Origin of the sequence: Alteromonas salexigens, assembly GCF_025628895.1 — a bacterium.
In the GTDB taxonomy this organism is placed as follows: Bacteria; Pseudomonadota; Gammaproteobacteria; order Enterobacterales; family Alteromonadaceae; genus Alteromonas; species Alteromonas salexigens.
In genome coordinates this window covers 395,838-452,592 of the sequence record NZ_JAOTJC010000004.1, presented here as the reverse complement: position 1 = coordinate 452,592, position 56,755 = coordinate 395,838, and the positions used below count along the sequence as shown (strand labels likewise).

55 protein-coding genes (2 of these 55 only partly in view) are annotated in these 56,755 nt (G+C 54.1%); 33 read left to right on the top strand and 22 right to left on the bottom strand.

Annotation, left to right across the window (positions count from 1 at the left end; translation table 11 throughout):
* The 5 genes from atpD to OCL06_RS03145 form a co-directional block, all read left to right on the top strand.
* Window positions 1-358, top strand: the 3' portion of a protein-coding gene (gene atpD, locus OCL06_RS03165; protein ID WP_262992283.1) for a F0F1 ATP synthase subunit beta. It extends 1,031 nt beyond the left edge of the window; only the last 358 of its 1,389 coding nucleotides appear in the window; its start codon lies off the left edge, out of view; it ends in the stop codon at window positions 356-358.
* A gap of 64 nt (window positions 359-422) precedes the next feature.
* Window positions 423-839, top strand: a complete 417-nt coding sequence (locus OCL06_RS03160) for a F0F1 ATP synthase subunit epsilon (RefSeq protein WP_262992282.1) — start codon at window positions 423-425, stop codon at window positions 837-839.
* 300 nt (window positions 840-1,139) lie between these two features.
* Window positions 1,140-1,487 (top strand): VOC family protein, encoded by a 348-nt coding sequence (locus tag OCL06_RS03155; RefSeq protein WP_262992281.1) that lies wholly within the window; start codon window positions 1,140-1,142, stop codon window positions 1,485-1,487.
* Between the two features lie 159 nt (window positions 1,488-1,646).
* Complete coding sequence (locus OCL06_RS03150) at window positions 1,647-2,657, top strand: hypothetical protein (RefSeq protein WP_262992280.1); 1,011 nt, start codon at window positions 1,647-1,649, stop codon at window positions 2,655-2,657.
* A 31-nt stretch (window positions 2,658-2,688) separates the two neighbouring features.
* The gene (locus OCL06_RS03145) at window positions 2,689-3,285 is read left to right on the top strand and encodes a glutathione S-transferase family protein (RefSeq protein WP_262992279.1); all 597 of its coding nucleotides are present in this window, start codon (window positions 2,689-2,691) and stop codon (window positions 3,283-3,285) included.
* On the opposite strand, the gene OCL06_RS03140 is transcribed toward OCL06_RS03145, so the two are convergent.
* Window positions 3,282-3,869: a tRNA-uridine aminocarboxypropyltransferase gene (locus OCL06_RS03140; protein ID WP_262992278.1), complete on the bottom strand. Its 588-nt coding sequence runs from the start codon at window positions 3,867-3,869 to the stop codon at window positions 3,282-3,284. The genes OCL06_RS03145 and OCL06_RS03140 overlap by 4 nt on opposite strands.
* Before the next feature lie 31 nt (window positions 3,870-3,900).
* Here OCL06_RS03140 and OCL06_RS03135 point away from each other — a divergent pair, with 31 nt between their 5' ends.
* The 3 genes from OCL06_RS03135 (at window position 3,901) to OCL06_RS03125 (ending at window position 6,398) form a co-directional block, all read left to right on the top strand.
* A complete protein-coding gene (locus OCL06_RS03135) occupies window positions 3,901-4,239 on the top strand; it encodes an MGMT family protein (RefSeq protein WP_262992277.1) in 339 nt (112 codons plus the stop codon).
* A 66-nt stretch (window positions 4,240-4,305) separates the two neighbouring features.
* Entirely contained in the window at window positions 4,306-5,520 is a 1,215-nt protein-coding gene (locus OCL06_RS03130; RefSeq protein ID WP_262992276.1) for a cyclic di-GMP phosphodiesterase, read from the top strand.
* Window positions 5,521-5,756: 236 nt separating this feature from the next.
* Window positions 5,757-6,398, top strand: a complete 642-nt coding sequence (locus OCL06_RS03125; protein ID WP_262992275.1) for a YiaD family glycine zipper/OmpA-like lipoprotein — start codon at window positions 5,757-5,759, stop codon at window positions 6,396-6,398.
* Between the two features lie 51 nt (window positions 6,399-6,449).
* Here the strand turns inward: OCL06_RS03125 and OCL06_RS03120 are convergent, their stop codons facing one another.
* Together OCL06_RS03120 and OCL06_RS03115 are read right to left on the bottom strand one after the other, a co-directional pair.
* Entirely contained in the window at window positions 6,450-6,917 is a 468-nt protein-coding gene (locus OCL06_RS03120) for a nuclear transport factor 2 family protein (RefSeq protein ID WP_262992274.1), read from the bottom strand.
* 89 nt (window positions 6,918-7,006) lie between these two features.
* Window positions 7,007-7,870 (bottom strand): YicC/YloC family endoribonuclease, encoded by an 864-nt coding sequence (locus tag OCL06_RS03115; protein ID WP_262992273.1) that lies wholly within the window; start codon window positions 7,868-7,870, stop codon window positions 7,007-7,009.
* A 314-nt stretch (window positions 7,871-8,184) separates the two neighbouring features.
* Between OCL06_RS03115 and rph the strand changes: the two genes are divergently transcribed.
* The 3 genes from rph to tusA are packed head-to-tail and all read left to right on the top strand — an operon-like array spanning window position 8,185 to window position 9,815.
* Entirely contained in the window at window positions 8,185-8,898 is a 714-nt protein-coding gene (rph, locus tag OCL06_RS03110) for a ribonuclease PH (protein WP_262992272.1), read from the top strand.
* 8 nt (window positions 8,899-8,906) lie between these two features.
* Complete coding sequence (gene pyrE / locus OCL06_RS03105) at window positions 8,907-9,548, top strand: orotate phosphoribosyltransferase (protein WP_262992271.1); 642 nt, start codon at window positions 8,907-8,909, stop codon at window positions 9,546-9,548.
* Between the two features lie 9 nt (window positions 9,549-9,557).
* Window positions 9,558-9,815, top strand: a complete 258-nt coding sequence (gene tusA, locus OCL06_RS03100; RefSeq protein WP_262992270.1) for a sulfurtransferase TusA — start codon at window positions 9,558-9,560, stop codon at window positions 9,813-9,815.
* On the opposite strand, the gene OCL06_RS03095 is transcribed toward tusA, so the two are convergent.
* The 5 genes from OCL06_RS03095 to OCL06_RS03075 form a co-directional block, all read right to left on the bottom strand.
* A complete protein-coding gene (locus tag OCL06_RS03095) occupies window positions 9,812-10,609 on the bottom strand; it encodes a DUF1206 domain-containing protein (RefSeq protein WP_262992269.1) in 798 nt (265 codons plus the stop codon). The genes tusA and OCL06_RS03095 overlap by 4 nt on opposite strands.
* 287 nt (window positions 10,610-10,896) lie before the next feature.
* Window positions 10,897-11,487 (bottom strand): YqaA family protein, encoded by a 591-nt coding sequence (locus OCL06_RS03090; protein ID WP_262992268.1) that lies wholly within the window; start codon window positions 11,485-11,487, stop codon window positions 10,897-10,899.
* Between the two features lie 6 nt (window positions 11,488-11,493).
* The gene (locus OCL06_RS03085; protein WP_262992267.1) at window positions 11,494-12,777 is read right to left on the bottom strand and encodes a metal-dependent hydrolase family protein; all 1,284 of its coding nucleotides are present in this window, start codon (window positions 12,775-12,777) and stop codon (window positions 11,494-11,496) included.
* A 113-nt stretch (window positions 12,778-12,890) separates the two neighbouring features.
* A complete protein-coding gene (locus OCL06_RS03080) occupies window positions 12,891-13,469 on the bottom strand; it encodes a DUF1285 domain-containing protein (RefSeq protein WP_262992266.1) in 579 nt (192 codons plus the stop codon).
* A complete protein-coding gene (locus tag OCL06_RS03075; protein WP_262992265.1) occupies window positions 13,456-14,313 on the bottom strand; it encodes a DUF3014 domain-containing protein in 858 nt (285 codons plus the stop codon). Before OCL06_RS03075 ends, OCL06_RS03080 begins: the two co-directional genes overlap by 14 nt.
* 260 nt (window positions 14,314-14,573) lie before the next feature.
* Here OCL06_RS03075 and OCL06_RS03070 point away from each other — a divergent pair, with 260 nt between their 5' ends.
* Both OCL06_RS03070 and OCL06_RS03065 read left to right on the top strand, forming a co-directional pair.
* Complete coding sequence (locus OCL06_RS03070) at window positions 14,574-15,821, top strand: sterol desaturase family protein (protein ID WP_262992264.1); 1,248 nt, start codon at window positions 14,574-14,576, stop codon at window positions 15,819-15,821.
* Between the two features lie 26 nt (window positions 15,822-15,847).
* Window positions 15,848-16,156, top strand: coding sequence for a DUF6482 family protein (locus OCL06_RS03065; protein WP_262992263.1), 309 nt, complete (start codon window positions 15,848-15,850; stop codon window positions 16,154-16,156).
* Between the two features lie 30 nt (window positions 16,157-16,186).
* Here OCL06_RS03065 and OCL06_RS03060 read toward each other — a convergent pair whose 3' ends face one another.
* The 3 genes from OCL06_RS03060 to OCL06_RS03050 form a co-directional block, all read right to left on the bottom strand.
* Window positions 16,187-17,503 (bottom strand): ABC1 kinase family protein, encoded by a 1,317-nt coding sequence (locus tag OCL06_RS03060; protein ID WP_262992262.1) that lies wholly within the window; start codon window positions 17,501-17,503, stop codon window positions 16,187-16,189.
* A 224-nt stretch (window positions 17,504-17,727) separates the two neighbouring features.
* Window positions 17,728-18,261: a DUF6702 family protein gene (locus OCL06_RS03055; protein ID WP_262992261.1), complete on the bottom strand. Its 534-nt coding sequence runs from the start codon at window positions 18,259-18,261 to the stop codon at window positions 17,728-17,730.
* Window positions 18,245-20,710, bottom strand: a complete 2,466-nt coding sequence (locus OCL06_RS03050) for a M1 family metallopeptidase (RefSeq protein WP_262992260.1) — start codon at window positions 20,708-20,710, stop codon at window positions 18,245-18,247. The genes OCL06_RS03055 and OCL06_RS03050 overlap by 17 nt, the downstream gene beginning before the upstream one ends.
* Before the next feature lie 191 nt (window positions 20,711-20,901).
* Between OCL06_RS03050 and proB the strand changes: the two genes are divergently transcribed.
* The 4 genes from proB (at window position 20,902) to OCL06_RS03030 (ending at window position 24,757) form a co-directional block, all read left to right on the top strand.
* Window positions 20,902-22,017 carry a glutamate 5-kinase gene (gene proB, locus OCL06_RS03045; RefSeq protein ID WP_262992259.1) on the top strand — a complete coding sequence of 372 codons (1,116 nt, stop codon included), beginning with the start codon at window positions 20,902-20,904 and terminating at the stop codon, window positions 22,015-22,017.
* Window positions 22,018-22,065: 48 nt separating this feature from the next.
* Window positions 22,066-23,319 (top strand): glutamate-5-semialdehyde dehydrogenase, encoded by a 1,254-nt coding sequence (locus tag OCL06_RS03040; RefSeq protein WP_262992258.1) that lies wholly within the window; start codon window positions 22,066-22,068, stop codon window positions 23,317-23,319.
* Window positions 23,320-23,393: 74 nt separating this feature from the next.
* Complete coding sequence (locus OCL06_RS03035) at window positions 23,394-23,831, top strand: acyl-CoA thioesterase (RefSeq protein WP_262992257.1); 438 nt, start codon at window positions 23,394-23,396, stop codon at window positions 23,829-23,831.
* Window positions 23,828-24,757 carry an NAD(P)-dependent oxidoreductase gene (locus OCL06_RS03030; RefSeq protein ID WP_262992256.1) on the top strand — a complete coding sequence of 310 codons (930 nt, stop codon included), beginning with the start codon at window positions 23,828-23,830 and terminating at the stop codon, window positions 24,755-24,757. The genes OCL06_RS03035 and OCL06_RS03030 overlap by 4 nt, the downstream gene beginning before the upstream one ends.
* A gap of 128 nt (window positions 24,758-24,885) precedes the next feature.
* Here the strand turns inward: OCL06_RS03030 and OCL06_RS03025 are convergent, their stop codons facing one another.
* Window positions 24,886-25,140 (bottom strand): hypothetical protein, encoded by a 255-nt coding sequence (locus OCL06_RS03025; RefSeq protein WP_262992255.1) that lies wholly within the window; start codon window positions 25,138-25,140, stop codon window positions 24,886-24,888.
* 168 nt (window positions 25,141-25,308) lie between these two features.
* Between OCL06_RS03025 and OCL06_RS03020 the strand changes: the two genes are divergently transcribed.
* Both OCL06_RS03020 and OCL06_RS03015 read left to right on the top strand, forming a co-directional pair.
* The gene (locus OCL06_RS03020; RefSeq protein ID WP_262992254.1) at window positions 25,309-25,815 is read left to right on the top strand and encodes an RNA polymerase sigma factor; all 507 of its coding nucleotides are present in this window, start codon (window positions 25,309-25,311) and stop codon (window positions 25,813-25,815) included.
* Window positions 25,805-26,404, top strand: coding sequence for a hypothetical protein (locus tag OCL06_RS03015; RefSeq protein WP_262992253.1), 600 nt, complete (start codon window positions 25,805-25,807; stop codon window positions 26,402-26,404). Before OCL06_RS03020 ends, OCL06_RS03015 begins: the two co-directional genes overlap by 11 nt.
* Here the strand turns inward: OCL06_RS03015 and OCL06_RS03010 are convergent.
* Window positions 26,401-30,090: a translocation/assembly module TamB domain-containing protein gene (locus OCL06_RS03010; protein ID WP_262992252.1), complete on the bottom strand. Its 3,690-nt coding sequence runs from the start codon at window positions 30,088-30,090 to the stop codon at window positions 26,401-26,403. The two genes, OCL06_RS03015 and OCL06_RS03010, sit on opposite strands and share 4 nt — an antisense overlap.
* Window positions 30,087-31,880 carry an autotransporter assembly complex protein TamA gene (locus OCL06_RS03005; protein WP_262992251.1) on the bottom strand — a complete coding sequence of 598 codons (1,794 nt, stop codon included), beginning with the start codon at window positions 31,878-31,880 and terminating at the stop codon, window positions 30,087-30,089. Before OCL06_RS03005 ends, OCL06_RS03010 begins: the two co-directional genes overlap by 4 nt.
* Window positions 31,881-32,097: 217 nt before the next feature.
* Between OCL06_RS03005 and OCL06_RS03000 the strand changes: the two genes are divergently transcribed.
* Together OCL06_RS03000 and OCL06_RS02995 are read left to right on the top strand one after the other, a co-directional pair.
* Window positions 32,098-34,059 (top strand): alpha/beta hydrolase family protein, encoded by a 1,962-nt coding sequence (locus tag OCL06_RS03000; protein WP_262992250.1) that lies wholly within the window; start codon window positions 32,098-32,100, stop codon window positions 34,057-34,059.
* A gap of 167 nt (window positions 34,060-34,226) precedes the next feature.
* Window positions 34,227-35,471, top strand: a complete 1,245-nt coding sequence (locus OCL06_RS02995; protein ID WP_262992249.1) for a multidrug effflux MFS transporter — start codon at window positions 34,227-34,229, stop codon at window positions 35,469-35,471.
* A 5-nt stretch (window positions 35,472-35,476) separates the two neighbouring features.
* Here the strand turns inward: OCL06_RS02995 and OCL06_RS02990 are convergent, their stop codons facing one another.
* Together OCL06_RS02990 and ilvC are read right to left on the bottom strand one after the other, a co-directional pair.
* Window positions 35,477-35,809, bottom strand: coding sequence for a hypothetical protein (locus tag OCL06_RS02990; protein ID WP_262992248.1), 333 nt, complete (start codon window positions 35,807-35,809; stop codon window positions 35,477-35,479).
* Between the two features lie 585 nt (window positions 35,810-36,394).
* Window positions 36,395-37,873: a ketol-acid reductoisomerase gene (gene ilvC, locus OCL06_RS02985; protein WP_262992247.1), complete on the bottom strand. Its 1,479-nt coding sequence runs from the start codon at window positions 37,871-37,873 to the stop codon at window positions 36,395-36,397.
* Between the two features lie 149 nt (window positions 37,874-38,022).
* On the opposite strand from ilvC, the gene ilvY reads away from it, so the two are divergent.
* Complete coding sequence (gene ilvY / locus OCL06_RS02980; RefSeq protein ID WP_262992246.1) at window positions 38,023-38,886, top strand: HTH-type transcriptional activator IlvY; 864 nt, start codon at window positions 38,023-38,025, stop codon at window positions 38,884-38,886.
* Here ilvY and OCL06_RS02975 read toward each other — a convergent pair.
* Entirely contained in the window at window positions 38,868-40,388 is a 1,521-nt protein-coding gene (locus OCL06_RS02975) for a YifB family Mg chelatase-like AAA ATPase (RefSeq protein WP_262992245.1), read from the bottom strand. The two genes, ilvY and OCL06_RS02975, sit on opposite strands and share 19 nt — an antisense overlap.
* A gap of 75 nt (window positions 40,389-40,463) precedes the next feature.
* Window positions 40,464-41,081 carry a trimeric intracellular cation channel family protein gene (locus tag OCL06_RS02970; protein ID WP_262992244.1) on the bottom strand — a complete coding sequence of 206 codons (618 nt, stop codon included), beginning with the start codon at window positions 41,079-41,081 and terminating at the stop codon, window positions 40,464-40,466.
* Between the two features lie 406 nt (window positions 41,082-41,487).
* Between OCL06_RS02970 and OCL06_RS02965 the strand changes: the two genes are divergently transcribed.
* From OCL06_RS02965 to ilvA, 3 genes are read left to right on the top strand one after another with little or no spacing between them, the layout of a single operon-like run.
* Window positions 41,488-42,420: a branched-chain amino acid transaminase gene (locus OCL06_RS02965; RefSeq protein WP_262992243.1), complete on the top strand. Its 933-nt coding sequence runs from the start codon at window positions 41,488-41,490 to the stop codon at window positions 42,418-42,420.
* 21 nt (window positions 42,421-42,441) lie between these two features.
* Window positions 42,442-44,292 (top strand): dihydroxy-acid dehydratase, encoded by a 1,851-nt coding sequence (ilvD, locus tag OCL06_RS02960; RefSeq protein WP_262992242.1) that lies wholly within the window; start codon window positions 42,442-42,444, stop codon window positions 44,290-44,292.
* On the top strand, window positions 44,289-45,827 hold the full coding sequence (gene ilvA / locus OCL06_RS02955; RefSeq protein ID WP_262992241.1) for a threonine ammonia-lyase, biosynthetic: 1,539 nt from the start codon (window positions 44,289-44,291) through the stop codon (window positions 45,825-45,827). The genes ilvD and ilvA overlap by 4 nt, the downstream gene beginning before the upstream one ends.
* Window positions 45,828-45,866: 39 nt before the next feature.
* Here the strand turns inward: ilvA and plsB are convergent, their stop codons facing one another.
* The 3 genes from plsB to OCL06_RS02940 form a co-directional block, all read right to left on the bottom strand.
* A complete protein-coding gene (gene plsB / locus OCL06_RS02950; RefSeq protein WP_262992240.1) occupies window positions 45,867-48,314 on the bottom strand; it encodes a glycerol-3-phosphate 1-O-acyltransferase PlsB in 2,448 nt (815 codons plus the stop codon).
* Between the two features lie 94 nt (window positions 48,315-48,408).
* Entirely contained in the window at window positions 48,409-48,894 is a 486-nt protein-coding gene (locus tag OCL06_RS02945; protein WP_262992239.1) for a GNAT family N-acetyltransferase, read from the bottom strand.
* A gap of 91 nt (window positions 48,895-48,985) precedes the next feature.
* Window positions 48,986-49,444, bottom strand: coding sequence for a GNAT family N-acetyltransferase (locus tag OCL06_RS02940; protein WP_262992238.1), 459 nt, complete (start codon window positions 49,442-49,444; stop codon window positions 48,986-48,988).
* Window positions 49,445-49,662: 218 nt separating this feature from the next.
* Between OCL06_RS02940 and lexA the strand changes: the two genes are divergently transcribed.
* From lexA to OCL06_RS02915, 5 genes are all read left to right on the top strand, one after another.
* Window positions 49,663-50,286, top strand: coding sequence for a transcriptional repressor LexA (gene lexA, locus OCL06_RS02935; RefSeq protein ID WP_262992237.1), 624 nt, complete (start codon window positions 49,663-49,665; stop codon window positions 50,284-50,286).
* A gap of 645 nt (window positions 50,287-50,931) precedes the next feature.
* Complete coding sequence (gene coxB, locus OCL06_RS02930; protein WP_262992347.1) at window positions 50,932-52,026, top strand: cytochrome c oxidase subunit II; 1,095 nt, start codon at window positions 50,932-50,934, stop codon at window positions 52,024-52,026.
* A gap of 9 nt (window positions 52,027-52,035) precedes the next feature.
* Window positions 52,036-53,649, top strand: coding sequence for a cytochrome c oxidase subunit I (ctaD, locus tag OCL06_RS02925; protein WP_262992236.1), 1,614 nt, complete (start codon window positions 52,036-52,038; stop codon window positions 53,647-53,649).
* Between the two features lie 15 nt (window positions 53,650-53,664).
* Window positions 53,665-54,255, top strand: a complete 591-nt coding sequence (locus OCL06_RS02920) for a cytochrome c oxidase assembly protein (protein ID WP_262992235.1) — start codon at window positions 53,665-53,667, stop codon at window positions 54,253-54,255.
* A gap of 24 nt (window positions 54,256-54,279) precedes the next feature.
* Window positions 54,280-55,158: a cytochrome c oxidase subunit 3 gene (locus OCL06_RS02915; protein ID WP_262992234.1), complete on the top strand. Its 879-nt coding sequence runs from the start codon at window positions 54,280-54,282 to the stop codon at window positions 55,156-55,158.
* A gap of 22 nt (window positions 55,159-55,180) precedes the next feature.
* Here the strand turns inward: OCL06_RS02915 and OCL06_RS02910 are convergent, their stop codons facing one another.
* On the bottom strand, window positions 55,181-55,390 hold the full coding sequence (locus tag OCL06_RS02910) for a DUF2909 domain-containing protein (RefSeq protein ID WP_262992233.1): 210 nt from the start codon (window positions 55,388-55,390) through the stop codon (window positions 55,181-55,183).
* A 12-nt stretch (window positions 55,391-55,402) separates the two neighbouring features.
* On the opposite strand from OCL06_RS02910, the gene OCL06_RS02905 reads away from it, so the two are divergent.
* The 3 genes in view from OCL06_RS02905 to OCL06_RS02895 are tightly spaced (at most 9 nt apart) and all read left to right on the top strand, a layout consistent with a single transcriptional unit that may run on beyond the window.
* A complete protein-coding gene (locus tag OCL06_RS02905) occupies window positions 55,403-56,140 on the top strand; it encodes an SURF1 family protein (protein WP_308445989.1) in 738 nt (245 codons plus the stop codon).
* Window positions 56,124-56,690: a redox-active disulfide-containing membrane protein gene (locus tag OCL06_RS02900; RefSeq protein WP_262992231.1), complete on the top strand. Its 567-nt coding sequence runs from the start codon at window positions 56,124-56,126 to the stop codon at window positions 56,688-56,690. Before OCL06_RS02905 ends, OCL06_RS02900 begins: the two co-directional genes overlap by 17 nt.
* Before the next feature lie 9 nt (window positions 56,691-56,699).
* Window positions 56,700-56,755, top strand: the 5' end (the start) of a protein-coding gene (locus tag OCL06_RS02895; protein ID WP_262992230.1) for a COX15/CtaA family protein. It continues 937 nt past the right edge of the window; the window shows 56 of its 993 coding nt (coding positions 1-56); the start codon lies at window positions 56,700-56,702; the stop codon falls past the right edge of the window.

Below are 56,755 nucleotides of genomic sequence, written 5' to 3'. Positions count from 1 at the left end.
TCAGCTGGACCCACTGGTAATCGGTCAGGAGCACTACGACGTAGCGCGTGGCGTACAAACAGTACTGCAGCGTTATAAAGAGCTGAAAGATATCATTGCGATCCTGGGTATGGACGAGCTGTCTGAAGAAGACAAGCTGGTTGTATCCCGTGCACGTAAAATTCAGCGCTTCCTGTCACAGCCGTTCTTCGTAGCGGAAGTGTTCACTGGTGCGCCTGGTAAATATGTTTCTCTGAAAGATACCATCAGCGGCTTTAAAGCAATCCTCGACGGCGAGTACGACGATTTGCCTGAGCAAGCCTTCTACATGGTGGGATCGATCGAAGAAGCTGCAGAGAAAGCCAAGAAAGCAAAATAAGCATGACTGGTGCTTAGCACCAGCTCTGTGACATTAAGCTTACGTACCTAATCAGGAGGTTCACATGGCAGCAATGACAACGCATCTGGACGTAGTCAGCGCAGAACAGCAAATTTTTTCTGGTCGCGTTGAAAACATTCAGGTGACAGGTAGCGAAGGTGAGCTGGGTATCCATCCCGGACACGCGCCACTGATCACTGCTATTAAACCTGGTATGGTGCGTTTGGTGAAACAGCACGGTGAAGAAGAAGTTATCTACGTAGCGGGTGGTGTACTGGAAGTACAACCTGGTACCGTCACTGTACTGGCTGATACTGCGGTTCGCGCGGAAGACCTCGACGAACAGGCAGCAGAAGACGCCAAACGACGTGCAGAAGAGCACATCGCCAACCCAGGCGCTGACTTTAACTACGCCGAAGCCGCTCAAGAGCTGGCCGAAGCTATTGCTCAGCTGAGACTTATTCAGAAGCTGCGCAAGTAATAAATTCAGTAGTTATAAGCAAACCCGGCTCCGGCCGGGTTTTTTATTGCCTGTAAAAGTATGGCGTATACACGCGCTATGACTATACTGATCCCGCGACTGACAGCAGTTCGTTTTTCGCCGTGAGCATACAGGGAGCCTCCCGGCTCCTTCGTTTACGTTTAAGAGAACGGCTGCGGGGGGGGGAAGGGAACCACGGGCAGCAATAGGGTGCACTCAACTCACCTACAGCAGGGGGATCATGCAGATTCTGCGTCACCCTGACCGACACAAAAACACTACACGGCGGAGAGCAACGGAATGAGAAACAAGGCCATTAATTATCTGGAAGTACCCTCTTCAGACTTGCCGGCCACCAAGGCGTTCTTTACAGAGGTTTTTGACTGGCAATTCACCGATTACGGTGGAGAGTACAGTGCGTTTGATACGCCGGAGATGCAGGGCGGCTTTTATCACGCCGATACACCGTCACTTACACGCACCGGCGGTGTGCTGGTAGTGTTTTACTGTGAGGACCTGGCGTCGTGCCGGCAACAGATAGAAAAGGCCGGTGGGCGTATTGTGAAGCCCATTTTCGCGTTTCCCGGCGGCCAGCGGTTTCATTTCAGTGAACCCGGTGGCAGTGAATTCGCAGTGTGGTCAGAATAGCCCTCATACTTGATAATTGTATAAAGGGGGTTACGCTTAAATCCTGAACAGGGAAGTACCGGGCTCCGGATGCACGAGGCATCTGGTTGATTAACTTGGCCTACCCCCATGATGGGAGTAAACTAGCCAAAAATAGAAATTTCTAAGTAGAAGTCTTTCGTGCACAGTCCCTTTTCAGGTAACCCTACAGCCATGCCGCTGAGTAGCCGCTATATGTCGCCGGCCGCCATGGCTTTATGGGTGATACCGCTGGCATACGTATTGATTACTCTTACCTTAAATTATCTGGCCGGCACCCTTACCCTGCCGTCAGCGGGCGAGGTACGCGCACAGCGAGACTTTAACGCTGCGCTGGGTATGCCCATTGTCACCGGTTATCTATGGTTTAACGTGCGCCTTTTACACAGACGCACAGCGTCTACTATTGTCAGCTACCTGATTGCCCAGCAGCGCATGACAGAGTTCAGTTATTACCGCGATGTGCTAACCCGCTGGCTGCAACATCAGGTGATTATTGCCGCCTCTATTGCGTTACTGGTAACGACTGTGTACCTGGCCAGTGAAGGGCTGCTGGCGCTCGACCTGCAAATTGGCGTGCTACTGCTGAACGTGACTGCGGTACCGTTCTGGTTTTTTATCTGGCTTTACCTGTTACAAGTCACCACTACCACCCGCTTCATTAGCCGCCGTCTGATCTCCTCCGCCGGGAACGGCCTGTCAGAGATTAAACTACTTAAGCCGTTTTCAGACTTAGGCCTGAGTAACGCTATTCATGCAGTATTTAGTTTATTGATCGTGCCGGTTTTCTGGTTCGGAAAGGACATTCCCACCATCGATATTGTGCTGCTTAGTATTTTTGGAGGTGGACTGTTTCTTTATCTGTTGCTGCCTGTGTTCCGCATGCAGACCGTGATGAAAAATCTCAAAGTCCAGGCAGTCAATCGATTAACTGCGCGCATGCAGGATATCTATGACCAGGCCGCCAGTAAACCCCGGCACAAACAGGACCTGTTGCGCTCTCTGAATCGCTGCCAGGATCAAATTGAAGACATACAGTCGATGTCCGTCTGGCCTATCGATCTTCGTCAGTCGCTGAAGATAGTGGGGGCGTTTTTGCTTATCCCTCTGTCCTGGGCCTGTCTGTCGCTGGCGGAGTACTTCACAATCTAACCGGGGTACCGGGCATTAACAGGGAGGTTTTATGCGCATCTACGGCGACAAACGCTCGGGCAATTGTTACAAAATTCAACTGCTACTGGCGTTAACAGGACAAACCTGCAAGTGGACCCACATGGATATTCTGCGCGGGGATACCCGTTCCCCCACGTTTCTGGAAAAAGCACCCGCCGGTAAAATCCCGGTACTGGAACTTGATGACGGCCGGATCCTTACCGAATCTAACGCCATTCTGAATTTCCTGGCCGCGGGCACTGCACTAGTGCCAACGACGCCCTTTGAGCACGCAAAGATGCTGGAATGGCAGTTTTTCGAACAGTACAGCCATGAGCCGAATATTGCAGTAGCCCGCTTCATTAAACTATATCTGGGTTTGCCCGCTGCCCGCCGTGAAGAATACGAAGCAAAACACGCCGCAGGCTATCGTGCCCTTGAGGTTATGGAACAGCAGTTAAGTCGCACGCCCTACTTGCTTGGTGAGCAGTTTTCGCTGGCGGATATTTCTCTGTTTGCCTACACCCATGTGGCTGACGAGGGGGGATTCGATTTAGCGCCCTTCCCGGCTATTCGATACTGGCTTGAACTTATCACAACCCAGCCGGGATTCGTGTCGATGGGTTAGCGATTGTGTCCCCGGCGATGGCATGCCGGACCCTGCCAGTGCGCCTGCATGGCGTGTTGAAGACGCAGCAGCGCAGCTGTGTCTGTTCCATACCCGGTGGTCAGACTGTACGCCACCGCCTCCAGTGTAGACAGATGATGCTCACCGTCCGTATGCCGAATGGCATATGCTGACGCCGGGTTGGCGGAGAAATGAAAACTGGGCAGCCTCTGTAACCATGGGTGTGCCAGCCACAATCCTTTTGCCTGACGCCAGCTGCCATCTAAAAATACCAGATTAGTGAATGCCTGCGGGGCGTCTTCAGCGTGAGATTCCCACGGCATACTCGCCGGGCCCGGGTAGATCACCGCGCTGGGCTGTTGCTGACAACGGTCAGCAAGGCTGTTTATCCGCTGGTTATCGTCTGCCGGTATGCAGTGGGCGTCAGGCACACACAGGCTGACCAGCCGCGCCGTGTTTTTAGCGTGGTCGCGCTCTCGCGGGTGTTGTATCAACCACACGGAAACGGGGCTGTGCACCTGTTGCACATGTGCGCACACGCAGGTGCGCAGGGGATAATGGCATTGTGAGCAATAGTCGCGCATGATAGATGGTTCGAATAACGAGGGGTCAAGTATGCCGAAAAAACCTGCCTGCGAGCAAATGTTGCAGGTACTAAAGCTGGTGCCGGTGGGTCGTGTTGTCAGCTATGGCCAGCTTGCAGACCTGGCTGGCTTACCCGGGCGGGCCAGACTGGCAGGACGGTGTCTGCTCCAGTGCGAAGAGACTGTCCCCTGGCACCGTGTGGTGCGCAGCGATGGGAGACTGGCTTTTTCAGCAGGCTTTGCACAGTTTACCGAACAGCGTATCCTCCTCACGGACGAGGGAATTAGCGTTATTAACGGCCGGGTAAAAATGCGGGAGGTGGTGTGGAAACCCGATCTGTATACCTTGTTAGTGGAGCTGAGCGGATAGTATATTTAATCACGGGCGTGGTATAATACGCTCCGGATGAAAGGATAACTTCAGCAAATAATTCGAATGACGGAACGCACACTAAAAACCATCAGTATCAACGACCTGGCCTCGGGCATGTATGTACACCAGATTGCCGAACAATCTGGCAAAGTAAAAATTAAAAGCCAGGGCAAGGTGACGAATCAGGCAGTGGTAGACACGCTCAGAACCAAGGGCGTAAAAAAGGTCGTAATTGATGAGAGCAAAGCGTTCGATCCTGCGCCCTCCTCGCCGACGACTGACCCTGACGTGCCATCACCTCAGCAACGTGCTTCAAAACCTGAATATGGCAGCCGCTCGGTGAGGTTTGAGGATGAACTCACCCGCGCCCAGAAATTACATAAACAGGGTAAAAGCATTCAGAAGCAATTGCTGAATGCGGTACAAAAAGGTCTGCCTTTTGACGATAAGATCCCCCGTGAGTTTTCGCATAAGCTGGTGGAGTCTATCGATCGCAATCCCGATGCCTTGCTGTGTCTGACAAAAATTCGTGAAAAAGACGATTATCTTCTGGAACACTCGTTAAACGTGGCGATTCTGTTGGCTAATTTCGGTCGCTTTATTGGTATGGATGAAACACAGGTCAACGACCTGGCGCACGCAGGTTTTCTGCACGATATTGGCAAAATCCGTATTCCGGACCGCATTCTGCATAAGCCCGGCAAGCTCACCGATATGGAAATGAACATCATGCGCGACCACGTGTTTTATGGTGTTCAGGCGCTTGAAGAAGAAAATATCCCGGCGCACCTTATCCGCACCGTCTCTGAGCACCATGAGCGACTGGATGGCTACGGCTATCCGAACGGCAGTCGGGGCGATGAAATCAGTCAGGAAGGCCGCATGCTGGCCATTGCTGATATGTACGATGCGCTGACCGCCGACCGCTGCTACAAGCAGGGCATGCCCAGCCAGCGCGCGCTACAGATCCTGGTCGCCGACTCTCCTCACAAGCTCGATAAAGAGTTGGTCTTACAGTTTATTAAGTGTATGGGGGTATACCCGGTCGGCAGTATTGTGCTGTTGAGCAATGAACGGCTGGCAGTGGTAACTGAGCAAACCGAGAATGCCCACAAGCCCAAAATCCGGGTATTCTATTCGGCCCGCAATAATCACTACCTTGAACTTAAAGACGTGGACCTCGCTGTCACCAGTACCATGCGTATTGAAAAAGCCGTGCAACCTGGTGACTACAATATTGATGTACAGGCGTTTTTTGAACGGGTGGTAAATCAGTAGCGTCGCCGTAAAGCAACACCGCTGCATAATATTTGCGCGCCAGAAAGGGTGACCGTGTAGATTTTACGGTTTCACCCGCTGCTACCGCCCCCGCCCGGCGACTGACTTTCCCACTTCTGTTTACCTCTGGTTCAGCTTTCAGCGGCTATTATGGGTATGTTTCGCCTGTTAGGCTAAACTGGAACAGGACTTGCTGTAACTCTCTTTGACGAAAATAACAGAGTGACGAGGACGTTATGAAAAAGACATTAGCTGTAAGTTTACTTGCTGCGTCAGTAGCCATTGGTGGCTGTGCAAATAACCCTTCAAATACCCAGAAGGGTGCGGCCATTGGCGCGGTAATGGGCGCCATTCTGGGTAAAGCCACGGGCGATCATGATAAAAGCCGTTACGCGTGGGGCGCCGCAGTAGGTGCCATTGCCGGTGGTGCCATTGGTAACTACATGGATAAACAGGAAGAAGAGTTACGAAACGAACTCTCTGACTCCGGCGTGCAGGTGGTCCGCGAAGGCGATAACTTGCGTCTGATCATGCCCGGCGATATCACGTTTGCTACAGACAGCGCTTCCATTAGCCCAAACTTTAATCCGGTACTCAATGACGTGGCAAAGGTGCTTAACGAGTATGAGAAAACCGTATTGATGATCAAAGGTCACACTGATGATACCGGCGCGGCCGAGTACAACCAGGGGCTGTCAGAGCGTCGCGCCAATGCCGTGAAAATGCAGCTCACGTCCTTTAACGTCAACCCCACCCGTATCACTGCGGTAGGTTTGGGTGAATACCAACCCAAGGTTGCTAATACCAGCCCGTCGAACCGCCAAATGAACCGTCGGGTTGAGCTGGAAATTCAACCGCTGACGCAGAACAATACCTGATAGGTATTCTGAGTAAGTGACCAATCACGCCACCCTTACCGGGTGGCGCTGTTAATTAGCGTGAGCCCGAACCGAGGCCGCCACCTCACCAATTATCGCATTCGGCACGGGGAGCGTCAGATGATACTGCTCGACCCGCCACTCCCCTTCGGATTTCTGTAATACCCCGGTTCCACGTGTAACACCCAGGCTATCATTGTGGAGCATCTCCACAAACCAGGCCACCTGGCCACTCTCAGCGACCGTGACAGTGCGTTCTGTCATCGTATAAGTCCATCCCTGACCCTGGCTGAAATAAGGCTGAGCGTAAGCCTGAAACTCCTCTTTTGACCAGGTTTCACTGGCATCGGTGCCGATAAACATGGAATTAGGTGAGTACAACGAAAAGTAGCTTTTCCCATTCGCATCGGCAGCGAAAGTATGCAGGTCATTGAGCACGGCATGTATACGCTGTTTGTTGGTGTCTGCAACTACCGGAACGGCCAGGAAACAGGCTGATAAAATTAAACCAGTGCGCATAGCGGACTCCATGATTAAAACAATTATAAAAACGCCGCTGAAGAGGGCTCTCAGCGGCGAAATACGTTGGTGCATAATGATTCGAGTAATTATTCTATATTCTGAATCTGCTCACGCATTTGTTCAATCAGTACCTTCAGCTCTACCGCCGACTGGGTTATATCGCTGTTAATGGACTTTGAACCCAGGGTGTTCGACTCGCGATTGAATTCCTGCATCATGAAATCAAGGCGACGGCCCACAGCTCCGCCTTTGGTGAGGATTTTACGAGTTTCCTTAATATGGGAATTCAGCCGGTCCAGCTCCTCGGCAACATCCACCTTTTGAGCCAGTAAAATCATTTCCTGTTCCAGCCGGCCTGGCTCCAGTTCCACCCTGGCTTCTTCAAAGCGGGTTTGAATACGCTCTCGCTGCCAGTTCAGCACTTCCGGCATCTGTTCGGCGACTTTCACTACTTCCTGCTCAATGCCATCCAGGCGTTGTTCAATCAGTGACTTCAGCGTGGTGCCTTCAGTTCCACGGGCTTCCACAAAATCATTCAGCGTGTTATCAAACGCGTCCAGTAGTTGTGCCTGGATAGCATCCATGTCCGTTTCTTCAGAGGCTATCACACCCGGCCAGCGAAGCACATCAAGCGGGTTTACACCGGTGGACTGGCCATGCGCCTGCACCCAGTCAGCCGCATGCAGTATTTGTTTGGCGAGATCTTCGTTAAGGTTTAGCTTACCTACTGCGGCATCGTTGGCGGTAAAACGCAGTGCGCATTCTACTTTGCCCCGGGCCAGGCGCTTTCGGAAGCGTTCACGTAGCATGGGCTCCAGTGCGCGGAACTGTTCAGGCAGGCGGAAAAAGGTTTCTAGAAACCGTTGGTTAACCGAGCGGATTTCCCACACCGCGGTGCCCCATTCCTGTTTAATTTCGCCCCGGGCGAACGCTGTCATGCTGTATATCATAGTGAATCCTGATTGTGACTTCCTTTATTTATTCTACCCTAACCCTAGCCATTTAACCGTACAAGTAAATAAGTTATATGTTTAAACCTTTATCATCTGAGAACTGGTAAGGTATCGCAGAGGGCGTAAACGCCCCGTAATTTGAAGCAACGCGCTTTCAGTAATTAGCAATGCAGGTCGCAGTTAAGCAGGTATAAGCGGCGAAAACCGCAACCTGTTCAAACCCCGTTGCGCCGATTTTCATTTTCATGCCAGGCCCCTCCTGCGTTATACTTAGCGCTTATTATTCGTAGCCCAACAATAAGGAATGCACTATGCGTCCAAGCGGCAGAACCGCCAGTCAGATCCGTCCCGTTACCCTTACCCGTCAATATACCTGCCATGCCGAAGGTTCGGTGCTGGTTGAGTTTGGTAATACCAAAGTGCTGTGTAACGCCTCTGTGGAAGAAGGTGTTCCGCGTTTCATGAAAGGTCAGGGAAAAGGCTGGATCACGGCGGAGTACAGCATGCTGCCCCGCGCGACCCATACCCGCAGTGCCCGTGAAGCGGCGCGGGGTAAACAGGGTGGTCGGACTCTGGAAATCCAGCGGCTGATTGCCCGCTCGCTGCGCGCTGCAGTAGACCTGAAACTACTGGGCGAAAATACCCTGACACTGGACTGCGATGTTATTCAGGCCGATGGCGGTACCCGCACTGCTGCGATTACCGGTGCCTGTGTTGCGCTGGTAGACGCGCTCACTTATATGCGTGCCAAGGGCATCATTAAAACGAATCCCCTTAAGCATATGATTGCGGCGTTGTCGGTGGGTATCTATAACGGCAACCCCATTGCCGATCTGGAATATTCTGAAGACTCTGAAGCAGAAACAGATATGAACGTGGTCATGACCGAAACCGGCAAACTGATTGAAGTTCAGGGTACCGCAGAAGGCGAACCTTTCTCCTTCGACGAAATGCAGGAAATGATGGAAATTGCCCGTGATGGTCTGCGTGAGCTGTTCGACATTCAGAAAGCCGCACTGGCGTAGGGGGCCCCATGAAAGCATTCCAGCGCGAGTTTATTGCATTCGCTATTGAACGCGGCGTCCTGAAGTTTGGTGAATTTACCCTGAAATCCGGCCGCCAGAGCCCGTATTTTTTCAATGCGGGACTGTTTAACCGGGGCGGTGATTTAGCCCGGCTGGGCCGGTATTACGCCGCTGCGCTGGAAGATGCCGGAGTGCCCTTCGATGTACTGTTCGGTCCGGCTTATAAAGGCATTCCTATTGCCACTACTACCGTTGTGGCACTGGCCGACCATCATGATCAGGACGTGCCCTATTGCTTTAACCGCAAAGAAGCCAAAACTCATGGTGAAGGCGGCAATCTGGTAGGCAGTCCGCTCGCCGGACGGGTGATGCTGGTGGATGATGTGATTACCGCAGGTACAGCCATCCGCGAGTCCATGACCCTGATTGAGCAAAACAATGCCAGTCTGGCCGGGGTGTTAATTGCGCTGGACAGACAGGAGCGCGGTCAGGGTGAGTTGTCCGCTATTCAGGAAGTAGAGCGTGACTTCTCCACTCAGGTGATTGCAATTGTGACTCTGGGGGATGTGGTAGCCTATCTGCAAGAAGTCGGTGGCTATGATGACAGTATTGCTGCCATTACCCGTTATCGCAACAATTACGGTATCTGATTTCGCACTATGAGCACTTCTGACGATTTTGCGCAGGCCGATCATCAGCTGGATACTCTGGGGCTGCGTTGCCCGGAACCGGTGATGATGGTTCGCCTGCAAATCCGTAAAATGAATGAGGGCGAGAGCGTCTGCGTGACTGCCGACGACCCCGCCACCACCCGGGATATCCCCAGTTTTTGCCGGTTTATGGACCACACCCTGGTGGCCACACAAACACAGACCCTTCCTTATCAGTACCTGATAAGGAAGGGTCTTAACACTTAGGTCCGGCGATAGCGGGCCTCAAAGGCACAGTAAATACCGAACAGCACAAAGCCGGCACCCACTGCACCCAGCAGAAGCTGACCAAAGGCCTGCTCAGTCAGCGTACTCAACGCTTGTTGCAGACCACCGGCTTTTTCCGGGTTGTGCCGCCACGCGGCAATGGCAAAGAAACCCCCAACCAGTACATACACCACGCCTCGCGCTGTGTAACCCAGACGACCGGCGGTACGGGTGGTCTTTTGCTCCTCAGAAGACAGCTCCCTGTGTTTAAACTTCTTCATGAAGTCACCAGTGTACGCATGCTTAAACTGGATAAAGGCAAAGATGAGAATGGTCACACCAATGGCTCCTACCAGTAGCTGGCCCCACTGATACTGCATGAGCTGGGCGGTCATATCTTCACTACTGCCGCCGCCTTTACCGCTTTGCTCGCCGGTAAGCACTTTCAGACCCAGGTAAGCCACCCCTGCGTAAAGTACCCCTGAGACAAACAGGAACACCCGCATAATGATGTCTTTACCATTACTCATATCCAGGTCTTCAGTATTCAGGGCGGCTTGCAGCCAGCGCCAGATGGTGTAGCAGATAAGGCCGATTATCAGGACGGTCAGCATTACCTGTCCGAAAGGCTGGGACTTAACAGTCTGAAATACGTTTTGCTGTGTAGTGTTTTCACTGCCGAAGGCAGATATTGCCGAGGACAATATAAACAGCCCCAGCATGCAATACATCACTGTTTTGGCGCTATAGCCCGCGCCGGCTACAACACTTACCCATTTGGGTTGCTCATTCATGTTGAAGATTCCTGTGAAAAGCCAATAAGTATAGGAGGCTTTTCAAGAAACAGGCCAGCTTGGCGGTCCTACCTGGCGTGTGCACTTGCTGCCCGGCAAAAAATTGCAGAAGGAGACGGTTCTGACGGTCACTGAGGTACTGTAGTACAGGCATGTATAACTGGAGCGCGGGCTACCGTGGAGTCGGCCCGAAGCTGGTCGCATCGGGCCGGCGGTCACAGCAGGGTTCTCCTTCTCTGCACTTCCTGGCGTTACACAAAGCAAGTGAGAAGAATAAAGGGGGTATCTTAGCCTCCCAGCCACGCCGATAGCGCCCACAAACCCAGTACTACTGCTGTGGCGAAGGCAATAGCACGAAAATTATAGCGTCTGATCAGGCGTTCGGCTTCATTGCCGGCAATATAGACCACCAGCGCCAGACCGAAGTAGCGTAACGACCGGGCAAGCACCGTGGCCAGCAAAAACCATGGTAGGGAGTACTGGGTGGCACCCGCGGCCAGCATGGCTATCTGGAAGGGAATGGGCGCGACGCCCAGAGTTAGCACAAACCAGAAGCCCTCCCGAGCCATTTTACTTTTTACCTGTTCAAACTGTTCGGGGCTGGAGAGTAGCTGGATCAGCCAGTCACCCAGCACGTCAAACAGGTAGTAGCCCAGCGCATAGCCAAACAAGGCGCCAACTGCACAACCTACCGTCGCCATCAGCGCAATCAGCCACAACTGCTCCCGCCGCGCCTGCATCAGTGGCACCAGAACGGCTTCAAGCGGGACCGGCACAATGGTGGACTCCAGAAATGAGGCCACCGTTATGCCCTTGAGCATGTGCTTTGACTTCACCAGCCTGTGGGTACGACGCTTAATTGCTTTGCTGACGGCCATGACTTATCAGGGTTGCTTGTAAATGGTGCCGTCCTTCATGACGAATGAGACTTTTTCCATGCTGGTAATGTCTTCCAGCGGGTCGCCGGATACCGCGATGATGTCCGCCAGCTTACCCGCTTCCAGCGTACCCAGCTTATCCGCTACGCCAAGTAAGTCGGCAGTAGCCACTGTGGCACTGCGCAGCGCTGCTGCGGCCGGCATCCCCGCCTCTACCATTAATGCGAATTCCTGTGCATTGTCACCATGGGCTGAAACCCCACTGTCGGTACCAAACGCGATATTCACGCCTTCCTGATACGCTTTGGCGAAGGTTTCCTGGATCAAGGGGCCAATAGCGGCTGCTTTGGGACGCACAATGTCTGGGAAGTACCCATCAATTTTCGCTTTCTCGGCCACGAAGGCGCCGGCCAGAATGGTGGGTACATAGTATGTACCGTGTTCTTTCATCAGCGCGATAGCTTCCTCATCCATGTAGGTGCCATGTTCGATAGAGTCTACGCCGGCGCGGATTGCCCGTTTCATGCCCTCTTTTCCGTGGGCGTGTACAGCGACAGTCATGCCATAATCAGCGGCCGTATCGACAATGGCTTTCACCTCATCATCCATAAACTGCGGGTTCTGGCCGCTCTTTGCCACACTCAACACGCCGCCGGTGGCGGTGATTTTAATGACATCTGCGCCATCCTGATAACGTTGACGCACAGCCTCTCTGGCTTCCGCCACGCCGTTTACCACTCCGTCCTCTGGACCGGTATCCGGGCGCAGACTGCGTGACATGCCGTTACTTGGGTCAGCATGACCGCCGGTGGTGGCAATGGATTTTGCTGCGGTGTAAATGCGCGGGCCGGGAAAGAGCCCTTTGTCTACGGCATTACGCAGTGCCACCGTCTCGTTGTAACCGTCACCCAGGTTACGCACGGTGGTAAAGCCTGCCATCAGGGTTTTCTCGGCATAATTTGCTGCACGCAGCGCCAGATCAGCTTCATTAAGGGTATAACGGGCCAGATAGGTCTGTGGGCCATTGTGTTGAGACGACAAGTGTACGTGCATGTCCATCAAACCGGGCATCACCGTGGCATTTTTAAGATCAACAACCGTATCGCCCTCATCGGCTGACTGATAGCCGTCAGTGATGGCAGCAATCTTGTTATCTTCGACCACAATGGTCATGGCGTCCTGGATATCATCACTGGTGCCGGTAAAGACTTTGCCGGCGTGGATCAAGGTGGCCGCATGGGTCGTGAAAGACAGCGTACCGATAGCTACAGCCAAGAGCGTTTTTTTCATGGATAAGTTCCCTGTTGTTGTTCGAATTTCACTCTAAGGTAAGGACGACATCAACACAAAGACAGATACGACAGGTAACGGCATACTGAGACAGCCGCAGGTATGCCAGCAACTCAGGCCTGACCCGTCTGCATTTCACCCAGCGTGTAGGTGTGACCATTGCTGGTTAACGTAAGACGGGTGACACCGTTGTCGTCTGTGGTGCTGGTGGCCCGCACCAGCAACTGGTAGTAGACGTTCTGATGCAGGCGCGCCCACAGGTTACGTCGAACCTTGATATACGGGATGGGGGTGGCGTCAGGATCGGCCAGAGCCGCCGGTGGTGGCCGCAGCTCAATGGGGTGGCTCTCGCCCACTTCACAATCGTCTCCGGTCTGCGTAGTCAGAATATAGTTGTCTCCTTCCTGTTGCCAGTTGGTAATAACAAACGGCACGTCTTCGACGGTGAGGCCAATTTTTTCTACCGGTGTAACCAGATAATAGCGGTCGGCTTCCTTTTTCAACACAGATGCGAATAGCCTGACCAATGCAGGGCGGCCAATAGGTGAGTTTTCATAAAACCAGCGACCATCCAGCGTGACTACCATATTCATGTCGCCACAAAAAGGCGGATCCCAGTCCTCCACCGGCGGAATGGGCCGGGACCCGGATTCGGTCCCGGCTAACTGTTGTTGGATCCTACTGATATCCATTTTCTTGCAGCACCGCTTTAATCTCGCGTAGCTTGGCTTTAATCCGCCGCATGTTATCCGGGCCGGTCCGCAACAATTGTTTTTGCGGCTCGCTGAGCGACTCCAGCTTAGGATCGGCAAATTTATACGCCACCGAGTCGGTATACACTTCTACCGGCATGGGCACTTCCGGGGTATCCAATAACTGATTAATGGCATCTACCATAACGTCGTTGAAGGGCTGGTCAGGATCGCCAATTTCAGCATACTTTTTCTGAATATCGCCTTTGTAGGTGTCGTACAGGTTCAGTAACGCCTCATTGTCGAACGACTCCAGCATATTTACATAGGGCGTATAGCGCTTGTAACTGGCGGCATCAATCCACTCTTTATCGGCCTGTGTGTAGGTACGGAACGGCTGCTCGGGCGGCGTGACCAGCTGGTGGTTAGGCGCCATTTTGTCGTCTGCAAGATTTGTCACCGACACCACAAACCGTTGTAGCAGCGCTTCATTGACCAGGATCCGGTTGACCTCGTCTTTGTTCTCCTGGCTTACTTCTGCCAGTGCTTCCTTGATGGCCACATCGCTGGTGTCCAGTGGTTCAGGCTCGATCTCCGGGGTTTCCGGCATGGGCTGGGCTTCGGCATCAGGATCTAATTCTACAGTGGATGGAGCGGGCGCCGGCTCAATCACTTCCGGTTCATCGGGCATCTGCATTTCCGGCTCGGTTACCTCCGGTTGCTGCGACACGTCGTCGGTATCGTCGCCCGACGGCCAGAACAACACGGCCAGAATGACAATGACTACCGCGCCAATGATCAAAATATGGGGGGTTAGTGTACGTTTTTCTGACTCTTCACTCATATTGTCTCCACCGTAATCTAATTCCTTGTCAGATAATACTATCAGACATTGTACGTATTATTGGAAGTTCAACAGACAGATTGGTTCCGCGAACGGACAAATTCCTCTTTTCTATCAGGTTTCTACTGAATTTCGCCAGAATTTGATCTTTTTTAATCATTCAGTTTCTGACACCGTGGGATTAGCGTAGCCCAAACTCGGACAAAACTTGCGTTTTGTGCGCAATAAAACAACAATAATTAAAAAAGATCGCGGCACTCATGACAGTTATACTTTACGCCATTCCGGCTTTTTTCTTACTCATCGGTCTCGAACTGTGGGCCGACCGTCGGGCTCAGCGCGGGCACTATCGCCTCAATGATGCGCTTACCAGCCTCAGTGCCGGGGTTCTGTCACGGCTGATGACTATTGTGCATCAGTTACTGCCCTTTACCTTATACCTGGTGGTGTTTGACGCCCTTGCCCAGTACCAGCTGTCCCAGGCCTGGTACATCTGGCTGGTGGCCTTCGTATTGTATGACTTTTTATATTACTGGAATCACCGGCTGGGCCATGAAGTCAGTGTGCTCTGGGCCGCCCATGTGGTGCATCACTCCAGTGAGGACTACAACCTGACCACTGCATTGCGGCAGACCAGCGGCAGTTTTTTGAGCTGGATCTTTTATTTGCCCATGGCCGTGGTGGGGTTTCCCCCGGAAATGGTGATCACGGTAGCCGCCCTGAATCTGGTGTATCAGTTTTGGGTACACACCCAGTATATTGACAAGCTGGGTTGGCTGGAGGCCGTCTTCGTGACACCGTCTAACCACCGGGTGCACCATGCCCAAAACCGGGTATACATTGACAAAAATTACGGCGGAGTATTTATTCTCTGGGATCGGCTATTTAGTACCTATATGCCGGAGTTACGGAATGTGCCGCCGGTTTATGGCATTCGGGGGGCGCTGAAAAGCTTTAACCCCCTGTGGGCTAATTTACAGGTGTATTCCCAGCTTTGGCAGGACAGCTATCACACTGCGCGCTGGAAAGACAAATGGCGGGTTTGGTTTGGTCGCACAGGCTGGCGTCCGCCGGACGTGGCCGCCCGGTTCCCGCTTCAAAAGCAACCGCTCGCCGATTTCGTAAAATACGATCCGGCGCTTGGGGCGCGGGTGAGTCGGTACTGCTTTGTTCAGCATATAGTGATGCTGGCAATGACCGTTTACCTGCTGCTTACCCTTGATAACCTCACCAGTCTGGGTACCACCGTGATTATGGTCTCGGTGTTTATATCCTGTATGCAGATAGGGTGGGTGCTGCAGCGCTCGAAAGCGGCGCTGGCGATGGAAGGCCCCCGGTTACTGGCAATACCGTTATTGTGGTTGGCCAGTGGCTTGCCGGGCGCGGTGGTGATTGTGCTACTGGTGGCACACGCCATCAGTTTGGTGTGGCTGCTGACGGTCATTCGCAGTGAGGAAGACGAATTCAGCCAGGAGGATGAACCTCAAAAAGCGCCGTTACGTAAATAACCAGGTTGTTCCTATATGAGTGCCTGATGCAAAAATTCACCCTTGATGAAATTAGCCCGCAGGGATTGCGCATTGAGTACCTGGAAGTTCAGTCTTACGAAATGAACATTTATCTTGTCTATCTGGCTACGGCTGATAAAGCCGGTATGGTGTACGACAAACAAGGCCACCCGAAACGGTTTTTCAGTGCCGGCCAAATCCGCGAAACCTTCGCCCATTGTCAGGTCGATCGTGCGGTGATGAAGCACGATACTCCCTATGATGAAATGATTGGCAACCCGCCGAAAAGCGCCGATCAGGTTGCCTTACCGTTTAGTATGGCGCTGCCTTACTGAACGCCACCACGTAATTAGCGCGGTGGACGGCTAATCCAGCCAGGGAGCCGCAATAGCCCGCATGTCCATTCTGGCGCCCAGGCGTTTAGCCAGCATATACAGCCCCCCCAGTTTACGGTGAATGAACAGCGCATCGGCTGGCGGGACATGCCAGAAGTTGTGTTCATAGGTAAGGGCCATGCCCATATCATGCAACTGCACGAGCAGGTCGGAATTGCCGAAGTCGTAGGCACCCTGGTGGCGAATGGATTCACAGGCCTGCATGCCTATCGCAACGACGGCGTCACGCTGAAGCGCGGAGTGGGACGGTAGTATGAGCCCCAGCGCTAACGCGGTGACTGCCATACGCTTGGTGTCCTCATCGGCGGCCGCCTGTAATAGCTGTTGATAGCCACGGCTGATGGCATCGGGTATTTCTCGGGTAGCGCCGAAATCCAGCAAGATCAGTTTGTCGTCAGCGAGCCGATAGCGATAATTCGCCAGATTAGGATCGCTTTGTAAAAGCTGAAAGTCGAACACCTCACGGAAGAACAAGGTCATCAGAGCAGCCATAACTGCGTCGCGGATCCCCTGACTGGCCGTGGTGAGCTCTTCGATAGGTATGCCATCATGGTAAGTCATGGCCAGCACGGTATCGGTGGTAAGACTCTCCACCACCTGCGGGATTTCAAAGCGGGTATACGGCGTGCATAATTGCCGGTAACGGCTAAGCATCTTTGCTTCACGCTGGTAGTCCGCTTCCTGATGTAACTGTGCTTTGGCGTCATCCAGAATGGTTTGTAATGCTACGTCTTTCGGTATCAGCCCGGACAGGCGGATAAGCGTAGCCACGTTGTCGACATCTGCGTCAATACTCGCTTTCACACCTGGGTACTGCACCTTAATGGCGAGGATGTCTCCGTCCAGCGTAATCACTTTGTGCACCTGGCCGATCGAGGCCGCCGCTACCGGCGTAAAGGAAAAATACAGTAACGTGTCCTGCCAGTCAGGTTGCCACTGGTTTGCCAGCACCTCAATAAGCTGCGCTTTCGGCATCGGCTCAGCGTTATCCCTCAAGCGGGCAAGGATCTCAGCCAGTTCCGGTGGCAAAAAGTCGCCCCCGTCCATTGAGATGAGTTGCCCAATCTTCATGGCCGCCCCGCGCATGGTGGCCAGTTGATCGGCGATGCGGGTAATATTGGCGGGGGTCATCAGTAAGCCCGACAATGTGGGCCGTTTACCGGTCGCCCACTGCCCGGCTCCCCGGGTGACCACGTTCGTGGCTATGCGGCCGGCAAGTGCACCTAAGCGCCCTACCCGGGCAATACGCCCGGTAGGGACCCGCCGCCCGGGTTTGTCATTACTCATAGTGTTTCCGGGTTTACTGCTGGTGGGCTTTAAACCATCTGCGCCAGCATTTGGATCAGCAAGCCGGCTACGCTGCCCGTTGCAAACCCGGTCCAGCCACGCTTATTTACTTACCGGCACAGTGCAAGCCAGGTACCCTGATGTAATCCATCGCCCATCACCGGCGCCTGGAATAAAAAAAGCGCCCGAAGGCGCTTTTCTACAATGTTTGCGGGCATCAGTGGTTACTGATGTGCCCGATCGAAGCCGACTTCCAGCAGCGTCACACTATCGGTGAAGGTCAGGGTCTTTAGCGGCCCGTTGCCCTCCACGTTGAGGGTATTGACCTGGCTGGGCCATAACTCCCGTAACGCATCGTGGCGGATCTTCAATCCCGCCAATTCAGGAGGCTGAGCGGTTTCCTGGTATACCCAGAAAAACTTACCTTCAGTCTCATACCCTACCGAATTCAGTGTCAGGCGTTCGCCCGCTGCATTCAGCAGGGCAAAATGCTCTGCCACATACCCGGCGAATGCCTGCTGGGTATCTGCATCCGCCATAATGTCGGCTGACTTATCAAACAGTATCTTCACGGCGTGCTCGGCATCATGCAAATTAAACCGGTGCATTACCTCTATGTTCTCGGTTCTGGGATTAAACAGCACCGTGGTAATGGCGGCTTTGATCTGATGCGCTGACGCCGCTGTTGATATCACCAGCAGCAGTGCCGCCAGGCACCACTGTGGCAGGCGTCGAAACACCTTAGTTGTCATCGTCATCCTCAGCATCTTCGTCCAGCTCGGTGTTAATTTCGTGCATCAGGTCGCGATACACCTTGCCCGAGCGGGGCTTGGATTTGTAAGCCTCGATCCGCGACGGAATGATACGGCGCGGGTAGTGGTTGTTTTCTACATCCACATCTGCGGTTTCCCAGCGTGGATCGACGGTGACACTTACCAGTTCCTGATTTTTCTCGGTCACAATCAGTTTGCTGACCGCTTTCGGCGTACGGCGCCAGATTTCGGCCGGGATGCGCATCATCTCGGTAGTGCCGTTGGCATATTCCAGCTCCAGAATGATTGGCATCACCAGACCACCCTGGTTAGAGAATTCCAGAACGTAATAGTTTTTGTCTTCACGTACGGCACGCTCAAACGCTTTACGCTCCCAGGGCTCCAGTTTATTCAGGAACTTACGGTACTTGTTGCGATCTTTGTTGGTGACAGTGAACTGATCGTTGTCATCGTAGAAGTCTTTGATGTCATCAAAACGCTCTACCCACAGTTTTTTGCCTTCCTGTTCATTACGCTCAACAGTCAGCGACAACGGCTTGTCCTGCTCGGTCTGGCGCTGGCGGGCAAAATCGATATCCGGATCTTCGGTGTCCAGGCGTAGCTTGTACACCCGGTCAATGGAGATATCTACGTGGTCAGTTGAATAGAACCAACCGCGCCAGAACCAGTCAAGATCGACCCCGGAGGCCTCTTCCATAGTCCGGAAGAAGTCGGCAGGCGTGGGACGTTTAAACATCCAGCGCTGGGCATATTCTTTGAACGCAAAATCAAACAGCTCACGACCGAGAATGGTTTCACGCAGTATATTCAGTGCCGCGGCAGGTTTCGTATATGCGTTAGGCCCCAACCGTAATACCGAGTCAGACTGGGTCATAATTGGTACCTGAGTAGATGACTTCATGTACCCGGTAATATCGCGCGGCTCTACGCCCCATGGAATATTAGGATCCCATTCACGACCGGCCACGCCATCCAGGAAGCTGTTCAGACCTTCATCCATCCAGGTCCACTGACGTTCGTCTGAGTTCACGACCATGGGGAAGTATATGTGACCGATTTCATGAATAACCACGCCAATCAGGAAACGCTTTTCGGCAAGCGAATAGGTACGTGAACCATCGTCACGTAACTCGGTACGTGGACCATTGAAGGTGATCATGGGGTATTCCATGCCGCCCACCGGGCCGTTCACCGACTGCGCTACCGGATACGGGTAGTCGAATGAAAAGCGGTTGTACACGTCCATAGTATGAATAACGGCTTCGGTGGAATATTTTTTCCACAAGTCGCCACCCTCTTTGGGGTAGAACGACATAGCCATCACCAGGGGCTGAACATCGCCGCCCTGCTGAAAACCCCGGGCGTCCCACATAAACTTACGCGATGAGGCCCAGGCAAAATCACGGACGTTTTCTGCCTGGAAGCGCCAGGTTTTGGTTTTATCTGTGCCGGCCTTTTCATTTTCCAGCGCTTCTTCGGGTGTGACGATAAACACAGTTCGCTCGGCGGTTTCCGCCTCTTTAAGGCGTTCGCGCTGGGTTTCCGTTAACACATCATCGGCGTTTTGCAGTACCCCGGTAGACGACACAATATGGTCGGCCGGCACCGTAATGCTTACGTCATAATTACCAAACTCCAGCGTAAACTCACCGCGACCGATGAACTCTTTATTAGTCCAGGCTTCGTAGTCAGTGTACGCGGCCAGCCGCGGAAACCATTGCGCCAGCAGGAAAATATCATTGCCGCCTTCCCGGGCATCGTCAGGGAAGTGCTCGTAACCGGCACGCGCCGATACCGCGTCTTCCTCAACTATATTGAATGAGAAGTCGATATCGAAAGTCACCTGCTCCCCGGGCTTCAGTGGCTTGGCTAAATCTACCCGCATCAGGGTGCCGACGATCACATGATGCAAATCGTTACCGGCCTTGTTTTCTACTCGTGAGATCTCGTAACCCAGTTCGTGATCTTCCACGAACTGCTGGCGGCGCAGTGCGCCCATGCTCAGTTTAGCTGGTTTGTCTGCTGAGCCGCTCTGGGTAGCAGGACCGCGATTGCCAATACCACCAAAATTAGTAGACAGCGCCGACATCGAGTCGTTACGGAATTTATTCTGGTCCAGCTGGATCCACAAATATTTCAGCGTATCCGGTGAGTTATTCTGATAAGTAATGGTTTCGCTGGCTTCCAGACGACGCTCGTCTTCGTTCAGCGTGACATCAATCTGATAATCGACTTTTTGTTGCCAGTACTGATGACCGGGCTCGCCGGCGGCGTTGCGGTACACATTGGGGGTAGGCAGCACTTCATCGAGTTGTCTGAATTTGTCTTCGAAGTCGCCTTTTGTTTGTTTTATTGCTGCGGTGGCGACTGGCAGCTGAACCATCATGGACAGCACCGGGATAACCCAGAACAGATGGCGGTTACGTCTACTCATGCAGATTCCTTGCTACTGATGAAAAGAAACACAAATGAAGTCGGCCATTGTATAAGCCCTGTTCATTCAATTACCAGTTTTTGGCCGTTAAAAGGCTTGCCTTCGCCGCAAAAAAGCCGTTGCAAGGCGCTTGTTTCCGCATAGAAATGTGACGTATGCTTACGGCATACGCAGTTTGCTTGCTGTCACCCATGAGTTCATTCCACTGGCAACGTGCCGTCCTTAAAGTAGGCAGCGCCCTGATTGCGCCGCAAGGTAACGCGTGTGAAGCGCGCTTTTTACTGCCCCTTGCACGTTTTATTACTGCCAGCCGGGAGGCCGGCAAAGAAGTGATAGTGGTGTCGTCAGGAAGTGTAGCGGCAGGCCGCCGCAGTGTTCCCCTGACCCACCCCCCTTCTATTGCCGAAAAACAGGCCATGGCGGCTATTGGGCAGACCCAGATGATGGCTAACTGGCAACGGTTTTTCGATGCGCGCTGTGCCCAGGTGCTGCTCACCGCCGACGACCTCCATGACCGTACCCGCTATGTGAATATAAAAAATACGCTGCGCGAGCTGTTAAAACACGGCGCGTTACCGGTGGTGAACGAAAATGACACGGTGGCGGTCAACGAACTGAAGGTGGGAGATAACGATAATCTGGCCGCCTACACCGCACTGGTTGCTGAGGCGGATACCCTGATCATTTGCTCTGATATCGACGGGTTGTACACTGCTGACCCCCGTAAACATGCAGATGCCACGCTGATCCCCGAGGTCACGCGCATTGATGAATCTGTCTATCAGCGGGCAGGCGGCGCAGGCAGCACCGTCGGCACCGGCGGCATGCGCACCAAAATTGAAGCAGCAGAGAAATGCACCCACAGCGGAATTCAAACACTGATTGTAAATGGTCGGCGGGGGCAAACATTCGATGCCCTGCTGGAAGGAAACATTCCCGGCACCTTGTTTCATGCCACTCAGCCGCGGGGGAATGCGCGGCGCTTATGGCTGACCCACACCCTGCGCACCCGTGGTGTGATCAGTGTTGATGAAGGCGCCCGGGATGCGCTCGTAACGCGGGGGGCCTCGCTACTCCCCTCCGGGATCTGTCAGGTCCGGGGGCAATTCAGGCCCGGTGATGCGGTGGAAATTCATTGTCAGGACACCCTCGTTGCCAAAGGGCTTAGCTTGTTTTCGGATATGGAACTTACCCAAATACAGGGGATGAAGTCACAACAAATTCGTGAGACCTTAGGCTATGCTAGTAGTGAGGTCGTGGTGCACCGGGATGACCTGGTGCTGTTGTCCAGCCGTCAAGACAGTTAGCTATTGCCCGGACAGGGCAGAGTCAACCGAACGAGCAGGGATATCATCATGAGTTTTTCCATTCAGCAGGCCGCCCGCGAGACGCGCAACGCGTCAGTCACCATTGCTGCCCTCAGTGCAGAACGAAAACGCAAACTGTTAATGGCAATCAGCCAGCATATTGTGGCCCAAACCGACAGCATTCTTGATGCCAATAACCTGGATACTGAAAATGCCCGTGCGCAGGGACACGATAAAACGGTGGTAGACCGGTTGATGCTGACCAAGCAACGGGTGATGAGTATCGCCAACGCAGTGGCGGACATTGCCGCACAACCGGATCCTGTGGGCGAAGTGAGCCAGATGCACACCCTGCCCAGTGGCCTTCAGGTGGGTAAAATGCGCATTCCGCTGGGGGTGATTGCCATGATTTACGAAGCCCGCCCGCAAACAACGACTGACGCCGCTGCGCTGTGTCTGAAAGCCGGTAATGCGGTGATCTTGCGGGGCAGTAATGAAGCTCTGCACTCTAACCTGGCGTTAGCCGCCTGTATCCATCATGTGCTTAAAGAGCATGATCTGGACCCGGCACTGGTTACGCTGGTGCCCAACCCGAGCCGAACCATACTAAAACAATTGGTGGGACTGAAGCAGGATATTGACCTGGTTATCCCCCGCGGCGGTGAAGGGCTGATTGAATTTGTTACCGATCACAGCCGGATACCGGTCATTCAGCACCGCAAAGGCGTGTGCCATTTATACGTGGACGCACATGCCCGTCACGACACCGCGCTGGCACTGCTGGAAGACGGTAAAACCCGGCACGCTGATATTTGCAATGCACTGGAAACCTGTCTGGTGCATGTGGACCAGGCCGCCAGCTTGCTCCCTCACGTGGCCAGGCTGTGTGCGGCGCACGGGGTGGTGGTACACGCCTGTGAGCGGGCCATCGACTATTTCGACGAGGCCATGCCGGCTGTGCGCAGCGACTGGCAGGCCGAGTACCTGGCGCTGGAGATTGCCATTAAAGTGGTAGACAGCTACGACGACGCCGTAGGTCATATTCGCGAGCACGGCACCGGCCATACCGATGTCATTGCTACCGACCATTATCAGACCGCCCAGCGATTTATTCAGGACGTGCACTCAGCGGTGGTGATGGTGAATGCATCGGCACGTTTTGCCACCAGTGAGCAGCTGGGTATGGGCGCGGAAATTGGTGTTTCCAGCAGCAAACTGCACGCCTACGGCCCCATGGGGGCCCATGCCCTTACCACTGAAAAATTTGTGGTACTGGGCGACGGTGAAGTGCGCCAGCCCTGATCCACTACATACGTAGCAATTCAGCAGGCAGCCGCGTATGCTCGTTATCCAGACCGGTCAGCAACGGATTCACCATGTCAGACATCACCCCATCCTTACAGGACTACCCTTATCAAATCACTCTTGCCACTCGCTGGCAGGATAATGACGCGTACGGGCACATCAACAATGTGGCCTATTACAGCTTCTTTGATACCGCCATAAACCGGTTTTTAATTGAGCAGGGCGGTCTGGATGTGCAGCGGGGACAGGTGGTGGCTTATGTGGTGAGCTCGCAGTGTCAGTATCTGGCACCCGCCAGCTACCCGGAGGCGATGCACGTCGGCATGCGGGTGGTGAAAATCGGACGCAGTTCGGTGACATACGGACTGGCTGTGTACGCCGGCGACGGACAGCGACGGGTGGCCCACGGTCTGGTAGTGCAGGTGTTCGTCAACCGTCAGACCGATCAGGCAGTGCCTTTGCCCGTAAAAGTACAAACCGCGCTGGAGACGATCAAGGAGGGACTATGACGCAGGGTGTAGTTCTGGACTGGGCCACGCTGGCGCCCCACTCTCTCGATACCACGCAACTTGATGCGCTGCCCGTCACCTGGCAGCGTTACGACTATACCGACGCCAGCGAAACCCGCAGTCGCATTGCCGACGCCGATATTGTCCTGACTAACAAGGTGAAGCTGGGTGCTGACGAGCTGGCGGACTCCCGGTGCGGTTATATCGGCGTGCTGGCTACCGGGCTCAACAATGTGGCGGTGGACTGGTGCCAGCAACAGGGCATTCAGGTCGCCAATGTTGCCGGATATGGCACCGATGCGGTCGCCCAGCATACCCTGATGTTGCTGTTAAACCTGGCCACCCGGTTCGCTGACTATCACCGGGACGTACAACAGGGGCGCTGGTCCGGAGCACCGCAGTTTTGTTTACTCGACCATCAGGTGGTCGAGCTGGCGGGCAAGCACGCAGTGATTGTAGGCCACGGCGCCTTAGGCAAACGGGTGGAGGCACTGTATCGCGCACTGGGTATGCGGGTTACCATTGCCGCCCGCCCCGGTAAGACCCACGATCCACGGCCCGCGTTGCAGAGCCTGTTACCCGAGACCGACGTATTAAGCCTGCACTGCCAGCTGAGTGAGGATACTCATCAACTGGTGAATAGCGACGTACTAACCGCATTGCCCGCCCATGCGTTTATCATTAATACCGCCCGCGGCGGCTTAATTGACGAAACCGCCTTGTTACAGGCGTTGCAGGAACAGCGCATCGGCGGGGCGGCACTGGATGTGTTAAGTGAGGAGCCGCCACCCGCCAACCATATTTTGCTGACCGAGGAGGTAGCCAATTTACTTATCACGCCGCACAGCGCCTGGGTAGCGCAAGCCGCTCGCCAGCGGCTCCTTGATGATGCCATTAGCCAGCTCGCGTGCTATTTAAAAAGCTGAATGACGCGTAACAAGCGTTAGCGGGGGGCGGTGTCCGCATGCCCCGGCTTTGCCAGTCGCTGACCGCCGCCTTGTATGGCCGTTCACCTGTCTGGTAGCAAGCGCATAGCCGACGGTTACCAACACCGTTATTTGAGGGCGTTAATCTTTTTATTCAGTTCATAGGCCGGCTCGGTCACGATGGCCTCCAGGGTTTCAATGCGCGCTTTCAGTTCGTCGCGGGGCTCATCAGTTTCAGTGGCTGACCGGCGTTCAAACGGATTACTACAGCGTCCGTTCAGCCAGTCATTTAAACGCCACTGGTATTTGGCATCAAGGTAGCTGGTCAGTAAGGTAATACCGCCGAAGACGACAAATAAGGCTACAAAAATCACGGTTTCCATAACTAGTTCCTCTGTTAGCAAGCCGTAACACGGGGGCGTTACGGCAAATGGTTTACAGGGAGCTAGTCGGCCATGGGCAAAAAATATTACAGGCCGGCGTAATATTTTTTGCGCAAGCAAGACTAACCGAAGTAAATTACCTGCTTACCTTTAACCGACAGGATCCACTTGAAACCGGATTTCGCGACGCTTTTTGACCAATATGGAGCCCTGCTCGGCCGGGTCGCCAGCAGCTATGAAGCCAATTACGCGCTGCAACAGGAGTTGTTGCAGGAAATTGCGCTGGCTGTGTGGCAGGCGCTGGCTCGCTTTAAGGGCGACAGTAGTGTGAAAACCTATATTCTTAAAGTGGCGCACAACCGTGCGGTGTCCCATGTGGCCTCCCAGGTACGCGTACCTGGCACGGTGGCCTATGACGAGCAACAGGACAGTGCCGCTGATATGCGCTGGTCTCCAGAGCATCACACAGAGCAGGAGCGCATGCTGACACAAATGCTGGAGGCGGTCCGTACCCTGCCACTGCCGGGACGCCAGGTGTTAACCTTGTCCCTCGAAGGACTGTCCTATCAGGAAATTGCCCAAATTTGTGGCCTCACCACCAGCCATGTGGGGGTGCTGCTTAAACGCGCCAGAGCCGCGGTAACCAAACATCTGGAGAACGACCATGCCAACTGACGATCTTCAAAAACTATGGCAACAACAACCCACGCCGCCACTGGATGTTCGCCGTATCAGGCAGGACTGCCGACGCCAGGTGTGGCGCCAACGCAGCTACCTGGCATTCGATCTGCTCAGTACGGTGGGCGTGATCGTCTATCTGGGGTATTTGTGGCACGACTTGTCTACCCTTGCTGCCAGTCTGGTGGTAGCGGTGATGCTAATCACATTGCCCATGGTAGTGATGCTGGTGAGGTTACGGTGGCTGGCGGTGCGTGGCTTTCAGACCACCACCGCGGATTACCTGGCGTTGTTGATCCGGCAAATGCACAATAACGCGAAAATTGCCCGCCTTACCAGGCACTCCGCCTGGATTTCTGAAGTGCTCTTGCTACTTATCTTTGGCGCTATGTTTGCCACCGGCGACCTGCCGGCCTCACGGCAAGGGCCGGCGCTGATTGCCCTTATTGGGGTGACAGTGGCAATGACTGTTTGCTATATCTGGGCACACCGGCGCCAGCAACGTTTTTTACAGAAGCAAGCCGAACTGGAAGCACTGCAGCGTGAGCACCAAAACGGTACATCCTGCGGAGACACCGGCGACTAATCCTGTTCTTCTTCCTCAGGCTCGTCGGTGTTTTCGCCCAGATAAAACTGATAATACAAATCCAGTGCCTGTTCACTGTCATCTTCAATGGTCGTGTAAATGGCTTCGAGAAACAGTTTAGGCAACAGCCGGTAGCGTAGCGCCAGATTCGGCGGCTTCTGGCGGCGACGCAAGGTGTTGTTGGTGGCGTCTGACTGGAGCGCCGCCACTTCCACGTTGTATTTTACCGAGAGCCGGTCAGTAAGCTGCCCGCTCACGCTGACACCTGTTTCACTGGCACTCAGGCTAAAGTCCTCGATACCCAGTGCATCGCCCACCTGTCCGGTCAGTGACTCGGTATTCGACAACCCGAATCCGAGCAACAGGGCGTTGTAATTGGGGTCGGTACGCTCTGAATCAGGCCCTTCGCCGGTCAGCAAGTACGACAACACATTCTGTTGATCCATTGACGGGTCAGAGAACAGATTCACATTGGGACTGTCAGCGGGTCCATCGATGCGGATCCCCGCAATTACGTTGTCCTGTGTTTTGGCCGGGTCGCGAATAGCTTCTACCAACAACAAAGGTTGCTCAATCGGGCCGTTAAACTGCACTTCACCGGTCTGGATCACCAGGTTCTGGCCATAGGCCTGATACCGGCCATCAAGGATTTGCAGGTCGCCATAGCCCACCAGCGAGGGCTGGGTATTGACTCTTATCCCGCCGTGCAAATTGGCGGTCAGCCCGAAAGCTTCCAGTTTCACCTCACCGGTTTTGGCTTTATCAATGTTTACCATGACCGACGCGTGTACCACATCCAGCGGATCATCTGAGGGGGGCTCGCCGCGCAGGTGGACATCTTTGGAGGGCGACACTGCGTTTTCCGGCAGTTCTTCAATAACGATGCGCGCCCAGGGAATATTCACCGAGCCCGAGACATCAATTTTTTCTTTCGATACGCTGGCGGTCAGGTCGGGAGACACCTTCATGCGAATATCACGCTGGCGGACCTCAAACTCTGTGCCTTTGAGGTTGGCGGTAAACTCCAGATCGTTCTGCCAGTTCACATTTCCGCTTAAACTGCCGTCGCCCTCACCCAGCATGAAGCTGCCGTCAAAACTGGCTCGTTTACCCTCAAGAGTGACAGTTTGCTGCCAGTTGCTTAGCGACACCGGCATATCCTGCACATCCAATGCGCCGTCGTTCAGGGTCAGGGTACCGGTTAAGGCTGGCGCGAACAGCGTACCATCCAGCGCTATATCGCCGTCGAGCTGTCCTGACAGTTCGCGGATAGCCGGCGATAACGGCTTTAACGGTTTTACATTCAGCCCCTTAAAGCGAATGCTGCCCGCCAGCGGAGGGCTATCGGCCAGTGGCGAGGTGGTGAGCGATGCACTGACTGCGCCCAGTTCGGTGCTGACGAATTCCGCGCTGGCCTGCAGCTCGTCGTTTTCGAACACGCCCGAGGCGGTAATGCTGTTAAGCGTAATAACAATGGGGCGCTCCTTGCCCAGTGTCCATTTGGCAGGCGTCACCGCCGCTTCAAAGCGCGCCTTCATAGGCGTATTGACTCCCACCTCGCCCTGCGTGGTCACGGACAAGGTGGCCTCCGGGGCTTCCGGTACCAGGTCGCCGGCCAGCTCACTGGCCCAGATCCCGAGAGGCAGGGCGTCCGCATCCACCGACCAACTCGCTTTGTTGTCTTTATACAGCACGTCTTTAATACACAGACTGCCTTCGGCCCGGGACTGCCAGCAGTGACTGCTCACGCTCACGTTTAGCGGGGTGGGCTGCACCGCGACATTAAAGGGCTTATCCAGTGCCCAGCGGGTATTCAGCAGCCCTAGCTGACTGTCGGTCACGTCAGCCTGCCAGCGGTTGTTCTGCCAGCTGCCATCAAGGGTCAGCTTCAGGCTGTGGTCGGGCAGCGTGAGATCCAGTGCCAGGGCATGCTCACTGAGTACCCCATCTATATCGATGCTGCCATTGAGCGCGCCCTGTGCGGCCACTGACGGATTGATTGAGGGTGATACCTGCACCTCAGCTAAGTTTATCTGGCCTTCTGCAGCCGGATTCTGCCAGTTGCCGGTGACGTTTACCTGACCGTTAATTTGACCGGCGACGCCGGGATACAGGGTATTCAGCGATGGCAGGTTTAAGCCTACCGAGGCATCCAGATAGCGCTTGTTGAAGACCTGGCCGGCCACCTGAATGCGATTTTCGTCTTGTGTTACCGTCAGGGTCGCCACAATAATATCACTGCCCCCTGCGTACACCACTGAGCCGCCGACGTTAAGGGGCTGTCCCTGCAACTTTGCGTCTACCGACAGATCAGAAATACTCATTTCCGGCCCGTTTTCTCCCAGTTGCATCAGGCTGGTGAATTGTCCGTTAATGGCAGTGGGCCCCTGGGGGACGAGTTCTGCGGCCGACAACGAGGTAAGTTGCGTGCGCCCTTCCCACGAGACGGATTCATTCAGATACAGGGTGCCGGTATTGGCAACGGTTCCGCCCAGCAACTTCGCCTGCAGCGTATTCACCCGAATATTGTGTTTATTCAGCACCACATCCACAGTTACTGGCACCCGGCCGATGTCCGGCAGCGTGGCGGCACTGTCGCCGGTGAGCTGGTAGTCACCCATGGTGCCTTGGAGGCTGATAGTCCCCTCGTGCAAGGTGCCTTGCGGTTGCGCGGGCAGCGGCTGCTCGTCCCATTGCGCGGTGACTGACAGCGGCAGTTGATCAGACAGTATGTTGGCCTGGATGTTGGCGGTAATGTCGTAGGCCTGGCTGGCATCGAGCGCTACATTAAGGTCCGTCAGCGAACCTTCGGCTGTGAGGGTTAGCTGCTGGGTGGTGTTGCTGTCCAGGGCAACTTCGCCCTGCAAGGCAACATCCAGCGGATAGTTGCCGCTGAAGTCGACCTCGGCACTGGCGGCCACTGACGCAGACTCATGTTGTACCGTTAACTCGTCCAGTGCCAGGCGGGTTTCAGCAAACTGCAAACTGGCAAACCTGACTGCAGGCACTGACTGGGTGCTGTCGCCCTGCACAATGCGGGTGTCAGTCAGGCTGAAATCGGTGATAGTAACCGGAATAGGCAGTTTAATTTCGGGTAGCTGGGGCGCGGTATACGATAACGAATACGACTGTGGCGGCTGCTGCACGGGCTGTTCCCCAACCGGCAGCGTCACCGTCAGCCCGGCGAAGGCAGGTTCGGTAATTGTGATTTGCCGGTAGGCAGAAAGTTGCAGCTTTGCGCTACGCAGCGCAATAGTCTGAGCTTCCATGACGACCCGCAAATCCCGCACCCGGGCACGGTCTACCCGAATTTCGATGGGCAACGTGAGCGGCGTAGTCTCGGTTTCCGGGGCCGAAGGCGGCGCTGGGGCCAGTTGGGTCACGTAAACTTTCGACGCCGCCAGTGACTCCACACAAACTCGGGGGGCCAGCAGACAACGCCATGACAGGTTCACCGTGGCGCTCCCCACCTCCACCTGCCACTGTTCGTTCTGCCAGTGTAATTCATCTACGGTGAGATCACCGGCGAGGCTGCCATCCAGATCAACAATCGTCAAATCAGGCACCACCGACACGGCAACACTGCGGATAACCGGTGTACCCAACGGGCTTAGTAATAGAGCAATGAGCAGGGCTATCAGCAAAAATGGCGACAGCGCCCACAGGGAAATCGTGCGCTTTCTCATAGTGCCGGCCCCAGAATAAAGTGCAGTCGCCAGTCTTCGGGGCGATCATCAATATTATGGGCAATGTATAACCGAATCGGACCAATCGGGGAGATCCAGTGGACCCCGGTCCCCACACTGTAAAAAGGCGTGGTGCCCCAGTCATTGGTGGCGGTGCCAGCATCGGTAAACACTGCCGCCCGCCAGCTTTCAGCAAACTGATAAGCGTATTCCACGCTGGCGGTAGCCAGATATTTACCCCCAATAGGCTGCGTGGAAACCTCCCCGGTGACCGGGTTGAAGACATCATCGGTAGGCGAAATGTCACGGTACTGATAGCCCCTGACGCTGGTATCGCCGCCCGCAAAGAATCGCAGTGACGCCGGTACCTGAGAAAAGTCATTGGTTTTAATGGCGCCAACTTCGGCGCGTGCCGTGAACCGGTGCACATTGTTCAGGGTACGGATGATTTTGCCCTCCATTACCCCTTTCACAATATTGATATCCGAGCCCAGGTTATCCCTGCCCACTTGCGCAAACGCCTGGAAGAACAAGCCATTATTAATATTCAAATCACCGTCTTTCTGTAAATACTGGATCGCATAACCAGGCATCACCAGTGTGGTGGTTTGGGGGGGCTCCCCGCCTTGCTCGAACTGCTCACGCAGATAGGTCAGCGACCCGTCCTGTTGCCAGGGCGAATTATTTTTCTGCCAGTAGCGGTGGGCAGCCAGCGACAGGGTCTCGCTTTGGGTATCGGAGTTTTCGTACTCTATAAACTGATAACCAGCCTGGAAACTCAGGTAATCCCGGGTGATATCCCGCATCGGAATGCGGTAATCGGTAGTCAGCGACTGCTCGGGGGAAGAAAGAAACAAGTCCGCTGAAACGGAGTGGCCGCGGGAATTAACCCAGGGTCGCTCCCAGCCCAGGCGTAGCCGGGGCCCGGTATCCGTCGCTGCGCCCACCCCCACATCGAAACTGTCCCTGGGACGGTGGTTAACGGTGACTTCAATGGGAACCCGCAGGTTTTCCGCTTCGCTGACCACTGGCCGGGCGATGACACGGGAGAAATAACCTGACTGGCTCAGGCTGCGGTTAAATTCGGTCAGTTTGGTTGAAGAATATTTCTCACCCTGCTCAAAGGGCACCAGCCGGCGAATAATGGCTTCCGCCTTATCGTCACCGACAATTTTCACCTCGCCAAACAGATACTGAGGGCCACTTTGTGCAATAAGCAGAACGTTGGCGGCGTGTTCCTCGCGTACCAAATCCAGTCGCGCCGCCTGCCAGGCAAAGTCGAAATAACCGTGGGTGAGCGCGTAGTTCAGCATACTGGATTTGTATTTTGAATAGGTAGGCTGGTGTAACGGCTGCCCTTTTTCCAGCGGAAAGGCGTTAAACCGTTCCCTGAAGTCTTCATCAGCCCGCCCTGCGCCAATGATTTCGCGGGTGATATTGGTCACCAGTAACGGCTGGTTGAGGGTGACTTGCAGGATGACTTCGTTATCCTCACTGACTTCCACCAGGGTGTCACTGTTGTAATACCCGTAGGGCTCAACTGCCGTAGCGACAGTTTCGGCTACTTCTTCCTGCCAGAAGGGGTCGGCCAGCAGACCCGGCTCTACATCCATATTATTCAGGTGCAACAGGATGTTGTCTTCGATGTCGTCCTGTTCCACACCCTGGACAGTAAATTCTACCGCCCAGGCTGCCCCGCTACTCAGAAAAAGGAGTACCGCGAACAGCATCCCGCAGAAACGTGGCTGGCAATGCGGCCGGAAAGGTGCCTGCGAGAGTGAAAGTAGCATGTAAATTCTGATTCCTTTTCCTTTACGCTGAAGGCGGATGAACAACCTGAATGCAGGAATTACACCTGCCATACGGGGGTATTTGTTTACGCTTTGTCCGCTCAGAAACTTAGTATATTATGCCGTATACGTGCACGAAACGGCGATGCGATACACGGCGGGTTGTCACGGTCAAAGAATAATAATCAAACCCTCGTTGTAAATACAGGATGAAAGTATGAAAGGATTTCTCAGCCTCGTCGCCAGGCGCCTCGTGTTGTTCTGCTGTGTCATCGCCTCCGGGCACACCATCGCTGACTCCGTTACTGTTACGCCAATGCCCGTGGAAGCGTTCAGTGCATTGCCGGAAAGTGAAAAACCCCGCCTTTCACCAAGTGGCGAACGAATTGCTTTTGTGCAAAACGTAAACGAGCCAGAGGAAATATCAGTACTGGCGACGTACGACCTGAAAGCGCAGAAAATGTTCTACCTGCTTAGCTCAGATAATGAAAAAATAAAAATAAACTGGTTTAAATGGGCCAATGACGAGCGGCTGGTGATCAGTGCCCGCTATGAATCGAAGCGGGGCGTCACGCGGTTTTATGAAACGCGCATGTTCAGTATGCGATATGACGATCAGGGTAAAGATCCGGTTAATCTTATCAACTGGCGCCGCCTGAGCCGGCGCAGTACCAATAATTATCATGTGCCGCAATTTCAGGATTCCGTCATTGACTGGTTGCCGGACGATCCCAACCACGTTCTGGTAGCAATTGATGTGGAGGTGCCTAATCTGCCCTCGGTCTATAAGGTGAATCTGGAAGACGCAAGCGCCGAACGTGTTGAGCTGGGCAAACGACAAATCCGCGAATGGATTACCGATCGCCAGGGCAACGTGCGGGTGGGGGTGTCGCTGGACCATGAGGACGGCGAACAGAAAGTGCTGTTACGTGACGGTGAGGAATGGCGCACCTTGTTTGCGTTCAATGCTATGCAAGAGCGGGGTGCGGTGGTACTGGGCTTCGCGCTCGACCCCAATATCCTCTATTACAAAGCCTACAAAGGGGACTATCTGGCCCTGTACGCGCTGAACATAAAGACCAATGAAATTACCGAACTCTTGTCGGAAGAATTCCATGATGTAAGCGGCGGGCTGATTTACTCTAAAGCCACCAATGATGCGATTGGCGTGTACCATGCCCATGCACCCAATGGCCGTCACTACTGGGATGACAGGCACGTCGGCCTGCAGAAACAGATTGATGTCGCCCTGCCCGAGTTCGACAACCACCTGATTAGCTTCAGCCGTGACGAAAATATTTATCTTCTGTACTCAGATAGTGACACGCAACCGGGTTTATACCTGCTGGGCAACCGCAAGAAGGGTGAACTGAACGTGTTGTTTCAGCAGTACTCACAAATTGACCCTACCCGCCTGAATGAACACAGTAAGGTGGCCATGAAAATGCGTGATGGCGTATTGGTGGACGGGTATCTGACCCTGCCCAATACCGGCAAGGCCCCCTATCCGACCATCATCCACCCTCACGGCGGCCCGGGAGCCCGGGACTATGACGGATTTGACTACTGGACAGCGTTCTTCATTAATAAAGGCTACGCAGTGATCCGCCCGAACTTCCGCGGCTCGCAGGGGTACGGAGCCAGCTTTGCTGAAGCGCAAATGAAAGCGTGGGGCCTGCAAATGCAGGACGACATTACTGACGTTACCCAGTGGATGATCGCTCAGGGTTACGCAGACCCTGACAGACTGTGCATCGTCGGGGCCAGTTATGGCGGGTATGCAGCCTTGATGGCTACGGTGAAAACCCCCGACCTGTATAAATGCGCCATCAGTTTTGCCGGCGTGGCGAATCTGAAAGATGTGGTAGTCCGCAGTCGTAACTTCACCAACAACGAATTTGTCAAAAATCAGTTTGGTGATGATTACAGTGATCTGGCGTCCCGTTCCCCCGTCACCTATGTGGAGAAAATCAAAACGCCGATCTTGTTGCTGCACGGGAACGAGGACCGCGTGGTGGACGTAAATCAGAGCCGCGATATGGCGGAGGAGCTGGAAGATGAAAACAAACCGGTGAAATATGTCGAACTGGAAGCCGGCGACCACAATCTGTCTATTCAGCGTAACCGCCATGCGGTGTTTAAGGAAATGGACAGCTTCCTGAGTAAGCATCTCGACTAAACCTGACACTACCGATATAAACCGCCTGCCATTGCCCGCTTCGGTGCAATGCAGGCGGTTTTTTTAAGTGCGCTGGGGTATACTGCTGGCCGCTCACTAACCCCTTAGGTTACGGCTTTCCTTAATCGTTTCAGATTTATACGCTGAACTACACTGGCAGGACTTTGATGGCGCAGACATCGTCTACGGGCACGCATGCAACGCCCACCCTCGGCATGGTTGAATTTGTAGCACTGATGGCCAGTCTGACATCGCTGGTAGCGCTGAGCATAGATGCTATGCTGCCCGCCCTCAGCCAGATTGGTGACGCGCTGGGCGTGACCGACCCGCATCAGCCCCATCTTATCGTGTCGGTGTTTTTCGCTGGCATGGCCATCGGGCAGTTATTTTTTGGTCCCTATGCCGACAGCCGTGGGCGTCGGGAGGCCCTGTTACTGGGGCTCATAATTTTCTGCGTCGGCACGGTGATCTGCATGCTGGCAGAGTCGCTGGAAATGATGCTGGTGGGCCGTGTGGTACAGGCCTTTGGGGTCTCAGGTCCGCGGATTGCGGCGATGGCAATTATTCGCGACTTGTATGTGGGCGAAGGCATGGCCAAAGTTATGTCATTTATCATGATGGTGTTTATTCTGGTGCCTATGCTGGCACCGATTGTGGGTCAGACGGTCATGCTGCTGGCGTCCTGGTGGCACATCTTTACCTTATTTCTTGGGGTGGCGGTGCTGACCGGTAGCTGGTTTTTTGCCAGGCAGCCGGAAACGCTGCCGGCCTCCCGCCGCCGGCCATTTTCATGGCGCCCGTTTGCGGCGTCGTCACGGTTTATCCTTACCCACAATTCGGTGATGGGGTATACCGTAGCAATGGGCTTTATCTTCGGTTCGTTCCTGGCTTATATCAGTGCCTCGGCCACCATCTTTCAGGAATTTTACGGTGTGGGTGAATTGTTCCCGTTAGTGTTTGCTACGCTGGCTTTTTCCATTGGTCTGGCGTCATTTTTTAATGGCCACATGGTAATGAAGTTTGGCATGAGTCCGTTATGCCGGATTGCGCTGAAGGGGGTGGTGGGATTCGCAGTGATTTTCAACGTGCTGATAGCATACTACGACGGGTTACCGCCGTTGTTGCTCACCATTGGCATCATGTTCACCGGATTCTTCTTTGTGGGCATTTTGTTTGGTAACTTAAATGCCATGGCCATGCAGCCGTTAGGCAACATGGCCGGTTTAGGGGCCGCCATCATTGGCTCCTTGTCCAGTTTGTTTTCCGTACCCATCGCCCTGTTTATCGACAGCTTCATCACGACCAACCTGTATCCCATTGGTTTGGGATTCTTATGCTTTTTTATACTGGCACTGGTGTCAGTACGGCTGGCAGAAAAAGCCCGTCTTGAGGAACATGGCGATACTGCCTGACGTCGCTATTTAACCACCTGAATGCGGGCGCGGCGGGCGTCATTGGCATTAATGTCGATAGTGCGCGGAATGCGGATCCCCTGACGAATTTTGTCATAGCTTATCTGCTTGAGCTCCAAGCGCTGGCAAAAATCGTAAAAAGTAGAGCAGTCCTGACGACTGAACTCTTCGCCCGCCCGGGACATTTGCGTATCTATGTAGCCACTGTCTCCGTTTACAGTAATGGTAGCTACTGAAGAGTAAGGCTTGCCATAGTCCTGAACTTTCAGGGCGCGGACCATTTTAACTTCAAACACCCACTCGCCTATCTGCGTGAATCGCGACGCCGTATGTTGCATGTTGTAACCTCTGATATTGTGTTTTTGGTATGGTAAAACGTGGATTTATTCTTATGTGTAAATATTACATACCAAGTCTCGTGCCATAGTTTTAATCTCTTTTTATTCAAGGGGTTAAGTGATAGTGAGTGTTCACGCCGTTGCGATATGGCTACATTGGGCGAATATGTACTGTTTTTTAGACAATTTAGTTAGGGTCGTATACTGATTGAGTCACCATAAGCGCCGTCATACGTGGGGTTTAGCGGTGTTTTTATAATGTTGCTGTTTGGCGTCACCCGGGTATGAGAATCACTACACAGGTATGATTGCTATCATTATTTGGGTGTTTTTTCACCGCAATAGTGCGTTTTTTGCCCATGTTGGGTGATATCTATCCTTTTTGGTGCGCACAGGATTGTCTGCCTGACGGCGCGGTTTACGCACTTACCGTCAGCGTTTGCAACCGAGATTTTCTATGCGGTTAAAAGAGCGACATGAGGGCTAAACCGTAAACCAGTCTCGCCGGGAGCAAGATATAAAAAAGCCCGGCCAAACTGGCCGGGCAAGAGGGCTTAGTTCTAAGCACCTAACGACAGAACTGGTTTACTCAATAATGGCTTTCATATCGGTCATATAACCGCGCAGGATTTTGCCTACCTGCTCCACCCCGTGACTGCGGATGGCGTCATTCACTTCCACCAGGCGACGGTTCTCAACCTGATTAGAATCATTGCGCAGACCCCTGCCAATCACTGAAGTATCGATGTCAGGCATAAACTGCTCTCGCAGCAGGGGGATGGCCGCGTTGGCGAATAAATAGTTACCGTATTCGGCGGTATCGGAAATCACCACATTCATTTCGTATAAACGTTTACGGGCAATGGTATTGGAGATGAGCGGCGTTTCATGCAGTGACTCATAATACGCAGACTCGGGCAAAATACCGGCTTCTACCATGACATCAAAGGCCAGCTCAACGCCGCACTTGATCATGGCCACCAGCAAAATACCGTGGTCGAAGAACTCTTGCTCGCTGATCTTCTCGCCATACACAGGCGCTTTTTCAAATCCGGTTTGTCCGGTCTCTTCCCGCCACTTTAATAAGTTGGCGTCACCATTTGCCCAGTCTTCCATCATGGTGCGGGAAAATTCGCCGCTCATAATGTCGTCCTGATGTTTTTCAAACAGCGGACGCAGCAACCCTTCAAGCTTTTGTGACAGCGCGTAGGCTTTCAGTTTGGCCGGGTTCGACAGGCGGTCCATCATATTGGTCACGCCACCAATCTTCAGTGCTTCGGTAATGGTTTCCAGGCCATGCTGGATCAGCGCGGCGGCATAGCCCGCATCCAGACCATCATCGACCATTTTTTCAAAAGCCAGTACCGCGGCAACCTGTTGCATGCCACATAAAATGGTCTGTTCACCCATCAAATCCGATTTCACTTCGGCCACGAAGGAGGAAGCAAGGACACCGGCCCGGTCACCCCCGGTGGCACTGGCCAGCGCTTTTGCAATTGCCCAGCCTTTGTTTTCAGGATCATTTTCCGGATGCACGGCAATCAACGTCGGAACGCCGAATCCGCGCTTATATTCTTCCCGAACTTCGGTACCCGGGCACTTGGGCGCACACATGACCACCGTGATGTCGCTGCGGATCTGCTGACCTTCCTCAACAATGTTAAAGCCGTGGGAATAGCCCAGGGTCGTGCCCTGCTTCATTAGCGGCATAACCGCTTCGACGACACTGGCGTGTTGCTTATCGGGGGTGAGGTTATAGACCAGGTCAGCATCAGGGATTAATGACTGATAGGTGCCCACCGTGAAGCCGTTTTCGGTGGCGCGGCGGTACGACTCCCGTTGTTCGTCAATGGCCGCCTGGCGCAGCGCATAGGCCACGTCCAGTCCGGAGTCACGCATGTTCAGGCCCTGATTAAGGCCCTGGGCGCCGCACCCGACGATGACAATCTTTTTGCCTTTCAGGTACTGACAACCGTCAGTGAATTCGTCGCGGGCCATAAACCGGCACCGGCCCAGCTGGTCCAGCTGTTGGCGTAACGACAGGGTATTGAAATAATTAGCCATAAGTATTCCGAACAGTTTTTTCGTCATTATTCATCCGCCGGTGGCGGTGAATGACCTCGTCTGTGACGACTTATTGATAAGCCTACGGGATCCCTTTTATTTTGGAAAATGATATATTCGCAACATAATATTGCAGAAAGTGAAACAAAGTGGATATTAAAAGCCTGCAGATGTTTACGCATCTGGCCACCAGCCTGCATTTTGGCACCACCGCCGAGGCGATGTTTGTCTCGCCGTCTACGCTAAGCCGGGTGATCCAGCGACTGGAAAGTGAGCTGGGATGTGTGTTGTTCAAGCGGGACAACCGCAAAGTTGCGCTCACTCATGCCGGGGATAAGCTACTGGCCTTTGCGACCGACATGCTCACTGACTGGCAGGCACTGCGAGCCGACCTGCGCAACGACAGCGAGCAGTTACAGGGCGAAATCAGCCTGTTCTGTTCTGTGACCGCCAGTCAGAGTCACCTGCCGCTGCTGTTGCGGCAATTTCGGGAACGTTACCCGGCGGTGGATATCACCCTGGTGACCGGCGATCCGGCGCTGGCCATTGACCGGGTACGCCAGCAACAGTGCGATATTTCCATTGCCATTCATACGCCGGATTTCCCGGCTGAAGTGGCGTTTTCCTCGCTGGACAATATCCCTCTGGTATTGATAGCGCCCAAAGAATGGCGGGTGACTCAGCTCCAGCACATCGACTGGCGACGTCATCAGGTAGTCATGCCGGAACACGGGCCCACCCGGCGGATCGTTTACCACTGGTTTGCCGAGCATGGGATCCGCCCCAGTGTGTATGCATCGGTGGGCGGTAACGAAGCAATTGTGAGCATGGTGGCGCTGGAATGTGGGGTAGGGTTTGTACCGCAAGTAGTGCTGGACCATTCCACCCTGAGTAGCAGTGTCAGCCGCATTCCGGTGGCTGACATTGAGCCTTACGCGCTGGGGTTATGCTGTCTGAAAACACGCCGGCAGGAGCCCCTGCTGGATGCCTTTATTCAAACCCCGCTGAGCTGACGAACCAGGGTATCGAGCGCCCGGTACCCCAGCGCTTCGGCCAGATGGTCGCGCTTTACGGCAGGGCTGGCAGCCAGATCGGCAAGGGTACGCGCGACTTTCAGGGTACGGTGAAACGTCCGCATGGACAGCTTCAGGGTGGCTGCCGCTTGTTGAAAGAACCGCAAATCCTCATCGCTGAGGGCACACTGCTCGGCCAGCTCACCACCGCTGAGGGCAGCATTGGGTTTGCCCTGCCGGGCCTGCTGGCGCTGCCGTGCAGCGTGTACGGCATCCCGGGCGGCCAGCATCGAATCTTCACCCGGTGCCGGATTGGGGTGACTGAGAACAAGTTCAGCCAGCCGTGGCACCTCTATCTGAATATCAATACGATCCAACAGTGGCCCGGACAGCCGATTCAGGTACTGCAACTGCTGCTGCGGGGTACAGCGGTTATCGTCGATATCGCCGGTGGGGCTGGGATTCATTGCCGCTAACAGCTGAAAATTGGCCGGAAAACAGGCCTGGGCGCTGGCTCTGGCAATATGCACATCGCCGGTTTCCAGTGGTTCCCGCAACACATCCAGGGTCTTGCGACCAAATTCCGGTAACTCATCGAGAAATAACACGCCGCCATGGGCAAGGGAGACCTCGCCAGGCACCGGGTGCGTGCCACCACCGACCAGCGCGGCGAAGGACGCGGTATGATGAGGGCTGCGAAACGGGCGCTGATAAAAATGCCCGGCCTCAATGGGTTCACCTTTCACTGAGCGCAGCGCAGCCACGGTCATGGCCTCGGTTTTATCCAGCGGCGGCAATAGCGGTAACAGGCGGCTGGCCAGCAAGCTTTTGCCACTGCCCGGTGGCCCCAGCATGAGCAGATTATGGGCACCGGCGGCGGCCACCATGAGCGCGCGCTTCGCCTGACTCTGACCGATAATGTCATCCCAGCGACAGGCCTCATCATGGGCCGTCTGCACACACTGCCAGTGTTCGCCACGGCATAACGGCACATCACCGGTGAGGTGATGAAATACATCCGTCAGGGTAGTGGCCGGATAGCGAATGACCTCATCCACCAGCTGCGCCTCTTTATCGTTACCGGCGGGTAAGATGAGCCGGACATCATGATGGTGACAGGCCAGCAGCGCCGGTATAACACCGGTTACGGGTTTAAGTTCGCCACTGAGACTCAGCTCACCGAGCAGCGCCAGCCCGGCAACCGCAGTGGGTGGCAGGACCCCGCACGCCACCAGAATACCTATGGCGATGGGTAAATCGTAGCGTCCGCCCAGCTTAGGTATTTCCGCCGGGGCCAGGTTGATGGTGATGCGCTTGGCCGGAAACTCGAACCCGCAATTGATGAGTGCCGACCGCACCCGCTCACGGGCTTCTTTAACACTGGTTTCAGCCATGCCGACCAGTTGAAAGGCGGGTAAGCCATTCGCCAGATGAACTTCTACGGTGACCGGTGGGGCATCCATCCCCTGCCCGGCAAAAGTGTGTACGACCGCCACGCCCATGAGCGTCTCCCTGACAAAACTGGCATGGTAAGGCAGAGCCCAGACCGCGGCTACTGGCCTGAGGCCCAGTCAGTATCAGGTGGTTTCGCTGTGAAAGACCGGTAACTGCCAGTGCCAGCGCATGGCGGCCAGTCGCAACACTACCGTGGTTGCCAGTGAGATAATGGCGCACAGTTCGGTCGCCAGGGCCAGGTGATAACACAAGGCATACGCGAACCCACCGACAATACAGGTTATGGCGTACAATTCACCGCTTAACACCAGCGGCACTTCCCGGCAGATCACGTCCCGTAACAAGCCACCGAACACCCCGGTGATAGTCCCCATGGCAATGGCCACGGCCATACCGCCGTCATTGGCCAGGGTTTTCTCAATGCCCACCACATTAAACAGGGCCAGCCCGAAGGCATCGGCAATCAACAGATAGTGAAATGGAAAACGGGGGCTGATACGCAGCCAAACCACCGGGATAAAGGCCGCAATGAGGGTAGTGTATAAGTAATCGGTATCAGCCACCCAGAATACCGGCAGGTCCAGCACCATATCGCGAAGCGTGCCGCCGCCAATGGCGGTTACCGACGCCAGCACGACTACCCCGAAGCCATCCATGCGCTTCTGATAGGCCATCAGTGTTCCTGAAATCGCACACACGGCGACCCCTGCCAGGTTCAGCCAATGCAGCCAGTCAATCATACTCTCTCCTTACAGTGGGCGGTGGGAAGTGGTTACTGCTGTGCAAATTACTTGATAACGGGGTTAGTTTCATGCTATTTCTTTAGCCATCTTCCTGCTACGGGTCAGCCAGTCTGTAGTGGGACGGGGTTTTCCCCTTCCGAACACATTTCTCTGGTCAGCCTGTGCGCTGGCTCGTCATTGCAGCTTTTTGCTGCGTCCTTCTGTCTTGCCGATGAAAGACGAACGCGGTGTACCCGTGTGGTGCCTGTAACTAAATCTGTCCAGTTGCCAGACCAGCACAGCCTTTAGTTGGGCGGTACGGCCCGGTCATGTATTATTCGTCTCAGACATTTGTCTTGGTATTTCACTGTCACGCACCCAGCGCGTCACGAGGGCTTTGGCCCCTAATAAGAAGGATTACAACATGGCTAAGCAACTTGCAGAACATATTTGGTTCAACGGCAACATTATTCCCTGGAAAGACGCAACAGTGCACGTCCTGACACACGCGATCCACTATGGTTCATCAGTGTTTGAAGGGATCCGTGCCTACCAGACTCCGGATAAGGGCACCTGTGTATTTCGTTTGCAGGAGCATAACCGCCGTTTGTTCGACTCTGCAAAAATTTACCGCATGACCATCCCCTACACCCTGGATGAAATCAATCAGGCCACCCTGGACATCATTCGCAAAAACAATCTGAAGTCAGCTTACATCCGGCCTATCGCTTATTACGGCGATATTGGTATGGGTTTGCAGGTGCCTTTTGGTACTGAAACTGAAGTCAGTATTGCAGCGTTTGAATGGGGCGCGTACCTGGGTGAAGAAGCCCTGAAAAACGGGGTGGACGCCGGAATCTCCTCATGGAACCGGCTAGCGGCCAACACCATGCCGACCGGCGCGAAAGCAGGTGGTAACTATCTGTCGTCACAGCTGATTTCGATGGAAGCCCGTCGCCATGGTTACGGGGAAGGTATCGCCCTTGACCGCAACGGCTATATCAGTGAAGGCGCCGGTGAAAACATCTTCGTTATCCGTAACGGCGTGGTTAGCACCACACCAAAAACTGCTGCCATCCTGCCCGGGATTACCCGTGATACCTGCATGACCTTGCTGAAAGAAATGGGCTATGAGATCCGCGAAGAAAACATTCCCCGTGAAGCCATGTACCTGGCGGATGAAATCTTTATGTGCGGTACCGCCGCCGAAGTTACACCGGTGCGCAGCGTAGACGGTATTGACGTAGGCAATGGCGGTCGCGGGCCCATCACTGAAAAAGTCCAGGATATGTTCTTCGGGCTGTTTAATGGCAAAACGGAAGACAAATGGAACTGGTTAACGCCAGTTTATGAATAACCTAAATTAACAGGAGCACTTATGCCCAAGTTACGATCTGCTACCACCACACAAGGGAGAAACATGGCAGGTGCGCGTGCGCTATGGCGCGCCACCGGCATGAAAGACGGCGACTTCGGAAAGCCGATTATTGCTATTGCCAACTCTTTTACGCAGTTTGTACCTGGGCATGTGCACCTTAAAGACATGGGGCAACTGGTTGCCCGCAGTGTCGAGGCCGCCGGTGGCGTGGCCAAAGAATTTAATACCATTGCGGTAGACGATGGCATTGCCATGGGCCACAGCGGCATGCTGTACAGTCTGCCGTCACGGGAAATTATTGCCGACGGCGTGGAATACATGGCGAATGCCCACTGCGCCGATGCGCTGGTGTGTATCTCCAACTGTGACAAGATCACCCCGGGGATGCTGATGGCGGCGATGCGCCTGAATATTCCGGTGGTGTTCGTTTCCGGCGGACCCATGGAAGCCGGCAAAACCAAGCTGTCTGATCAGCTTATTAAGCTGGATTTAGTCGATGCCATGGTGGCGGCCGCTGATGATAAGGTCAGCGATGACGACGCCAATGAAATTGAGCGTTCAGCCTGTCCTACGTGTGGCTCCTGCTCTGGCATGTTTACCGCAAACTCAATGAACTGCCTGACCGAAGCGCTGGGCTTGTCGCTGCCCGGTAACGGCTCCATGCTGGCGACTCATGCCGACCGTGAAGCCTTGTTTAAACAAGCCGGCCGGGTGATTGTAGAGCTGTGCCAGCGCTGGTACGGCGAGGAGGACAGCAGCGCCCTGCCCCGCAATATTGCCAACTTCAAGGCGTTTGAAAATGCCATGAGTCTGGACATTGCCATGGGAGGTTCCACCAATACTATTCTGCACTTACTGGCGGCGGCGATGGAGGGCGATGTGCCCTTCGCGATGGCGGATATCGATCGCTTATCCCGCGCCGTCCCGCATTTGTGTAAAGTCGCTCCCGCTACACCGCAATATCATATGGAAGATGTGCATCGCGCTGGCGGGGTGATGGGCATTCTCAATGAGCTTAATAAAGCCGGGCTATTACATCATGACGTGCCCCATGTGCTCGGCAAGTCGCTGGGTGAAGTCATTGCCCAGTGGGATATTACCCGGCCTGAAAATGAGACTGCCAATATGTTTTACCGGGCAGGACCGGCGGGAATTCGTACCACTCAGGCGTTCAGTCAGGCCTGTCGCTGGCCGGACGCAGATACCGACCGCGCGGCGGGCTGTATTCGCAGCATAGAGCATGCGTACAGCCTGGATGGTGGCTTGGCGGTCCTGTATGGCAACCTGGCCCCGGACGGCTGCATTGTGAAAACCGCCGGGGTGGATGAAAGTATTCACACCTTCAATGGCCGGGCGCGTATTTACGAAAGTCAGGACACGGCTGTGGCCGGGATCCTGAATGACGAAGTACAGGCCGGCGATGCGGTGATCATTCGTTATGAGGGACCCCGTGGGGGGCCGGGTATGCAGGAAATGCTATACCCCACCTCGTACCTGAAATCGAAAGGTCTGGGCAAAGCCTGCGCCCTGATCACAGATGGCCGCTTTTCCGGTGGCACCAGTGGTCTGTCAATTGGCCACTGTTCACCCGAGGCCGCCAGTGGTGGCGGGCTGGCCCTCGTCGAAGACGGCGACCCGATTCAGATAGATATTCCGAATCGCAGTATTAACGTTGCCATCAGTGACGCCGAGCTGGCGGCCCGGCGCGAGGCCATGGAGCGTCGTGAAAAACCATGGCGACCACTTAACCGCGAGCGCAAGGTGTCGTTGTCGCTGAAAACCTTTGCGTTGCTGGCCACCAGTGCCGATAAAGGCGCGGTCCGTGACCCGGCCAAGCTGGAGGATGTATGACGGTCAGTGAACATGACTACCTGAAAAAGATCCTGCTGGCACCGGTTTACGATGTGGTGGTGAATACCGAGCTTACTATGATGTCGCGCCTGTCCGGCGAGTTAGGCAATGAAGTGTTCCTGAAACGGGAAGACCAACAGCCGGTGAAATCCTTTAAACTGCGGGGCGCCTATAACCGCCTTTGTGCACTCAGCGAGGCCCAGCAGCAAGCCGGGGTCATTGCCGCGTCGGCGGGTAACCACGCTCAGGGTCTGGCCTACGGGGCGCATATGAAAGGGATCCAGGCCACGATTGTGATGCCGGAAACCACCCCGGATATTAAAATTGACGCCGTACGCCGGTTTGGCGGTAAGCATGTGAAGGTGGTGCTGCATGGCACCAGTTTCGATCAGGCCAGTCAGTATGCACAGGCGTTGTGTAAAGAGCATAGCTATACGTTTGTGCCCCCGTTTGATGACCCTGATGTGATCGCCGGTCAGGGCACCGTGGCCAGAGAGCTGCTGGAACAAAATCCGCACCTGGACATTGTCTTTGTGGCGGTGGGTGGCGGTGGCCTGGCAGCCGGTATTGCGGTGTATCTGAAACAGCTTAAGCCTGCTATCCGCATTGTGGCGGTAGAGTCGGAAGAGTCCGCGTGCTTCGCAGCGGCGAAAGCTGCCGGTGAACCCGTGGCATTGCCCTCAGTGGGTATATTCGCCGATGGCGTGGCGGTGAAGGTAATGGGTAAGGAAACCTTCCGGCTGTGTAATACGCTGGTGGACGAAACCATTACTGTGACCAATGATGAGATCTGCGGGGCAATCAAGGATATCTTCGACGATACCCGGGTGATTGCTGAGCCAGCCGGCGCCCTGTCGGTGGCCGGGATCCGTAAATACGTCAAACAGCACAATGTGCAGGGTAAGAAACTGGGCGGCGTGCTGTGTGGGGCAAACATTAATTTCCATACCCTGCGGTATGTGTCAGAACGCTGCGAACTGGGCGAACAGAAAGAAGCGGTGTTTGCCGTTAAAATTCCTGAGCAGAAAGGCGCGTTCAAACGCTTCTGTGAATGTCTGGGCGGTAAAACTATCACCGAGTTTAACTACCGCTTTGCCAATGAGGCTGAAGCGCATATCTTTGTGGGCGTGAAACTCAAAGGCGGTCAGCAGGAATCCAGTGCCCTCAGCGAGCAGCTTAATCAGGCGGGGTATGACTGTTTCAACCTGTCAGATAACGAATTGGCCAAGCTGCATGTGCGGCATATGGTGGGTGGCCGGCCTCCCACCATCCTGAACGAAGAGGTATTTGCGTTTGAGTTTCCCGAATACCCGGGCGCTTTGCTGAATTTTCTGAATACCCTGGGCGAGCGCTGGAACATCACGCTGTTCCACTATCGCAATCATGGTGCGGCAGAAGGCCTGGTGATGGCCGGCTTTGATATTCCGCCAGCTTCACGGGAGAGCTTTAACACCCATCTGGCCCAGCTGGGTTACCAGTATCAGGCGGTGTCGGATGATCCGGCGTACCAGTTCTTCCTGTCCCATTCCCGTTAATCAGATCACACTGGCGCGTTAGCGCCAGTGTGCTGTTGCCTACCGTAACGCGACGTTTTCCAGGTGCTGGGCAATTTCAGGCCAGACCAGCGGCATGACATCACGGCGCAGGCCGTCACATTCCTCGGTATAACGCAGACTGCCATCTGACGCTGTATCCAGCCAGTGATGCTCACGCAGTGCCGAGACAAAACTGGACAGCACATTTTTATCGTAGAACTCCGGCGAGTTCAGGCCGAACAGAGTAGAGAGTCGTTCGGCGACCTGGCGACTGGTGCGTTCCAGCTCTCCGCGGCTGATCTCGTGCTCTTTGTGCAGTATGGTAAGTACCACAGCGTAGCGCTGGAAAGTTTCCTGCATGCAGCGGCTAAGTAACCAGGCTGAATGGAACGAACGCTCGTGGGAGTCAGGTGGCATCAGCTTACGGCCACGCTGTTGTAACAACCCGATTTCCTTCAGCTCGTCAATCAGCTCTGCGGTGTATTCCAGTGCCCGATCCTGACTCATGTACATAAACAGTTCTTTTTGCAGCAGCGGGTACACCGCGGCCACCAGACGCAGCACGGCATTTTTCTCCATGCCCTTATTCGCAAATACCGCTGACATTACCAACCCCGGCAGGGCGAACAGGTGCAGAATATTGTTGCGGTAATAGGTTAGGTAGACCGCGGAGTCGGCTTGCGGGCTGATCAGCTTGCCATAATCATCGCGGGTCTCGGTAAAGCGCTTCAGTGCCAGGGTTTCAGCCAGCATCTGATCGGCGGACAGGTCCGGCACAGTGGCATCATCACTGAACGGCGCCTGGCGCAACAGGCGCAAGTAGTCATCCAGGGCCCGGCGTAATTCGCCTTCACTCATGGTGTGGGTTTTAGACGACAAAATACACAGTGAGGTCAGCGCCATACCATTGATAGCGGCCGTCTGGTTAATGGTCTCCATCACGGTCGTGGCCAGGGTATTGACCGCTGGGGTCAGCCAGGCCGGCTTCTTCTCAGGTTCTGCTTCCCGGCAGTCACGCCAGTTGGGCACGTGTTTTTCAAGGAACTGGTTAAGCTGCAGTGGCTCACCAAAATTCACGTAGCCGTGGCCGTAATTTTTGAGCTTGCGGATCGCCGAAAATACCTGCCAGTTTGACTCTTTTTTCTTCGATGAACCCTTGAGCTCGCTCTGGTAGCTTTTCACTTCCATGACATTTTCGTAGCCGATGTAGACAGGCACAATGCTCACGGGGCGGTTCACGCCTTTGATCATCGCTTGCAGCGTCATCGCCAGCATGCCGGTTTTGGGCGGGATCAACCGTCCCGTGCGGCTACGTCCGCCTTCAGGATAATATTTTACCGAGTATCCTTTATTAAACAGCAGTTCCAGATATTCCCGGAACACTGAGGTATACAGCTTATTACCGGCGAAGCTGCGGCGCAGGAAAAACGCCCCGCCACGACGGAATATTTTGCCTACCGGCCAGAAATTGAGGTTAATACCGGCGGCGATATGCGGTGTGACCATGCCTTCGTGATAAATCACGTAGGTCAGCAGCAGGTAGTCCATGTGACTGCGGTGACAGGGCACATAAATAATTTCGTGACCATTGGCGGCCAGTTCCCGTACCCGCTCGGCGTGTCCGACACTGATACCATTATAAATTTTGTTCCAGATACGGGTCAGGATGCGATCACCAAAGCGCACCAGCCCCTCGCGGTAATCCGCCGCGATTTCCGTAATATACTCGCGGGCGCGGGCTTTAGCCTCGTCATGGCTGATTTTCTTACTGCGGGTTTCTTCCGCGATGGCACGGCGTACGGCATCTGAACCCAGTACCGCGTTATTCAGCTCCTGGCGTTCCAGTAACGTCGGCCCGGTCATGCCCTGACGTTTACGATGGAAGTGAGTGCTCGCTACGCGTACCAGCTTTTGGGCTATTTGCTGGTCGCTATGATGCTGTTTTGCCATCACGCGGGTGGACACGGCTTTACTGTAGCTGATGAAGTTATCACGACCCAGAAACAGCACAATGAACAGTTTACGCAGCCAGCTTGGTGCGGCTTTGTCGGCAATCAGGTCGCCCAGTCCCGGATTGCCTTTACCCGGCGCCCGGCCCCAGGAAACAAATACCGGCACCACTTGCAGATCAAGCTCCGGGTGGTCGCGATGAACATGAAAAAGACGGGCAAACACATCTTCGATACCGGTCGCCGATGCCGCGGTGCGAAACAGCGGTTGGGTTTTGCGCAGAAACAGGCTGCCCGGATATTGTTTATCATCGGTCAGGGTAAGCGGTTCCGTGGGGCTGGGTAGCCCGAGTGCCTGAGTAGACATCCGCAGCGCCAGCTGGTCGGTGACCGAGTTGGTTGGCAACAGATAAATAATCGGCTTAGATTTGTCGATACCGAGCTCTTGCTCAACATTCACTGGAATACTGTGGGCCCGAACCAGCCATTTAACCGGATAGTGAAAAATGGACAACAGCGTTTTGCGCATCCACGACATGAATTTGGTAGTCCTATTGCAACTGAAAACCGGCGAAGTGTATCACATGTCAGGGGTGATTCCTGTGCTGGCCGGGTTTTCTGGTGTCCCTAAATCAGGCAGTGCGGCTGGTCTGTGGACGATAGCGCATGGCCACGTCGCAACGATCATATGCGCCGCCGTACTGCTGCATGATAGCGTCATCATGCACGAAGCCCGCTTTTTCATATAAATGAATAGCTGTTTCGCAACGTGCATTAGTGAGTAGAAATAAGGTGTCAAAAGCGATCACCTGGGCTTTAGCCAGCACATGCATTAACAATGCTTCGCCCACCTTTTGCCCGCGAGCCTGACGACTGACACCCATTTTAGTCAGCTCAAAGACGCCATTTTTCTTTCTGTGCAACGCGCAGGTGCCCACCACCTCGTCGTTGTCATTACAGGCAAACCAGATGTACCCGCCGCAATCGATAATATGGGTTTGCGGGTCGCTGATAACCGCTTCGTCGATGGGCTCCAGCTCAAACATCTCAGTGATCCACTCGCGGTTAATGCGATCGAACTCGCCGGCGAGTGAAGGGGTAAAACGGCGAAACTGCATGACCAGGTCCTGTATTTATAGCGTCACTACAGTGTAAGCAGCATTGGCTGTTTTTGCTATACCATGACGGTAACGCATTGATAGATTTCAGTTATATAGCGCGCCGCATGGTGAGCATGGTGGCCTCAAACCCCGCAGCGGCATAAGCGCTAATGGCAGTGTTATTTTCGGAAAATACCTCCAGACGCAACTCATCCATGCCGTGTTCTTTAGCCCAGCGTCCCAGCGACGCCAGTACTGCCCTGGCCACGCCGCGCCCCCGATAGGCGGGTAAGGTGTACATAAAGCCCACGTAACCATGGTGCGGGTTGCGGTAATAGTGGCGGGAGGCCCGCTGCTGCACATAGCCGGAGCCTACTACCGTATTGTCTATTTCGGCTACAACCATTTCGGCGTGGGGTGATTCCAGCAACGCCCCCAGATCATAATAACTGTAGTCATCGTGTTTACGGCCTTTAATGTAAGGCGCTTCAGTGCGAATGATGTCCCGTTGAAAGCGGTTTAATACGGGGAGATCCCGAGGCGTGGCGGGACGACAGCTGATAGACATAATTTATATATTCCTCGCTGCAGATGTCAGTATCGGTGGCGTTTATATACTCGCAGTTGTTACGTGCCGGTGGTTAATTCAGATTGGCATTATCCCGGAAGTACGGCAACCATTGAGGGGCGCGGGCAAAACTGCTGTAATATCAGGCCTAACATATCCTTGCCATTTCATATCAGCTGTATATACTTCCACTAACTGTATAGAAAAACAGGCTGTGTATGCGTCCACTTACCGCCCGACAAACTGAAGTACTGGAACTCATCAAAACGACGATGCAGGAAACCGGTATGCCGCCCACCCGCGCCGAGATCGCACGCCAACTGGGGTTCAAATCTGCCAATGCGGCAGAGGAACACCTAAAAGCACTGGCTCGTAAAGGGGTGATTGAAATTCTGCCTGGCACCTCCCGGGGCATTCGCCTGACCATGGCGGAAGAGGCTGCTAATGAAGAAGAAGGATTGCCACTGGTGGGTCGGGTCGCGGCCGGCGAACCTATTCTCGCGCAGGAGCACGTCGAGCAACATTACAAAGTGGATCCTGCGTTATTCCATCCGCATGCCGACTTCCTGTTACGGGTTAACGGTATGAGTATGAAAAACATCGGAATTCTTGATGGTGACTTACTGGCAGTGCATCGTACCACCGATGTGCATAATGGTCAGGTAGTGGTCGCTCGGGTAGATGAAGATGTGACTGTAAAACGGCTTGAAAAACGTGGCCGGGAAGTGTTGCTGCATGCTGAGAACGAAGAGTTCTCACCTATTAAGGTCGATCTGGCAAATGAACCTTTTGCTATCGAAGGGATCGCCGTAGGGGTTATCCGTAACGCAGATTGGATGTGATTTTACCCAGTTCGCACAAAAAACGGCCTTAAGGCCGTTTTTTTGTACGCTGAATTTGGTTGTGATGATGTTTGACCCTCATTTCATCGGCGCCCACGTTAGCCTCGACAGAGGTGAGTTACCCTGGCCTGGTCGCGTCGGGTGGTCCGTCCTCCGCTCCTGACAAGCCAACCCTCGTCTTGTTAATTTCATGCACCAGAATGGTGCCGCAATGCTGTTTCCCCACTGGGGTGGCGAAGATTTAACCGAAAGCAGAAACTGAATTTCCCGCGCTTCCATTTTCACTCTGGTATTCGTGACTGGTAACAGCATGCTACATAAGCATTTTTTTACGGGGCGGTAGGAATAGCCGTTATAACAGTTTGTTTGGTCAAAAAATGTGCAGTCCGTAGAGTTTTTCTAAGAAAAGACTAGACGCGCCGAAATTATTGCGTAATTCTTATACACTCATTAACAATAAAATAACACGCGCCAGCATAATAATTTACTAAGGCGACGTGTTTACCCTAACTCATGGACTGTGAACGGCTGTCAGCAGTTGGCCGCAAGCGCATTCCATCACGGAGGTGCTGAGTGAAACGACTTACGAATTACGTTTCGATAGTTGTGGGAACGCTAACGACATGGCTTTTCAGTGCAAGTGCGCTGGCTGATGCAGCCACTGCATCGGAAAATTCTTCGCTGAACTTACGGCGAGGCGTGACTGATATCAGCGGCCAGGTGTATGACCTGCATATGTTGATGTTCGCGATTTGTGTAGTGATAGCAGTAGTGGTATTCGGGGTGATGTTCGCGTCGATGTATCTGCACCGCAAGTCACGGGGCGCAAAGCCGGCTAACTTTCACGAAAGCGTGAAAGTAGAAATCGCCTGGACAGTCGTGCCCTTTCTCATCCTTATCTTTATGGCCGTACCAGCCGCCAATACCCTCATCGCGATGGAAGACACCTCGGAGCCGGATATGACTGTGCTGGTCACCGGCTCGCAGTGGAAATGGCACTATAAGTACATGGACCGCGATGTGGAGTTTTACTCCCTCATGGCCACTCCCCGTGAGCAAATCGACAATCGCTTTGCCAAAGGCGAAAACTATCTGTTGGAAGTCGACCGCCCGCTGGTGATCCCAACCGGCCAGAAAGTGCGGTTCCTGATCACCTCTGATGACGTGATCCACTCCTGGTGGGTGCCAGACTTTGCAGTGAAAAAAGATGCTAATCCCGGCTTTATTAACGAAGCCTGGACGAAAGTGAATGAGCCGGGTGTGTACCGCGGGCAATGTGCAGAACTATGCGGCAAAGATCACGGCTTTATGCCGGTGGTGGTGATTGCCAAGGAGCCGGCGGAATATGAAGCCTGGGTCGCCGAACAGGAAGCCATTCAGCAGAAAGCCCGTGAAGAAGAACAGCGGTTACTGTCTATGAGCATGTCCATGGAGGAGCTCATGGCCGAAGGGGAACGGGTATATAACGCCACCTGCGCGGCCTGTCACATGCCAAACGGTGAAGGCCTGAAAGGGGTCTTCCCGGCGCTGAAAGGCAGTGAAATGGTACTGGAAGACCAGACCGCCCACATAGATATTGTGCTTAACGGCAAAACCGGCACCGCCATGCAGGCATTCGGCAAAATGCTGAGCCTGAAAGAAGTGGCGGCGGTTGTGACCTACGAACGCAACGCTTGGGGCAACAACACCGGCGATATCGTGCAGCCTAAAGATGTTAACGCTGTCGCCACCGGACAATAGGAGAGTGTCATGAGTAAAGCTACCGATGTAATGACCCCGGATGACGCGGCGCATGGACACGACGAGCACCACGATCACCATATTCCCAAAGGCATAACCCGCTGGTTGTTTACCACCAACCATAAAGATATTGGCACCCTGTATCTGTGGTTTGCGTTTATCATGTTTTTGGTGGGCGGCGCTATGGCCATGGTTATCCGGGCCGAACTGTTTCAGCCCGGTCTGCAAATCGTGGATCCCAATTTCTTTAACCAGATGACCACCGTACATGGCCTTATCATGGTATTCGGTGCGGTTATGCCCGCCTTTACCGGGCTGGCAAACTGGCTGGTGCCCATGATGATTGGGGCGCCAGATATGGCATTACCCAGAATGAACAACTGGAGTTTCTGGATCCTGCCGTTCGCCTTTCTGATCTTATTGTCGTCGCTGTTTGTGGAAGGCGGCGGCCCGGCCTTCGGCTGGACCTTCTATGCTCCGCTCTCCACCACCTACAGTGGAGACAGCACAGCGCTGTTTGTGTTCTCGGTACACATCATGGGTATTAGCTCCATCATGGGGGCTATCAATGTCATTGTTACTATCTTCAACATGCGTGCGCCGGGTATGACCTGGATGAAAATGCCGCTGTTCGTTTGGACCTGGCTGATCACGGCGTTTCTGCTGATTGCCGTTATGCCTGTTCTGGCCGGGGCGGTGACCATGGTGCTGACCGATAAATTCTTTGGCACCAGCTTCTTCGATGCCGCAGGCGGCGGCGACCCGGTGATGTTCCAGCATATTTTCTGGTTCTTCGGTCACCCCGAGGTATACATCATGATATTGCCGGCCTTCGGCATTATCTCGCACATTGTCCCCACCTTTGCCCGAAAACGGCTGTTCGGCTACGCGTCTATGGTCTATGCCACTGCGTCTATCGCCCTGCTGTCGTTCATCGTATGGGCCCACCACATGTTTACTACGGGGATGCCGCTCTTTGCGGAAATGTTCTTCATGTTTGCCACCATGCTCATTTCGGTGCCAACCGGGGTGAAAGTATTTAACTGGGTCGCCACTATGTGGCGGGGGTCGCTGAGCTTCGAAGTGCCTATGTTATTTGCCATCGCCTTCATCGTGCTGTTTACCATTGGTGGCCTGTCCGGACTGATGCTGGCGATTACCCCGGTAGACTTCCAGTATCACGACACTTACTTTGTGGTGGCCCATTTCCATTATGTGCTGGTTACCGGCGCAATCTTCTCCATCATGGCCGCGGTGTATTACTGGCTGCCCAAATGGACCGGTAAGATGTTTGACGTGACGCTGGCCAAGTGGCACTTCTGGTGCTCATTGATTTCGGTGAACTTACTGTTCTTCCCGATGCACTTCGTCGGCCTGGCGGGTATGCCACGACGGATCCCGGATTACTCACTACAGTTTGCCGATTTTAACCAGTGGATCAGTATTGGTGGGTTTGCCTTCGGGCTGTCGCAATTCATCTTCCTGGCGCTGCTGATTAAAGCGTGCAAGAAAGAAGGTGAGCCGGTGTCGGATCAGGTATGGGAAGGTGCCGAAGGACTTGAGTGGGAAATCCCCTCGCCTGCGCCATACCATACGTTTGAAACACCGCCGGTCGTGAAGTAACCCAGGAGCGTACCGATGACACAAAAGAACAACCAAAATCGCAACATGGTGCTGAAGCTGGTGGTCATTGTTATTGGTATGTTCGGCTTTGGTTTTGCGCTGGTGCCTTTATATGACGTGTTCTGCGACATCACCGGCATCAACGGCAAAACCCGCAATAGTGCGGCCGCCTACGAAGCAGTGGAGATAGACGAAAGCCGGGAAATTACGGTGGAGTTTATCACCCGTACGAATACCGGTATGCCATGGGAGTTTCGTGCGGAAACCAAGCGCGTGAAAGTCCATCCCGGCGAACTGAATACGGTGTCGTTTTATGTGCGCAACCCTGCCAGTGGCAATATAGTTGCCCAGGCGATCCCCTCGGTGTCACCGGGGCTCGCTGCGCTCTATCTGAATAAAACCGAATGTTTCTGCTTTAATCAGCAGCCGCTGAGTGCAGGGCAGGAGGCCTACATGCCAATGCAGTTCTACGTAGACCCCCAATTACCTGAAGACATTCACTACTTTACAGTGCAGTACACCTTATACGATGTCACGGCCCGGGCTGATGACCTCGATACACAAGCAAATCCCTTTATGACGCAACAACCGGAAAGCGGAAAATAACACAGAAGGGAGAAGGAGACGGTTATGCAGCAAGAATATGAAAAGTATTATGTACCCGCCCAGAGTCCATGGCCTATTGTCGGTGCCGTGGCGTTGTTCCTGATTGCGGTTGGCGCAGGTAATTTTGTCATTGAATCTACCCAGGGCGAGGAAGGCTACGGCGGCATCGTGCTGACGGTGGGCATTATTACGTTACTGGTGATGCTCTTTGGCTGGTTTAAAAACCAGATTGATGAGTCGATGAGTGGCTTATACAGCGATCAGCTTGGCCGGTCGTACCGGCAGGGCATGAGCTGGTTTATTTTCTCGGAAGTGATGTTTTTTGCCGCGTTCTTCGGCGCGCTGTTTTATGCCCGGTTTATCTCGGTACCCTGGCTGGGCGGCGCCTCCAATAATGCCATGACCAATGAAGTGCTGTGGCCGGCCTTTGAAGCGATGTGGCCACTGGTTACCACCCCTGGCGGCACCACCACGCAACAAATGAGTGCGGCGGGCCTGCCCACCATTAATACCATTATTCTGTTGATCTCCTCCGTCACCTTGCATTTTGCGCACGTGGGACTGGAGCAGAACAAGCGCAAGCAGCTAACCACCATGCTTGGCGCCACGATCCTGTTGGGTGTGATTTTCCTGTTTCTGCAGGTGGAAGAGTATATCCACGCGTATCAGGAATTAGGGCTGATGCTGGACTCCGGGATTTACGGTAACACCTTCTTTATGCTGACCGGTTTCCACGGTATGCACGTGACGCTGGGTACGATTATTCTGGTGGTGTTGTTCTTGCGGGTCATCAAGGGCCACTTTACACCTGACAACCACTTTGCGTTTCAGGCCGGTAGCTGGTACTGGCACTTTGTTGATGTAGTGTGGGTGATGCTGTTCCTGTTCGTGTACGTACTGTAACTACCGCGTGTATCTCCGCCCGTTAATACGGGCGGGGATTCGGCGTGATTAGACCGGTGGCAAAGGCAAGCAAAATCAGGCCGACAATGATCACCGAAGTCAGCACCCGGCGACCAATAAACTTGCTCATTGGCTCCCCATTGGTCTGCCCTTTCATCATGATCCGCATGGCCATAAACAAGTTAACTATCATATAGATAAGTAGCGCAACAAGAATAATTTTTATAATCATATTTTACCTTAGGTGGAGTCTGCCCACGGCGTGATACAGCATCGTTCCCCAACCCGAATACTGGCTGTTTGTGTAATTCTTATCGCGGTTGCGGCTATGACCGGTCTGGGATTCTGGCAGCTCGACCGCATGACGCAAAAAGAACGGCGTCTGGCTAGCATAGCGCAAAAACACACCGGTGAGCCAATGTCATTAACCCACGCATTACGCGCGGTCACCGACCCTCGCGATACGCAGGTACAGTTTAACGGCACGCCCGATCCCGCGAGGATTATGTATCTCGATAACCGGGTCGTGGAGGGCCAGGTGGGCTACGATATTGTAGTGCCGGTGCGCACCGACGTCGGTTGGGTGTTGGTAAATTATGGCTGGATTAAAGCGGGGCAACGGCGCGCGTATTTACCCGAGGTTATCCTCGCAGGCACAAGCCGCACGTTCGCCGGCGTCCTCTCCAAACCCGGACAGAACCCGATGGTGACAGAAACCGCCGACACCGCCCAATTTCCGTTGCGAATACAGGCGCTGGATCCAGAATTTTTAAGCACACTGCTAAAAATGCCGTTGGTGCCATACGTAGTGGTATTGACCCGTGACGATCCCCGTTTCAAACGGCAATGGTCACCGGTGGTCATGCCGCCTGAGAAACACCTGGGCTATGCCATTCAATGGTTTGGTCTGGCAATAGCGGCGTTCATCGTAGGCTTGTTGGCCTTAAGAAAGAAAGGAAGTAACCATGACACAAGCGCGTAAAGGCCCGTCAAAAATGTTAGTTATCGCCCTGGTGGTGATATTTGTAATGCCGGTGGTGCTGGCAAAACTGGCGCTGGATCAGGACTGGTTTAACCGGGGAGCCACAAACAAGGGCAATTTGCTCAATCCGGTGCTGGACGTGTCGGGAGTACTGAACGAACAACCGCCTAAATGGCGGTTAGTGTATACGCTGCCTGCAGACTGTGACAGTGCCTGTGAAAATGCCTTGTTCAGTATTCATCAGGTATGGCTGGCGCTGGGGCGGGAGTCAGACCGGGCCGAAGCCGTGGTGTTAGTGACTCCTGATAGCGATAAAGAGGTGCTTACCCATTTACAGGACACCGCTGCGCTGCATGCGGTGACGGTAAGTAAAGAAAATGTTAATAAGTCATTTAACTCCGCCCCGCAGGATGCTATTTTCGTGGTGGACACACTGAATAATGCCATGTTGTATTATCCGGTGGCCGCCGACAAAGAGACCGCGGTAATGGAGAGCCGGGACATTCTTGCAGACATTAAGAAGCTGATGAAACTGTCCCGCATTGGTTAGGATTGCGCTATGAAAAAGCTTGTATTATGTAGCTTATTACTGGCCCTGGTGGTGATCATCCTGGG

What these genes read in the sequence shown, in the direction of transcription:
- OCL06_RS03160 (WP_262992282.1), top strand. Translation starts at nt 423, where the DNA reads ATGGCAGCAATGACAACGCATCTGGACGTAGTCAGCGCAGAACAGCAA.
- OCL06_RS03155 (WP_262992281.1), top strand. Translation starts at nt 1,140, where the DNA reads ATGAGAAACAAGGCCATTAATTATCTGGAAGTACCCTCTTCAGACTTG.
- OCL06_RS03145 (WP_262992279.1), top strand. Translation starts at nt 2,689, where the DNA reads ATGCGCATCTACGGCGACAAACGCTCGGGCAATTGTTACAAAATTCAA.
- OCL06_RS03140 (WP_262992278.1), bottom strand. Translation starts at nt 3,869, where the DNA reads ATGCGCGACTATTGCTCACAATGCCATTATCCCCTGCGCACCTGCGTG.
- OCL06_RS03135 (WP_262992277.1), top strand. Translation starts at nt 3,901, where the DNA reads ATGCCGAAAAAACCTGCCTGCGAGCAAATGTTGCAGGTACTAAAGCTG.
- OCL06_RS03130 (WP_262992276.1), top strand. Translation starts at nt 4,306, where the DNA reads ATGACGGAACGCACACTAAAAACCATCAGTATCAACGACCTGGCCTCG.
- OCL06_RS03125 (WP_262992275.1), top strand. Translation starts at nt 5,757, where the DNA reads ATGAAAAAGACATTAGCTGTAAGTTTACTTGCTGCGTCAGTAGCCATT.
- OCL06_RS03120 (WP_262992274.1), bottom strand. Translation starts at nt 6,917, where the DNA reads ATGCGCACTGGTTTAATTTTATCAGCCTGTTTCCTGGCCGTTCCGGTA.
- OCL06_RS03115 (WP_262992273.1), bottom strand. Translation starts at nt 7,870, where the DNA reads ATGATATACAGCATGACAGCGTTCGCCCGGGGCGAAATTAAACAGGAA.
- rph (WP_262992272.1), top strand. Translation starts at nt 8,185, where the DNA reads ATGCGTCCAAGCGGCAGAACCGCCAGTCAGATCCGTCCCGTTACCCTT.
- pyrE (WP_262992271.1), top strand. Translation starts at nt 8,907, where the DNA reads ATGAAAGCATTCCAGCGCGAGTTTATTGCATTCGCTATTGAACGCGGC.
- tusA (WP_262992270.1), top strand. Translation starts at nt 9,558, where the DNA reads ATGAGCACTTCTGACGATTTTGCGCAGGCCGATCATCAGCTGGATACT.
- OCL06_RS03095 (WP_262992269.1), bottom strand. Translation starts at nt 10,609, where the DNA reads ATGAATGAGCAACCCAAATGGGTAAGTGTTGTAGCCGGCGCGGGCTAT.
- OCL06_RS03090 (WP_262992268.1), bottom strand. Translation starts at nt 11,487, where the DNA reads ATGGCCGTCAGCAAAGCAATTAAGCGTCGTACCCACAGGCTGGTGAAG.
- OCL06_RS03085 (WP_262992267.1), bottom strand. Translation starts at nt 12,777, where the DNA reads ATGAAAAAAACGCTCTTGGCTGTAGCTATCGGTACGCTGTCTTTCACG.
- OCL06_RS03080 (WP_262992266.1), bottom strand. Translation starts at nt 13,469, where the DNA reads ATGGATATCAGTAGGATCCAACAACAGTTAGCCGGGACCGAATCCGGG.
- OCL06_RS03075 (WP_262992265.1), bottom strand. Translation starts at nt 14,313, where the DNA reads ATGAGTGAAGAGTCAGAAAAACGTACACTAACCCCCCATATTTTGATC.
- OCL06_RS03070 (WP_262992264.1), top strand. Translation starts at nt 14,574, where the DNA reads ATGACAGTTATACTTTACGCCATTCCGGCTTTTTTCTTACTCATCGGT.
- OCL06_RS03065 (WP_262992263.1), top strand. Translation starts at nt 15,848, where the DNA reads ATGCAAAAATTCACCCTTGATGAAATTAGCCCGCAGGGATTGCGCATT.
- OCL06_RS03060 (WP_262992262.1), bottom strand. Translation starts at nt 17,503, where the DNA reads ATGAGTAATGACAAACCCGGGCGGCGGGTCCCTACCGGGCGTATTGCC.
- OCL06_RS03055 (WP_262992261.1), bottom strand. Translation starts at nt 18,261, where the DNA reads ATGACGATGACAACTAAGGTGTTTCGACGCCTGCCACAGTGGTGCCTG.
- OCL06_RS03050 (WP_262992260.1), bottom strand. Translation starts at nt 20,710, where the DNA reads ATGAGTAGACGTAACCGCCATCTGTTCTGGGTTATCCCGGTGCTGTCC.
- proB (WP_262992259.1), top strand. Translation starts at nt 20,902, where the DNA reads ATGAGTTCATTCCACTGGCAACGTGCCGTCCTTAAAGTAGGCAGCGCC.
- OCL06_RS03040 (WP_262992258.1), top strand. Translation starts at nt 22,066, where the DNA reads ATGAGTTTTTCCATTCAGCAGGCCGCCCGCGAGACGCGCAACGCGTCA.
- OCL06_RS03035 (WP_262992257.1), top strand. Translation starts at nt 23,394, where the DNA reads ATGTCAGACATCACCCCATCCTTACAGGACTACCCTTATCAAATCACT.
- OCL06_RS03030 (WP_262992256.1), top strand. Translation starts at nt 23,828, where the DNA reads ATGACGCAGGGTGTAGTTCTGGACTGGGCCACGCTGGCGCCCCACTCT.
- OCL06_RS03025 (WP_262992255.1), bottom strand. Translation starts at nt 25,140, where the DNA reads ATGGAAACCGTGATTTTTGTAGCCTTATTTGTCGTCTTCGGCGGTATT.
- OCL06_RS03015 (WP_262992253.1), top strand. Translation starts at nt 25,805, where the DNA reads ATGCCAACTGACGATCTTCAAAAACTATGGCAACAACAACCCACGCCG.
- OCL06_RS03010 (WP_262992252.1), bottom strand. Translation starts at nt 30,090, where the DNA reads ATGAGAAAGCGCACGATTTCCCTGTGGGCGCTGTCGCCATTTTTGCTG.
- OCL06_RS03005 (WP_262992251.1), bottom strand. Translation starts at nt 31,880, where the DNA reads ATGCTACTTTCACTCTCGCAGGCACCTTTCCGGCCGCATTGCCAGCCA.
- OCL06_RS03000 (WP_262992250.1), top strand. Translation starts at nt 32,098, where the DNA reads ATGAAAGGATTTCTCAGCCTCGTCGCCAGGCGCCTCGTGTTGTTCTGC.
- OCL06_RS02995 (WP_262992249.1), top strand. Translation starts at nt 34,227, where the DNA reads ATGGCGCAGACATCGTCTACGGGCACGCATGCAACGCCCACCCTCGGC.
- OCL06_RS02990 (WP_262992248.1), bottom strand. Translation starts at nt 35,809, where the DNA reads ATGCAACATACGGCGTCGCGATTCACGCAGATAGGCGAGTGGGTGTTT.
- ilvC (WP_262992247.1), bottom strand. Translation starts at nt 37,873, where the DNA reads ATGGCTAATTATTTCAATACCCTGTCGTTACGCCAACAGCTGGACCAG.
- OCL06_RS02975 (WP_262992245.1), bottom strand. Translation starts at nt 40,388, where the DNA reads ATGGGCGTGGCGGTCGTACACACTTTTGCCGGGCAGGGGATGGATGCC.
- OCL06_RS02970 (WP_262992244.1), bottom strand. Translation starts at nt 41,081, where the DNA reads ATGATTGACTGGCTGCATTGGCTGAACCTGGCAGGGGTCGCCGTGTGT.
- OCL06_RS02965 (WP_262992243.1), top strand. Translation starts at nt 41,488, where the DNA reads ATGGCTAAGCAACTTGCAGAACATATTTGGTTCAACGGCAACATTATT.
- ilvD (WP_262992242.1), top strand. Translation starts at nt 42,442, where the DNA reads ATGCCCAAGTTACGATCTGCTACCACCACACAAGGGAGAAACATGGCA.
- ilvA (WP_262992241.1), top strand. Translation starts at nt 44,289, where the DNA reads ATGACGGTCAGTGAACATGACTACCTGAAAAAGATCCTGCTGGCACCG.
- plsB (WP_262992240.1), bottom strand. Translation starts at nt 48,314, where the DNA reads ATGTCGTGGATGCGCAAAACGCTGTTGTCCATTTTTCACTATCCGGTT.
- OCL06_RS02945 (WP_262992239.1), bottom strand. Translation starts at nt 48,894, where the DNA reads ATGCAGTTTCGCCGTTTTACCCCTTCACTCGCCGGCGAGTTCGATCGC.
- OCL06_RS02940 (WP_262992238.1), bottom strand. Translation starts at nt 49,444, where the DNA reads ATGTCTATCAGCTGTCGTCCCGCCACGCCTCGGGATCTCCCCGTATTA.
- lexA (WP_262992237.1), top strand. Translation starts at nt 49,663, where the DNA reads ATGCGTCCACTTACCGCCCGACAAACTGAAGTACTGGAACTCATCAAA.
- ctaD (WP_262992236.1), top strand. Translation starts at nt 52,036, where the DNA reads ATGAGTAAAGCTACCGATGTAATGACCCCGGATGACGCGGCGCATGGA.
- OCL06_RS02920 (WP_262992235.1), top strand. Translation starts at nt 53,665, where the DNA reads ATGACACAAAAGAACAACCAAAATCGCAACATGGTGCTGAAGCTGGTG.
- OCL06_RS02915 (WP_262992234.1), top strand. Translation starts at nt 54,280, where the DNA reads ATGCAGCAAGAATATGAAAAGTATTATGTACCCGCCCAGAGTCCATGG.
- OCL06_RS02910 (WP_262992233.1), bottom strand. Translation starts at nt 55,390, where the DNA reads ATGATTATAAAAATTATTCTTGTTGCGCTACTTATCTATATGATAGTT.
- OCL06_RS02900 (WP_262992231.1), top strand. Translation starts at nt 56,124, where the DNA reads ATGACACAAGCGCGTAAAGGCCCGTCAAAAATGTTAGTTATCGCCCTG.